The sequence below is a fragment of the Paraburkholderia saeva genome, from assembly GCF_907164555.1.
GTDB lineage: Bacteria > Pseudomonadota > Gammaproteobacteria > Burkholderiales > Burkholderiaceae > Paraburkholderia > Paraburkholderia saeva.
The window spans coordinates 226,266-282,468 of record NZ_CAJQZC010000002.1 but is presented as its reverse complement, the minus strand read 5'-3'; the positions used below and the strand labels follow the sequence as shown (position 1 = coordinate 282,468).

Here is a 56,203-nt window from a genome sequence, read left to right as displayed (position 1 = left end):
CGTGTGGCTCACCAGCCACTATGGCCCGCATTACGGCCTCGACGATCCCGCGATCGCGCTCGCCGCTATCGCCGTGTTTCTCGGCCACCTGTATCCGGTATTTTTCCGCTTCAAGGGCGGCAAAGGCGTGGCGACGGCGGCTGGCGTGCTGCTCGCGATTAACCCGGTGCTCGGCATCGCGACCGCGCTCACGTGGCTGATCATCGCGTTCTTCTTCCGCTATTCGTCGCTGGCGGCGCTCGTGGCGGCCGTGTTCGCGCCGCTCTTCGACGTGTTCCTGTTCGGCGCGAATATCATCGCGCTCGCCGTGCTGGCGATGAGCGCGCTCCTGATCTGGCGTCACCGCGCGAATATCACGAAGCTGCTCGCGGGCAAGGAAAGCCGCATCGGCGACGAGAAAAAGGGCAACGCGCCGCCTGCGGGTAAGGCGCATTGAGTTTGCGGCGGGCGGCTTCGCGTGAAGCCGCCGTAACGGCGTAGTGCCGTGACGCTGCGCGGCGGCTAGTCGCGGAAGTTGTTGAAATCGAGCGGCGTATCGGTGACGTCCTTGCGCAGCATCGCGATCGCAGTTTGCAGATCGTCGCGCTTGGTGCCCGTCACGCGCACCGCGTCGCCCTGAATGCTCGCCTGGACCTTGATCTTGCTGTCCTTCACGAGCTTGACGATCTTCTTGGCGAGGTCGCCCGAGACGCCTTTCTTCACGGTGATGACCTGTTTCACCTTGTCGCCGCCGATCTTCTCGATCTTGCCGTAGTCGAGAAAGCGCACGTCGACGTTGCGCTTCGCCATCTTCGAGACCAGTACGTCCTTGACCTGCGTGAGCTTGAAGTCGTCGTCGGCGTAGGCGGTGAGTTCGCGCTCCTTCTGCTCGACGCGGGCGTCCGAGCCCTTGAAGTCGAAGCGGGTGGAAATTTCCTTGTTGGACTGCTCGATCGCGTTCTTGACTTCGATCATGTTGGCTTCGCTGACAACGTCAAACGATGGCATTGCATTCTCCCAATAGTGCTGCGGGGCGGACGCGACCGGCAGGCCGCGCGTGACGCACTCGCTATAATCACGAACCGGTGTCATTTTACCGACGCCGCCCCCATTTGCCCAAGGCCGTTGCGCAATTGTGAGCGGCGCGGCTTCAGCGGTTTCTGCCTGACTGCCGCGCGTGTCGCAGGTCTGTGCGGCGCGCCGATGCTACACCCGTTCAATACGCACGATTAATCCGCTCACCCGCCATTCCGATGCCTCAAGCCGCCCCTGCCTCATTCGTCTCGCATTTTCCGCTCAAGGCGCACAACACGTTTGGCTTTGACGTGGCGGCGCGCTACGCATGCAGCATCGAGCACGAGACGCAACTGCTGGCAGCGGTGAACGATCCGCGCGCAGCGGGCTTGCCGCGCCTCGTGCTGGGCGGCGGCAGCAACGTCGTGCTGGCGGGCAATTTCGACGGTCTGGTGCTGCTTGTCGCGCTGCGCGGCCGGCGCGTAGTGCACGAGGACGACGACGCATGGTACGTCGAGGCGGCGGCGGGCGAGAACTGGCATGAATTCGTCGCGTGGACGCTTGAGCAGGGCCTGCCGGGGCTCGAAAACCTCGCGCTGATTCCGGGGACGGTCGGCGCGGCGCCGATCCAGAACATCGGCGCGTACGGCCTCGAAATGTGCGAGCGCTTCGCGTCGCTGCGCGCGGTGGAGCTGGCAAGCGGCGAAGCAGTCGAACTCGACGCGAACGCGTGTCGCTTCGGCTATCGCGACAGTTTCTTCAAGCGCGAAGGGCGGGACCGGTTCGTGATTACGTCGGTGACGTTCCGTGTGCCGAAAGCGTGGGCGCCACGCGCCGGCTATGCGGATATCGCGCGTGAACTGTCGGCACGCGGGCTGGGCGATGCCGAGCCGGATGCGCGGGCGATCTTCGATGCGGTGGTCGCCGTGCGGCGGGCCAAGCTGCCCGACCCGCTCGAACTCGGCAACGCGGGGAGCTTCTTCAAGAACCCGGTGATCGACGGCACGCAGTTCGATGCCTTAAAGCAGCGTGAGCCGGGTGTCGTGTCGTATCGTCAGCCGGATGGCCAGGTGAAGCTGGCGGCGGGCTGGCTGATCGACCAGTGCGGCTGGAAAGGGCGCGCGATCGGCGCGGCGGCCGTGCATGACCGCCAGGCGCTGGTGCTGGTGAATCGCGGCGGCGCGACGGGGGCTGACGTTCTCGCGCTTGCGCGGGCCATCCAGGCAGATGTACTCGCGCGGTTCGGCGTGGAACTGGAGCCGGAGCCAGTGTGTTTGTAGCGCGTGCTTTCGCTGGCGCAGAAAGACGGGCGTAAAAAAAGCACCGGAATCCATTCCCGGTGCTTTTTTTCGACGAAGCGCGATCAGCAGCGCATCGTTATTTCCTCGACGTGAACCTCACCGCCATGGCTTTGGTTCACGCCTGCGACAGGCACCCGGCTCGCGCCCGGTCGACCCGTCGAGGTGCGCTGCCTCAACCGCGCTTGCGGCGCGCGTTTTCGGCGATACGCATACGCAGCGCGTTCAGCTTGATGAAGCCGCCGGCGTCCGCCTGGTTGTAGGCGCCACCGTCGTCGTCGAACGTCGCGATGTTCTTGTCGAACAGCGTTTCCTTCGAATCACGCGCCACCACTGTCACGCTGCCCTTGTAGAGCTTCACGCGCGTCCAGCCGTTGACCTTTTCCTGCGTATGGTCGATCAGCACCTGGATTGCACGACGCTCCGGCGCCCACCAGTAGCCGTTGTAAATCAGCGAGGCGTAGCGCGCCATCAGGTCGTCCTTCAGATGCGCGACTTCGCGATCCAGCGTGATCGACTCGATACCGCGGTGCGCCTTCAGCATGATCGTGCCGCCCGGCGTTTCATAGCAGCCGCGCGACTTCATGCCGACGTAGCGGTTCTCGACCAGATCGAGGCGGCCAATGCCGTGCTTGCCGCCAAGGCGGTTCAATTCCGTCAGCATTTCGGCCGGCGAGAGGCGCTTGCCGTTGAGTGCGACCGGATCGCCGTGTTCGTATTCGATGTCGAGGTATTCGGCCTGGTCCGGTGCCTCTTCCGGCGAGACCGTCCAGCGCCACATATCCGGCTCGGCTTCGGCCTTCGGATCTTCGAGATGGCGGCCTTCGAACGAGATGTGCAGCAGGTTCGCGTCCATCGAGTACGGCGCGCCACCCTGCTTGTGCTTCATTTCGATCGGAATGCCGGCCTTTTCGGCGTACGCGAGCAGCTTTTCGCGCGACAGCAGATCCCATTCGCGCCACGGGGCGATGACCTTGATGCCCGGTTCGAGCGCGTAGTAACCGAGTTCGAAGCGGACCTGGTCGTTGCCCTTGCCGGTCGCACCGTGCGAAACGGCCTCTGCGCCGGTTGCGCGCGCGATCTCGATCTGGCGCTTCGCGATCAGCGGACGCGCGATCGACGTACCCAGCAGATACTCGCCTTCATAGATCGTGTTGGCGCGGAACATCGGGAACACGTAGTCGCGCACGAACTCTTCGCGCAGATCTTCGATGAAGATGTTGTCCTGCTTGATGCCGAGTTGCAGGGCTTTCTTGCGCGCCGGCTCCAGCTCTTCGCCCTGGCCGATGTCGGCCGTGAACGTGACGACTTCGGCGTCGTAGTTGTCCTGCAGCCATTTCAGGATGACGGAGGTGTCGAGGCCGCCCGAATAGGCGAGCACGACTTTCTTGATATCGCTCATGGTGAACTCTGGAAAAAAGCGGGAAAACGGGGCGCGCCGGCGGGTCCGGGCACATAAAAACGCTATTTTGACACTAAACCGCGGGCGCACCCGCGGTTTTGGGACGGCACGTTCAGTGGTTGAGCTTGCCGAGCAGCAGGAATTCCATCAGCGCCTTTTGCACATGCAGACGGTTTTCCGCTTCGTCCCACACGACGCTCTGCGGCCCGTCGATCACCTCGGCGCTCACTTCCTCGCCGCGGTGCGCCGGCAGGCAGTGCATGAAAAGCGCATCGGCATTCGCGCGCGCCATCATGTCGGCATCGACGCACCAGTCGGCGAAGGCCTGCTTGCGGGCTTCGTTTTCCGCTTCGAAGCCCATGCTGGTCCATACATCGGTAGTGACGAGATCGGCGCCCGCGCAGGCTTCGTTCGGATCGTCGAATTCCTGCCAGCTCGACGCGCTCTCCGCTGCGACGAGCGCGCGGTCGAGCTTGTACCCGGGTGGCGTGGAAATGCGCAGTTTGAAGCCGAGAATGTGTGCGGCTTCGATCCACGTGTAGAGCATGTTGTTCGCATCGCCAACCCACGCGACGGTCTTGCCGCGAATCGGCCCGCGATGCTCGAAGTACGTGAAGATATCTGCCAGCACCTGACACGGGTGAAACTCGTTCGTCAGGCCGTTGATGACCGGCACGCGGGAATTGTCGGCAAAGCGCTGGATGATGTCCTGGCCGAACGTGCGGATCATGATGATGTCGACCATGCGCGAGATGACCTGCGCCGCGTCTTCGATTGGCTCGCCGCGGCCGAGCTGCGTGTCGCGCGTGCTCATGAACACGGCGTGCCCACCGAGCTGGAAGATGCCCGCTTCGAACGACAGGCGCGTGCGTGTCGAGTTTTTCTCGAAGATCATCGCGAGCGTGCGGTCGTGCAGCGGATGGTAAGTCTCGTAGTTTTTGAACTTGCGCTTCAGAATGCGGGCACGCTCGAGCACGTACTCGTAGTCTTCCAGCGAGAAATCCTTGAACTGCAAATAATGACGAATTTTCTTGGCGGTCATGAAACAAATACGGCGGTCTCACCCGGCAGAATTGCCGGACGGCGCCGCCGTCGTTTGTGGTAACTCAATGCAGCATAAAGGATTTTGCCTGGTTTGACGAGTCGGCCGGCCGGCCAGGTGAGGGCGCGCGGGCTTGCGCAGCGCAATCCTTGCGCCTCGGTCAGGCGGCTTGTGTGCAGTGCGGAAAGGCACCCGCTGCGCTATAATCTCAGGGTTTTCCCATGCCCGGCAGGCGGGCGCCGAGCTTTCGGGTTACGGCTCGCGCACGTGGGGTCACGCAGTCCCCTCCAGCGTGGTGTGCTCTCCGTCTGGTGGCGTGTTTTCAGGGCGTCACGGCGCGATTTGCGCGCGTCGTCCCGGATCATCAGACAGCCTCAAGGGCCTGTACAGGCCGCGCTGCAAGGCACGCATTTCCCAGGGCAGTCATACAGGAATCCCTACATGGCCGAAGCACCTCCAACCGAGTATTTCATTCAGGGCATCACGTCGAAGGGAAGGAAGTTCCGTCCGAGCGACTGGTCGGAGCGGCTCGCCGGCGTCATGTCGTGTTTTGGTCCCGGCGCGAAAGGGCCAAACGCCCGCCTTCAGTACTCACTGTACGTACGTCCTACGCTGATTGGCGATCTCAAGGTTGTGATCCTCGATTCGCGCCTGCGCGACATCGAGCCGATGGCCTTTGATTTCGTCCTGAATTTCGCGAAAGACAATGATCTGGTCGTGACGGAGGCGTGCGAACTGCCGGCGCATCACGGCACGCAGCAGAAGACCGCAGAGAACGCGTAACAGCAGTGAGTAGCACTTCAGGCCTCGCTGGCGCGATAACGCGCGACAGCAGGCAAGGGCGCAAGGCCCGAGCGAACAAAAACCCGCCGAAGCGGGTTTTTTTACGTCAGTCACGCGCCGGATTGCGGCCGGGCAACGAGGTCCGCGCATTGGTTGGGCAGTAGACATTGTTCGCGCGCGAAAACAAAAAAGCCCGCCAGAGCGGGCTTTCATGACGCAGCGGAAACAGGAGGTAGCCCGCCGAAGCGAGCTGACCGGATTTACTGCGCTGCGGGCGCTTGCAGACCCTTGATGGCTGCAGCGAGGCGGCTCTTATGGCGAGCTGCCTTATTCTTGTGAACGATTTTCTTGTCGGCGATGATGTCGATGGTCTTCGACGATGCCTTGAAGAGTTCAGCGGCCTTGGCCTGGTCGCCGGCGTCGATCGCCTTGCGGACTGCCTTGATCGCGGTACGGAACTTCGAGCGCAGTGCCGAGTTGTGCGAGTTGGCCTTGGCGGCCTGGCGGGCGCGCTTGCGCGCTTGTGCGGTATTTGCCATGACGGTTCCTTATCCTGTTCCTGTTTCCAGTGCCAGCCTTCAAGTGGGTTGGCGCTGCTTTGATCCGAACCTCTGGAAGCGATTGCCCAGAGGCGCAAAAGAGTTCGACTGAGTCTGATCCGGTCCGACTTCAAGACCCGGACCCAGGACCGGCAGATACGCGAAAGTGACGAAAAGCGCACCTGCTTCGGTTCGGGCCTCGTTCACTCCGTTCGTATCATGCCGGGAAAGGCGCGATCCGACGGCCGAGCGAGCCTCGAAACCGGCGATTATAGCAACAAAATCAGGCATGTGGCAACGGAAACTGGCTATCGGCTCGCGTGCCGCGCCGGCGCTGGCCTGGCGGCGAAGGACATCCGCCACCTGCACACGGTTGCTGGCGCGTGTACGGCGAAAGCACTACCGCGTTCGGCCAGCCTGCGCGATGCCGGCGAAGCGCCAGCAATCCATCGACAACCCATCGGTGAACCGTCGCTCCACCGCGCCAGAACCACGCGAAAATCGCACATCAGGAGAATATTTCGCGAACGTCCCTCGCGGGAATCGGTCCGACTCGCGTTCCGGCTCGTCCTGTCGTCCGCTGATGTGAGCGACACCCGTATAATAAGCGCCCCATGAATCTATTCCGAGCCCTGTTGACGGTCAGCGGATTCACGCTGCTGTCGCGCGTGACCGGCCTGGCCCGCGAGACGTTGATCGCCCGAGCGTTCGGCGCCAGCCAGTTCACCGACGCGTTCTACGTCGCCTTCCGCATCCCTAACCTGCTGCGCCGTATTTCCGCCGAAGGCGCGTTTTCGCAGGCCTTCGTGCCGATCCTTGCCGAGTTCAAGAACCAGCAGGGCCACGACGCCACCAAGGCCCTCGTCGACGCGACATCGACCGTGCTCGCGTGGGCACTGGTCGTCCTGTCGGCGCTGGGGATCGCGGGCGCATCGTTCGTTGTGTACGTCGTTGCATCGGGACTCAGGGCCGACGGGCAGGCGTATCCGCTCGCCGTCGCGATGACGCGGATCATGTTCCCGTACATCATTTTCATTTCGCTGACGTCGCTGGCGTCGGCGGTGCTGAACACGTACAAGAACTTTTCCCTGCCCGCGTTTGCGCCAGTGCTGCTGAACGTCGCGTTCATCGTCGCGGCGGTGTTCGTCGCGCCGCACATGCAGACGCCGGTGTACGCGCTCGCGTGGGCCGTGATCGCAGGCGGCGTGCTGCAGTTTCTCGTGCAACTGCCTGGTCTGAAAAAGATCGACATGATGCCGCGCATCGGACTGAACCCGGTGCGTGCGCTCGCGCATCGCGGCGTGAAGCGCGTGCTCGCGAAAATGGTGCCGGCGATGTTCGCGGTGTCGGCGTCGCAGATCAGTCTCATCATCAACACGAACATCGCGTCGCATATCGGGCCGGGCGCTGTCTCGTGGATCAACTACGCCGACCGGCTGATGGAATTTCCGACGGCGCTGCTCGGCGTCGCGCTCGGCACGATCCTGTTGCCGAGTCTCTCGAAGGCGCACGTCGACGCCGACCCGCACGAATATTCGTCTCTGCTCGACTGGGGTCTGCGCGTCACGTTCCTGCTGGCCGCGCCAAGCGCCATCGCGCTCTTCTTCTTCGCCGAGCCGTTGACGGCCACGCTTTTCCACTATGGCAAGTTCGACGGCAATTCGGTCGTGATGGTGGGCCGCGCGCTGTCGGCGTATGGCGTGGGCCTCATCGGCCTGATTCTCATCAAGATTCTGGCGCCCGGTTTCTACGCGAAGCAGGACATCAAGACGCCGGTGAAAATCGCGGTGGGCGTGCTGATCGTCACGCAGTTGAGCAACTATGTGTTCGTGCCGATTTTCGCGCATGCGGGGCTCACGCTGAGCATCGGCCTCGGCTCGTGCGTGAACGCGACGCTGCTCTTCGTGATGCTGCGCCGCCGCGGCATATACATGCCGTCGAGCGGCTGGATGCGTTTCTTCGTGCAACTGCTCGGCGCGTGCCTCGTGATGGCGGGCGTCATGCACTGGTTCGCAATCAGTTTCGACTGGATCGGCATGCATGCCGAGCCGGTGCGCCGCATCGCGTTGCTGGGCGCGTGCCTCGTTCTGTTCGCCGCGCTATATTTCGGTATGCTCTGGCTGATGGGGTTCAAATACGCGTATTTCAGAAGGCGGGTGAAGTGATCACGACGACGCGGGTTCTCGACTATTTCAGCACGCTTGTAGCCGAAGACGACAGCCTGCCGCTCACTGAGGCGGCGCTGTCGCTGGCACAGGATGCTTACCCCGATCTCGATCTGACGGGCACGCTCGCCGAGATAGACGAACTGGTGCTGCGTCTGCGGCGCCGCATGCCGGAAGATGCCGATCTCAAGCAGAAAGTCGGCATCCTGAACCGGTTTTTCTTTCGCGAGCTGGGTTTCGCCAGCAATCTCAACGACTATTACGATCCCGACAACAGTCATCTGAACATGGTGCTGCGGCGTCGTCGCGGCATTCCGATTTCGCTCGCCGTGCTGTATCTGGAGATGGCGAGCCAGATCGGCGTGCCCGTGCGCGGCGTCTCGTTTCCTGGCCACTTCCTGCTGCGCGTGACGACGCCCGATGGTGACGTCATGCTCGATCCCACAACCGGGCATTCGCTGTCGGAATCGGAAATGGTCGAGATGCTGGAGCCGTATGTCGCGAAAGCCGGCGAATCGGTTGGCCGTGCGTTGCGTATGCTGCTGCAACCGGCCACGCGTCGCGAGATCATCGCGCGCATGCTGCGCAATCTGAAGAGCACGTACTTGCAGACCGAACGCTGGCAGCGGCTGCTCGCGGTGCAGCAGCGACTTGTGATCCTGCTGCCGGAAAGCATCGAGGAAGTGCGTGATCGCGGCTTCGCGTATGCGCGGCTCGATTACCTGCGCCCGGCGCTGGAAGATCTCGAACGCTATCTCGGCGATCGTCCGGATGCGGAAGACGCGACCGTCGTCGAATCGCAACTGCATGAGCTTCGCCAGCGCACACAACATAACGGTCACGACTGATAGAGCGGTTCGTGTTCTGCAACGACAGAAAAAACGCCTGCGATGAAAATCGCAGGCGTTTTTCTTTGCAGCGGACACGCGGCGTAAAACAGAACGCCGCGCGAGAACACTTACTTCGGTTGCATCCGGATCGCGCCGTCCAGCCGGATCACTTCGCCGTTGAGCATCGGGTTCTCGAGAATCTGCTTGACGAGCATCGCGTATTCCGCCGGTTTGCCGAGGCGAGGTGGGAACGGCACCATCGCGCCCAGCGCGTCCTGCACTTCCTGCGGCATGCCGAGTAGCATCGGCGTTTCGAAGATGCCCGGCGCAATCGTCATCACGCGGATCGCGTTGCGCGACAGGTCGCGCGCGATCGGCAGCGTCATGCCGACGACGCCGCTCTTCGAGGCCGCGTACGCTGCCTGACCGATCTGTCCGTCGAACGCGGCCACCGATGCCGTGTTGACGATGACACCGCGTTCGCCATTTGCGTTCGTCTCGTTCTTCGACATCGCCGCAGCCGCGAGGCGGATCATGTTGAACGTGCCGATCAGGTTGATCGAAATCGTCTTGACGAAGGAATCGAGTGGATGCGGGCCGTCCTTGCCGACCGTCTTGATGGCAGGCGCGACGCCCGCGCAGTTGATCAGGCCGCGCAGCGTGCCTGCCTGTGTGGCGGCAGCGACGGCCTGCGTGGCGTCGTCTTCCCGGCTCACGTCGCACTTCACGAACGTGCCGTTCAGTTCCTTCGCGAGCGCGTTGCCGGCGTCCACGTTCAGGTCGGCGAGTACCACCTTGCCGCCGTTTTCAACGATGAGGCGCGCCGTGGCCGCACCGAGACCCGATGCACCACCGGTGATGAGAAATACGTTGTCGCGAATGTCCATGACTGCTCCTGTTGTTCCGGCCGTCGACCGGTCGCATTGGTATGGGTTGACCGACGATTGTAGCCGCTGACAATTTTGTCGCAACCGTCCGGACGGGTGGTTGTCGGGTGGGACGTGTCCGTGGCGCAATAAAAAAACCCGCCATGAAGGCGGGTCTTGTTATGACGTGCGAACGCGCTTACTTCAGTGCGTCGAACACGCGTGCACGGATTTCGTCCACAGCGCCGAGGCCCGAGATGCGACGGTATGCCGGCGCCTTGAGACCGTTTTCGTCGCCGCGGCTTGCCCAGTCGTTGTAGTACTGGATCAGCGGCTTCGTCTGCGCGACATATACGTCGAGGCGCTTCTTGACCGTTTCTTCCTTGTCGTCGTCGCGCTGGATCAGCGGTTCGCCGGTGACGTCGTCGGTGTTCTCGACTTTCGGCGGATTGAACTTCACGTGATACGTGCGGCCCGACGCCGGATGCATGCGACGACCGCTCATGCGCACGATGATCTCGTCGAACGGAACGTCGATTTCCAGCACGTAGTCGATCGCGACGCCAGCCTGCTTCATGGCTTCAGCCTGCGGTAGCGTGCGCGGAAAACCGTCGAACAGATAGCCATTCGCGCAGTCCGGTTCGCGCAGACGTTCCTTCACGAGGTTGATGATGAGTTCATCGGTCACGAGTTCGCCTGCATCCATGAAGCGCTTCGCTTCAAGGCCGAGCGGCGTGCCAGCCTTGACGGCTGCGCGCAACATGTCACCCGTGGAAATCTGCGGGATGCCGAACTTTTCCTTGATGTAGTTTGCCTGGGTGCCTTTTCCCGCGCCGGGGGCGCCCAACAGGATCAAACGCATGCTGATATCTCCAGATCTATGTGAATTCTGTGGTGGCGCGACGCAGACGGAATGTCCGCAAAACTTCACTCAACGTGTTTCTGAAACCCGCGCGCAATGCGGCGGCACATCTCGCGCAGCGCGTCTCGAACGACGGCGCAGCAAGATTGCCAGCGGCACAAACGGGGGGAAACCCTGATGAAGTATGGCTCCGGGCGGCTCGCGCAACCGTCCGATTATGCCATGGGTTTTTACGCTCGCGACCCGAATAACGCCTGTACGCGAGCGAGATCGGCCGGTGTATCGACGCCGGGCAACGGCGCGTCCTGTGTGACGAGCACGGCAATGCGCTCGCCATGCCACATCGCGCGCAACTGTTCGAGCGCCTCGGCCTGCTCGATCGGCGAGAGCGTGAGCGTCGGATACGTGCGCAGGAATTTCGCGCGATACGCGTAGAGGCCGATGTGCCTGTAGACATGCGCGAGCGCAGGCGGCGCGGGCATCGTGGCGACATCGGGCCAGTGCGGCTGGTACGCGTCGCGCGCCCATGGAATCGGTGCACGCGAGAAGTAGAGCGCGACGCTTCGTGCGTCGAGCACAACCTTCACGACGTTCGGATTGAAGACTTCGGCCGGGTCGGTAATCGGGTGCGCCGCGGTGGCGATTGCGCAGCCGCGGCTCGCGGCCAGGTGCGACGCAACGCCGCGCACGAGCGCCGGGTCGATCAACGGCTCGTCGCCCTGCACGTTGACGACGATCGTCTCGTCGCTCCACGCAAAATGCGCGGCGACTTCTGCGAGCCGGTCCGTGCCCGACGGATGATCGGCACGCGTCAGGACCGCTTCGATTCCGTGTTCGCGCGCGACGTCGAGTACCGATTGCGCGTCCGATGCGATCAGCACCTGCTGCGCGCCCGATTCGAGCGCGCGTTCGGCCACGCGCACGACCATCGGCTTGCCGCCGATATCGGCGAGCGGCTTGTTCGGCAGACGCGTGGACGCGAGCCGCGCCGGCACAACGGCGATGAACGGCGGGGCAGCAGGACGGGCAGATTCAGTCATGGGACGGGCTTGACGGTTCGCGGGAGCCCGCTACGCATCCGGCGTTCATTGCTCGAAGCAGCAAACCGGAAGCGCGGGAAGACGGGCGGGATGAACAAGGCGGGAACAACGTTCGGATACGGACTGGCGGGAAGGGCGCCCGCAAGCGCCGCACTCCCAACGGCGCAGCTTACGCGTCCGATGCCGGACCGGCCGGGTCGACCAGCGTGCCTTCGACGGTTTGACGCGCTTCGTCGACGAGCATCACCGGAATGCCGTCGCGGATCGGGTAGGCCAGCTTGTCGGCGTTGCAGATCAGTTCCTGCGCGGCGCGATCGTAGCTGAGCGGGCCCTTGCAGATCGGGCAGACAAGAATTTCAAGCAGGCGAGCGTCCACGGACTTTCTCCACAACTAAAGCGATAAGGCGGTGATCCAGCGCGGCTTCAACCGGGACAACCCAGATCCGCGCATCATGCCAGGACCCCAATTTTACCGCATCCTTTTCCGTAATCAGGATGGCGTCGGCATCGACGTCGGCGAAAGGATTCGTGGTGTACGCGTAATGGTCGGGCAGTGCGCGCGTGGCGGGCGACAGACCGGCCGCGCGCAGCGTCGCGAAAAAGCGCTCCGGCGAGCCGATGCCGGCGGCGGCCAGCACGCGGTCGCCAGCGAACTGCGCGAGCGGACGGCGCAGCGCGGGACGCTCGAGATGCCATGCGTCGCCAGGTGTGAGCGCGAGCGCGAACGTTTCGGGCCACGCGGGCAACGTGCGGTCGTAGGGATTGTTGATGAGCGTTGCGTCGCGCTGGCGCGACAGCGGCTCGCGCAGCGGCCCGGCGGGAAGCAGGAAGCCGTTGCCGCCCAGCCGGTGATCGAAGACGACGAGTTCGAAGTTGCGTGCAAGCCGGTAATGCTGCAGGCCGTCGTCACTCACGATGATGTCGACGTCGGTGTGCGCCGAGCACAGCGCTTCGGCAGCGGCGACCCGATCGGGACAGACCCACACGGGCGCACCGGTGCGGCGCGCGATGAGGAGCGGCTCGTCGCCAGCGAGCTGCGCCGAAGAAGCCGGTGTGACCGGCGTGGGCCGCGTGATCTTCGCGCCGTAGCCCCGCGAGACGATGCCTGGCGTGAAGCCCGCGGAACGCAGGGCGTCGACGAGCGCGATCACCGTCGGCGTCTTGCCGGTTCCCCCGACGGTCACGTTGCCCACCACGATGACCGGTACCGCGATCCGCACGCTCCTGATCCAGCCGAGTGCGAACGCGGCGCGACGCGACGCGGCGATGGCGCCGAAGAGGCAGGCAAACGGCGTGAGCGCCCAGGCGAGCAGACCGCGACGCTGCCATTCCTGCGCGAGGCGCGCTTCGATCCGGGATTTCAGCCCGTTCATGGATGGATCGCCGCAACGGCGCGCATGACAGGCGAGGTATGCGAAAAGGACAAGGCTGGCAGCAACGCAGGTTCTCCGGGCGGTGAGTGAAACAGACAGCGGGCAGTCGATCGGGCCAGTACCACGCGGGGCGGCGAACTGGCGCAACCGGTAACAGCGAAAACAGCCCGGCGTTGGCCGGCGACAAGGCGCTTCGGGAAGCCGGCACTCTAGCGCGCGGGCGCCGTAAGCCGCAAGTCGGCTGGCGCAAAACGTGCCCACGAGCATCGTCAAAACGGGGGGGGCGGCGCCTGTGGATAACTTTGTGGAGAACCCGCCTTCCGCCGCCCGCAAAGGGCCGCCAGGCTCGCTGCCCTTCGGTACAGCTTACGCTTTGTGAGATATAAAACCCATAATAATCAAGGACATGATACGAACTCATGGGCTTCCTGGCGATGCTAACAAACCTCGGCGCACGATAGTTCGTCAATGTGGACACTTCCCACAATCTGCACGGTGCGCTGGACGCGAATGGCCAGTCGGTCTATCGTCTGTCCGGCCTGTCAAAACTCATTCCTCGCATGAATCCCGAAAGTCCTTTTGCGTCGTCGTCGCAGCCTGGCGGCGAGGTTGTCGTGCCGGTCTCCGCCCTGAACCGGGCGATCGGCACGATGCTCGAACGCTCGTTTCCGCTCGTCTGGGTGGCAGGCGAAGTCTCCAATTTCACGCGTGCCGCCAGCGGCCACTGGTACTTTTCGATCAAGGACGCGCAGGCGCAGATGCGCTGCGTGATGTTCCGCGGCCGCGCGCAGCACGCCGAATTCACGCCGCGCGAGGGCGACCGTATCGAAGTGCGCGCGCTGGTCACGATGTACGAGCCGCGTGGCGAACTGCAGCTGAACGTCGAAGCCGTGCGGCGCACGGGTCAGGGCCGTCTGTACGAAGCGTTCCTGAAGCTGAAGGCGCAACTCGAAGCAGAGGGCCTTTTCGCGCCCGAACGCAAGCGCGCACTGCCACCACATCCGCGCGCGATCGGCATTGTCACGTCATTGCAGGCCGCCGCGTTGCGCGATGTGCTGACGACGCTTCAGCGTCGCGCACCGCATATTCCGGTGATCGTCTACCCGGCGCCGGTGCAGGGCGCGGGCGTGAGCGCGAAGCTCGCGGCAATGGTCGAGACCGCGAACGCGCGGCGCGAAGTCGATGTGCTGATCGTGTGTCGCGGTGGCGGTTCGATCGAGGACCTGTGGGCGTTCAACGAAGAAGTGCTCGCGCGCGCGATCGCTGAAAGCGCGGTACCGGTGGTGAGTGGCGTCGGGCACGAAACCGACTTCACGATCGCCGATTTCGCCGCCGACGTGCGCGCGCCCACGCCGACGGGCGCGGCCGAACTCGTCAGCCCGCAGCGCGTGTTGCTGCTGCGCGATCTCGATCACCGGCACGCCACGCTCGCGCGGGGCTTCGGCCGCATGATGGAGCGCCGTGCGCAGCAACTCGACTGGCTCGCGCGCCGTCTCGTCTCGCCAGCCGAAAGGCTCGCGCGGCAACGCATGCACCTGCATCAGCTTTCCGTCAGGCTGGCTTCGGCGGGCGCGCGGCCGGTGCGTGACGCACGCGGACGCTTTTCCCTGCTACAGATGCGCTGGCAGCGCTGGCGCCCCGATCTCGTCTCGCATCATGCGAAGGTGGATGGGTTCGCGGAACGGCTGGAACGCGCGCGGCAACGTCTGCACGAGCGGCAGTCCGCCCGTGTCGCGACGCTCGGTGCGCGGCTCGAAGTGCTGAGCCCGCAGCGCACGCTCGAGCGTGGCTATGCCGCGTTGCTCGACGCGCAGAACGGTCGTGCGTTGCGCGCGCCCTCGGCGCTGAAGCCCGGCCGGCGGCTCACCGTGCATCTTGCCGAAGGCTCCGCCGATATCGCGCTTTCCGACGTGCAGCCGCGCCTTACTGAAGGCTTTTGATATCCGTACTTTTGACCTCGCACACGCGTTGCACGAGCATGTTTTACGCTGCATCTGCTGCGCGTTTGCGCGATTCCCGCCATAAAGACCGGCGGTTTGCACGGTTATTCCTGGTCGCCTACAATCGAGTGCTCTACAGCGTTATCCGCAGACTCCCCATAACACGATACAAGGAACGCAATCATGGAACATACGCTCCCGCCGCTGCCGTTCGCGAAGAACGCGCTCGCTCCGCACATGTCGGAAGAGACGCTTGAATTTCACTACGGCAAGCATCACCAGACCTATGTGACCAACCTGAACAAGCTGATTCCGGGCACCGAATTCGAGAACCTGCCGCTCGAAGAGATCGTCAAGAAGTCGTCGGGTGGCGTGTTCAACAACGCAGCGCAGATCTGGAATCACACGTTCTTCTGGAACAGCCTGTCGCCGCAAGGTGGTGGCGCGCCGACCGGCAAGCTCGCCGACGCGATCAACGCGAAGTGGGGTTCCTACGACAAGTTCAAGGAAGAGTTCACGAAGGTGGCAGTCGGCACGTTCGGCTCGGGCTGGGCATGGCTCGTGAAGAAAGCGGACGGTTCGCTCGATCTCGTGTCGACCAGCAACGCTGCAACCCCGCTCACGACGGACGCAAAGCCGCTGCTGACGATCGACGTGTGGGAACACGCGTACTACATCGACTATCGCAACGCACGTCCGAAGTTTGTCGAAGCGTACTGGAACATCGTGAACTGGGAATTCGCTTCGAAGAATTTCGCGTAAGCGGTTGGTGTTTCGACGCGATGAAGTCTGGCTACGGCAACAAGGTGTGGAGAGCGGGCAGCGTGCCCGGCCATCGACGCCTGAAGCCGTAGCCGACATGAAAAGCCCTCCGTGCGAGGGCTTTTTTGCGTCGATTGCGTGGTCCGATTCGCACGCGGCCGGGGCCGCTTTCAAGAATCGTCAAAAGTATCGACGTGGTTTAATGTGGCGATTGATCCTTCGAAGGGAATGTCATGCGAAGCGTCGCCATTCTTCTTCTTGTTCTGCTCACAGGTTGCGGAGCAACCGTCCATCCCACGCGAACGGCCAGCGGACGCGAAGGCGCCGCCATCTCGTGCGACGGCCTGCTGTCCACCTGGAAGCGATGTGAAAATGCTGCGGCGAAAACCTGTCCCCACGGATTTGACGTCATCGACCGTCAGGAAAAGAGAATTTACGTGGACACAGGCAGCTTCAAGGGCAGGAGCCTTGTGGTGAGCTGCAAGCCGTGACGATTTTCCCGATGGCGGCGCAGTGAGCCGGTATCAACCGGCGAGGAACGCGCTGTAGCGCTCCATATCGACATTCCCGCCACTCACGATCACACCGACCCGCTTACCCTTTAAGTGTGCCTTCATTTCGCGTGCCGCGGCAAAGCTGAGGCAACCGGTGGGCTCGACGACCATTTTCATACGCTCTGCGAAGAACCGCATGCACGCGATCAGTTGATCGTCCGTGGCCGTCAGGATGTCGGTGACGTCGCGCTTGATGATCGGGAACGTGTATTGGCCGAGATGCTGGGTCTGGGCGCCGTCCGCGATTGTCTTCGGTGTCTCGATGTGAACAATCGAACCGGAGCGGAACGATTGCTGTCCGTCATTGCCGGCTTCAGGTTCCACGCCGTAGATCTTGCAGTCCGGCGCAAGTTCGCGCGTCGCGAGCGCCGATCCAGCCAGCAATCCGCCGCCTCCAAGACAGACGAACAACGCATCGAGTGGCCCGACTTCTTCGATCAGTTCCCTGGCGGCTGTGCCCTGGCCTGCGATGACGTCCGGATGGTCGTAGGGCGGAATCAGCGTCATGCCCTGTTTGTCGGCAAGGTTGCGGCCGATCGCTTCGCGATCTTCCGTATAACGGTCGTAGGTCACGACGTTTCCGCCATAGCCTTTGGTCGCTGCGACTTTTGCGGCGGGCGCATCCAGCGGCATGATGATGGTCGCGGGAATGCCGAGCAGTTTCGCCGACAGCGCGATCGCCTGGGCGTGATTGCCGGACGAGAACGCCACAACGCCGGCGGCACGCTGCCGCTCGTCGAACTTCGACAATGCGTTCATCGCACCGCGGAACTTGAATGCGCCCATACGCTGGTAGTTTTCGCACTTGAAGAAAACTTCCGCGCCGATTTCATCGTTGGCAGTGCGCGAGGTCAGGACTGGTGTCCGGTTCGCCGTGCCTTCGATTCGCTTTGCCGCTGCGGCGACGTCCATGTAAGTCGGAAGAGTCAGCACGATGTGTCCATCCATGTTTCGGTGCGTCAGACGACGCGATTGTCGAGGCCCGTTACCACGGCCATGCGATTGCGGTGCCGGCACCTGACTGGCTGGCGCGATCAAAAAGCACGCGGGCAACGGTGAGATCCTGAAGGGCGATGCCCGTCATGTCGAAAATGGTGATGTCGTGGCGCTCGCGCTTGAACGCGGCACTCCCTGTCAGCAGATCGCCGAGTTCAATGCCCGGTGTGTCGGGTGCCCACTGCGTCTCGCCGATCTGGATCGCCTGCGTACGATCGTCGAAGAACAGGCGAGCGCGTTGCAGAAGGCCTTCAGGAAGCTCACGCTTTCCTGTGGTATCGGCGCCCACGCAGTTCAGATGGGTTCCGGGTTGCACCGCGTCCAGATCGAATAACGCGCCGCGGCCTGGCGTGGTGGTGATCACCACGTCGCTTTCCGCGACCGAAGCATTGCGATCAGACGAAAGCGCGATGTCGCAATGAGCGGAAAAGTGCGCCTCGAAAGCCGGATCGCGCTGACCCGCCGAGGTCACATAGCGGACTGCCTTCAGCGTCGGCATCAAACGGAGAGCGTAGGACAGCTGTGCCCGGGCTTGCACGCCAGTTCCAAACACGCAGGCGGTCGAACTGTCGGGACGGGCAAGTTGCAGCAGTCCCAAGCCACCGGCAGCGCCGGTGCGCAGGGTCGTGACCGCGTTGCCGTCGAGGATGCAGGTGGGACGCCCGGTAGCGGGGTCGATCAGCATGATGGTGGCCTGGTGAGTGTCGCCACCGAGTTGCCGGTTGCCAGGCCAGAGCCCTGCTGCCTTGAAGCCAAGCAGGTTTTGACTCGATACGTCGCCCGCCTTGATCCCGAATACGCCGCCCGTCGCAAGCGCCTGCCGGACGACCGGGAAAATGCGTCCTTCGCGTCTGCTGTGCAGCACGAATGCTTCGCGTACCGCTTCGAGCACATCGTCAGGAGAAGAGAGGGACTCGACGACGTCCCTGTCGAGCAATAGCAGTTGAGCGTTATCTGGCATCGTTGTACACCGTAGCGCGTGATACCCCTAGATGGAGCGCGACGATTTCCATCGCGCGGCGCACTTCCATGCTGCCCGACTCACGAAGTTCGCTCATGAGTGCGCGCCGCTCGGACGCTTTCAATGCGCGCGGCGTGGTTGCGAGCCGCGCGGCGAACTGGTCGATCCGCTGCCTGATTCCGTCGGCTCCCGGCGGGTCGAGCGACTCTTTCATGCCGCTGGTGTCACCGGTACTGACGAACTGACCGAGCATGTTCTGCAACGTGCCAAAGAGCGTGAGATCGACGTTGAGGCACAGCGCCGCCACGTAACGACCGCCAGAATCCTTGATGCCGATTGACGTGCTTTTTACCTGTCGTCCGTCAGCGAACTGGTTTGCGTAGTTCGCGATGACCTGCGGACAGGTTTTGTCCGCAATGCGCGCGAGACCCAGCTCGGTGGTGGGATCGCCTTCTTCCCGGCCAGACAGGTTGTTGTGGATCGCGACGATCGAATGGTCGGCATGCAGCAGATCGTGAACAACGACCTCGCAGAAGGGCGCAAAGGTCTCCGCCAACCCCTGCGCGACCTGCTTCAGTTGTTCAACGAGGACCTGCTGTTCCCGGGATGGCTTTGGCATATGGACAGAATATCTATTATTATAATTTATGTCAATTTCGGGGCCTGGAGGGCGCAGGTCCGATTGCGACGGAAAGCGTTCAGCGCTATCGTTCGCGACGAAACGCGTGCCCGAAACGTCCATCCGTACCGGGAGCCAGATCGACATGGACCATCAAGACGACGACCTCAAGCATTTCGAAGCGCATGGCGCCGCGCCGCTGCCCGTCACACGCGACGAGGGCTATGTAGACAACGACGGCGCCCGCATCTGGCATGCGGCCTGGGGTGCCGGCCCACCGGTGATCCTGCTGCACGGCGGCCTGGGTCACAGCGGCAACTGGGGTTATCAGGTGCCCGCGCTGGTCGGCGCCGGTCATCGCGTCGTGGTGATCGACAGCCGCGGCCACGGACGCAGCACGCGCGACACGAAGCCGTACATGTACGAGCGGATGGCGACAGACGTGCTCGCCGTGATGGACGCACTGCGGCTCGAAAAAGCGGCCGTGGTGGGATGGAGCGACGGCGCGTGCACTGCGTTGATCCTCGGCATGCAGGCGCCCGAACGGGTGGCGGGTGCATTTTTCTTCGGCTGCAACATGGACCCCAGCGGGACGAAGGAATTCGTGCCCACGCCAGTCATCGACCGCTGCTTCGGACGACATCGAAGAGACTATGAAAACCTCTCGCCGACGCCCGATGCGTTCGACGACTTTGTCGGCGCGGTGAGCGAAATGATGCGCACGCAGCCGAACTATGCCGCGAACGATCTCGCGAAAATCCGCGTTCCTGTAGCGATCGTGCAAAGCGAGCACGATGAATTCATCAAGCCGGAACACGCGGACTATCTCGCGCGCAGCATCCCCGGCGCGGCGCTTTTGAAGCTGCCGGGCGTGAGCCATTTCGCGCCGCTGCAAAGACCGGCGGTGTTCAATGACGCAATACTGAAGTTCGTCGACAAGGTGCTTCCATAAAAAAACGGGCGACACGTTCGTGCCGCCCGCGTGAAGCCTTCCCGCAATACCGCATCCGTTACCGGACTTTTCCTGCCTTCCACGCTGCGAGCCGCTCCAGAAAGCTTGGGATGCGCGTTTGCCGATGGGGGCGGGCCGTTGGCGCGATGGGGAGGTCGGGAGAGCGACGGAGGGAGCGTGGTGAGCACGGCGCGGGCGGCGCACGAAAGGCATCAACGAAAACGCCCTCGTTGCGAGGGCGCTTGCGTTGCATTGGGAGCGTTGACGTCTCCGATGCCTGAAAACGTGTCTCAGTCTTATACAGCCCGACCCAGCGCTTCGACATATTCCTGCGTGGAGCGCACATGGCCCATGAGGCGGAACACACCGTTGACACAGTTCTGATGCGCCTCGGCGCTCATGGTCGACATCGCATCTTCGATGAAAACGAGGTCATAGCCCTGATCAAACGCGGCGCGCGCGGTCGATTCCACGCCGATGTGTGTCGCGATGCCAGCCATGACGATCGTGCGAATGCCGCGGCGGCGCAGTTGCTGTTCGAGATCGGTGCCGTAGAACGCGCCCCACTGACGCTTCGTGACCACCAGATCGCCCGCTTGCACCCCCGCCTCGGGCACGAGTTCCGACGCGATCGCCGGAGGTGGCGGCGCGTTCGAAGCCTGCGGCGCGGCGTCCGTGATGCGCTGGAGCAACTCGGTGAGCAGCACGCGGACAAACACGACCGTGCCGCCTGCTGCGCGCGTTGCTTCTGCCAGACGCACGGCGTTCTCGACGACCTGACTGCCTGAATACGGCGCCAGTTCGCGCCCGACGATGCCGTGCTGCAGGTCGATCAGCACCAGTGCGGTGGTTTTCGGATCAAGTGAAAGTGCTTGCGTCATATGTCGCCTTTATGTGAGGATGGCCTCATATAATCATACGCTTCAAATGTGAGAATGTCCTCAACTCTGTCCGGATCGGCGCGCCGTGTGCCACAGCAGGAGCGCGCCGCGCGGCGCGTCGACGCGCTGCTCGAAGCGGCGGGCGCCGCCATCGCGGAGCGTGGTTTCGAAGCTGTCACGATGACGGAAATCGCGGAGCGCGCGGGCGCTTCGATCGGTGCGCTATACCAGTACTTTCCGAACAAGGACGCGCTCGTTTTCGCGCTGCGCACGCGCTATGCCGGGGAAATGGAAGCGCGCTGGACGGCGCTCAGCGTCGCGGCCGAAGAATGGACCGTGCCTGAACTCGTCGACGGCCTCTTCGACATGATGACGTCGTTCATGACGACGCATCCCGCGTATTTTCCGCTGCTGTCGGTGTCGCTGAATTTCCGGCGCGATGCGGCGGCACGCGACCGGCTGCGCCGCAGCTTTGCCGAGCTGTTCCAGCGCTATCAGCCGGCGCTTTCTGACGACGAGGCGTTTCGTATCGCCGAAGTCACGCTGCAGGTGGTGAAAAGCATGAATCCGCTGTATGCCGTTGCGAAGGCAAAAGAGCGCAAGCGGCTGCTCGTCGAATACCGGGCGGTCGTTGCGTCGTATCTGGGCGCGCGGCTCGCTCCGGCTTTTGCCGCCGCTCAGCCAGCCGCGCGTCGCTGATCGATTACATGTCGTTGCGCGCCGGCGCGACGGGCAGCGCTGTTCGCGTCGTCAGTACGTCGTCGATCAGGCCGTAGTGCTTCGCGCCTTCGGCGGACATGAAATTGTCGCGGTCGGTGTCCTTTTCGATCTGACCGACGCTCTGGCCGGTGCGCTCCGCCAGCACCGCGTTGAGACGCTCGCGCAGATACAGCACTTCCCTCGCCTGAATCTCGACGTCGGCCGCGGTGCCCTGGCTGCCGCCCGACGGCTGGTGAATCATGATGCGCGCGTTCGGCAGCGCGTAGCGCTTGCCGCGTTCACCGGCGGCGAGCAGGAACGTCCCCATGCTTGCCGCGAAGCCGGTACACAACGTCGAGACGTCCGGTTTGATGAACTGCATCGTGTCGTAGATCGCGAGACCGTCGTACACCGAGCCGCCCGGCGAGTTGATGTAAAACGAAATATCCTTGTCAGGGTTCTCGGATTCGAGAAACAGCAACTGCGCGACGATCAGGCTTGCGGACTGTTCGTTCACCGGCCCGACGAGAAACACGATCCGCTCGCGCAGAAGGCGGGAATAGATGTCGTAGGCGCGCTCTCCACGGCCGGACTGTTCAATGACGGTCGGCACAAGGCCAAGACCGGAAAACGATGGGGCAGGCGGATATGACATGCATTCCTCTCGCGATGGTGGACAGAAACGGCGCAGAACACGCGATGCGCCGAAGGCTGTCGGGATGACGCAGGAGCCGCACGGCGCGTGACAGAATTTATTTTTGCGAGGCGCTGTCACACCTTTGCCCGCTGGTTCGTCCACGAAGAACGGGGGCGCATTGCAGGCGCCGAGGTGTTTTCTCCATGTTGACGGAGCATCACGCATGACGAAAGACGAAATGGACAAGGTCGCGACGTTCGCGGCATCCCGTGGAAAACTGATCTCACTCGCGTACCGGATGCTCGGCAGTCGCGCCGAAGCCGAGGATGTCGTGCAGGACGCGTGGCTCAGGTGGCATCTCGCCGACGCCAGCACTGTTCGCACGCCCGCAGCGTGGCTCACGACGATCACCGTGCGTCTTGCGATCGATCGTCTGCGGCATCTGCGCATGGAGCGCCAGTCGCGCGCGGCTGGCTGGCTGCCGGAGCCGTGGCTCGACGGCATCGCGCCATCGGCGGAAGACGAGGCGTTGCGCGCGTCGGCGATGTCATATGGGCTGTTGTTGCTGCTCGAACGGCTGACGCCCGACGAGCGCGCGGCCTTCGTGCTGCACGAAGCGTTCGATTGCGGCTATGCCGACATCGCACAGATGATCGGCAAGTCGGTGGCGAACTGCCGGCAGATCGTCCATCGCGCGAAAACGCGGCTGCGGCGCGAAGGCGACGGGCATCGTACAGGCGACAGGTCGAAGCCAGCCGTCGATCCGTCCGCACATGCGCAGGTGGTCGAGCGGCTGCGCGCGGCGATCGAGGCGCAGGATCGTGCACAGTTGTTGCGTCTCTTCACGGAAGACGCGGTCGTTTTGAGCGATGCGGAAGAAGTCGGGACGGGCGCGGCGATTGCATCGGCGCGTTGGGTGGATCCGGTGTCGTCGTCCGTACATGCGGCCGAGGCAGTGACGATCAACGGCGCGGCAAGCGTCGCGCTGCTCTCGGCGGATGGCGCGATTGCCGGGCTTGTGGACGTCGTGTGCGCGCACGACGGACGCATTGCGCGCCTCCACGTCGTGACGTCGGTGGGGCACCTTCGTGCGGTGAACGACGCGTGGGGTGCGCGCGCGGTGGCGTGTCTGTTGAAGCGCATCGCCCGCACTGAGCCGGTGACGTGCTGAATGACTCGACTCGCCTGCGGGCGGTTGCATCGTCCAGCGGCGTTGGCTCGCTTAATTCCGGTGCGCGGCGACTTCCCAGTTGATGTCGACGCACAGCACCTGCAACCCGCGCGCCGTTTCCGCGGCGATCGAAGCCGTGACGCACAGGTGCGCCTCGTTGATCGACAGGTACGGTGGCGTCAGTTGCACCTGGCCCGGCTCGCGGACGGCCGCGATGAAATAGGGCCGGCGTTCCCAGCTCGCGCCTTCTGAATGCAGCAGCGGACGGAAGCGCTTCGCACGCTGCGAGGCACGTCCCGGCGGCAGGACGTTGTCGCCGATCTGGCGACCCGACGCATCCAGCAGGAAGCAACGCGCAGTCTCGCCGAGCGCGAGCAGCGGCGTCGTCGCGTGCGTGACGGTTTCGCCGGCGGAAAGCTGGGCGCTCGCCGCCTCCAGCGCCTTGACGTACGGCGCAAGGCGCGCAACCTGCGCATGCTCGCGCGCCGCGACACGTTCGCGAAGTGCGGCCGAAAGCGCGTCCATCAGGCCGGCCGCGGCTTGCGGTTTCACCGGATCGACGCTCGGGCCCGCGAAATAGGCGCCCTGCACGAAGTCGACGTTGCATTCGAGCGCGATCAGCGCGTCACGTTCGGTGGAAAGGCCGCCCATCAGCACCAGCTGCCCGGATTCGTGCAGCATCGAAACGAGGCCCGGCAGCACGCGTTCGATATGCGAATGCTCGCTCGCCTGCGCAAGAATGCAGCGGTCGAGCGTGACGATGTCGGGGCGCAGCTGCCACACGCGGTCGATGTTCGAATGCTTCGCGCCGAAGCCATCCAGCGCGATCAGGAAGCCTGACTTGCGCAGCGCGTCGATGATTTCGGAGAAGCGCGTGGTCTCGCCACCGGCCTGTTCCGACACTTCGAGCACCACGCGCTGCGGCGGCAGGCCAAGCGCCTTCAGGCCGGCGAGCAGGGCGTCGCCGTAGCTCGTGTCCATCAGCGCTGCAGGATGCAGGCTCAGGAAAAGCCACTCGTCGTGGCTGTCGAACGCGTTGAAATTGCCGAGATGCAGCGATTCCGCGAGCCGGCCCAGCTCCAGCAGGTCGCCGCGCCGCGCCGCCTGCGTGAAGACCTCGTGCGAGGGGACATGGCGCGCCTGTTCGTCGCGTGCGCGCAGCGACGCGTGATAGCCGATCGCGCGGCGGTGCGACACCGAAAACACCGGCTGGAACACGCTGAAGACGGTATAGCCACCGTACAGGACGGTCCGACGCGCGCCTTCGTCGCCCGCCATCGGACGCGGCGGCTGGAAGCCGGGGGGATCGAGGTCGATCATGCTCATCATATCGGTCGTGTAGTGATCAGCCGCTGGGTAGAGCCCACCGAAAATGCAAGTTTACAGGATAGGCCAGCAAGAAGCATGCGCATGGCGAAATCGTCGCCAGCGGCGGTGCTATTCGTCAGGCTACGGCACGTCCCGCACTTCGGGGCCGCCTCGCGCACAGCGATGGTGCGCCGGACGCCCTCCGTCGGGTAACGGCGCGCGAAAAAGCAGAATCTTCGTACGCGGGTTCCAGCATTGCACATCGGCGTGAAAACGCGGCGTCAGGTGCGTTCCGACGGATCGGTTTTCTTCGCCGACGCGCGGATTTCCGGCGAGAGCTGCGCGAAGATCCACGCGGACCCCGCCGTGATGATGCCGACGCACAGGAACGTCGCGTGAAACGCCGGTAGCGAACTGGCTTCGGTTACCTTTGGCAGCAGGCCCGTGAAGGTCGCGAGCAATGCGCCGGCGACGGTGACGCCAAGACTCATCGACAGCATCTGCACGAGCGAAAACAGACTGTTGCCGCTGCTCGCGCCGCCGGTGCCGAGATCTTTCAGCGTCAGCGTGTTCATCGCGGTGAACTGCATCGAGTTCACGCCGCCGAAGAACGCCAGCTGGACAAGCCGCAACCACAGCGGCTGGTTGACGCCCGTCAGTGAGAAGCTCGCCATCGCGAGACCGACGAGCACGGTGTTCGTCACCAGCACGCGGCGGTAACCGTATTTCGTGATGAGCCGCGTCGCGAGCTGCTTCGACGACATGCCTGCCGCCGCGACAGGCAGCATCATCAGGCCAGCCTGGAACGCGCTGTAGCCGAGGCTCACCTGCAACAGCAGCGGAATCAGATACGGCATCGCGCCGCTGCCGATCCGCGCGAACAGATTGCCGAGCAGGCCGACGCTGAACGTGTGGATCCTGAACAGTTCCAGCGAGAAGATCGGCTGCGGCTCGCGCACCGCGTGCAACCCATACGCGACAAAACACGCGAGGCTCAGGATCAGCAGCACGAGCACGGTGGCGTGCTGGATACCGAATTCGGTGCGCCCGTCGAGCGCGAACGAGATCGCGACCATGCCGACGATCAGCAGCAGGTAGCCTTTCAGGTCGAACTTCGCGGTGTCCGGGTTGCGGCTGTCCGGCATGAAGAAGGCCGTCGCGATGCAGCCCGCAACGCCCACCGGCACGTTGATCAGAAAGATCCAGTGCCACGACGCGATCTTCACGAGCCAGCCGCCAAGCGTCGGGCCGATCAGCGGCCCGATCAGCCCCGGAATCGCGACGAACGAAAGCGCCGGCAAATAGCGTTCGGCCGGAAACGTGCGCAACACGGCGAGCCGCCCGACCGGCAGCAGCATCGCGCCGCCGACGCCCTGCATGATGCGGAACACCACCAGCTGGTTCAACGTATGCGCGTTTGCGCAGAGCAGCGAGCCGACCGTGAACACGAAGATCGCGCTCATGAACACGCGGCGCGTGCCGAGCCTGTCCGCGAGCCAGCCCGACACGGGGATCATGACCGCCATCGTCAGCGAATACGCGATCACGACGGACTGCATGCGCAACGGCAGTTCGCCGAGGCTCGTCGCCATCGCGGGGAGCGCGGTGTTGACGATCGTCGCGTCGAGCGTCTGCATGAAAAACCCGACGGCGACCAGCCACAGCATGACGGTGAGGGTCTTCTGCGAAGGGGCGGACGCGGTCTGGGCGATGGGCATGAGGGCAGGCAGGCACGCGTGCGCGTGCGAATGGGCTGGGCGAAGAGCGGTCATTCTACCGGCAGGCGGCCTGATGCTGCCGGGAGTCGCGCAGGGCGCTGGCAATCCCGGCAGACGGACGTTATACCGTCGCGCGGCCCTGCGCGGCCGCCGCACGCCCGGTTCGGCGGTTGTCGCGCGTCAGCCCGGCAGCGCGGCGGCGGCGTCGAAAAACGCGCGGGCGCGCGGGTCGTGCGTGAATGCGGCGTTCACGCGTATCCACGGGCTCGGCTCCGCGTTCGGGCGGAAGTAGCTCCCCGGCGCGACCGTCACGCCAAGCGGTGCGCCACATTCGACGAGGCGCGTTGCATCGTCGACGTGCGGCACCCGCGCCCATACGAATTTGCCGCCGAGCGGCTTGTCGAACAGCGCCCAGCCGCTGTCTTCGAGCGTCTGGACGGTGAGTCCGAGCGCGTCGCGCATCCGGCGGCGCAGGCGTTCGAGATACTTGCGGTACATGCCGCGCTCCAGCAGGGCCACGGCGACCGCTTCGGCGAAACGCGAGCCGCCGATGCTCGTCAGCATCTTCACGTCGGCGAGATCCTTGACGATCGCCGGGCTCGCGACGAGATAGCCGATGCGCAGCGACGACGACAGTGTCTTCGACAGCCCGCCCACGTACACCACGTGTTCCAGCTGGTCGAGCGTGGCGAGGCGGTCGGTCGGCTCGCTCTGGAAATCGGCGTAGATATCGTCTTCGACGATCGTGAACTGGTGCTCGCGCGCGAGTTGCAGCAGGCGAAACGCGACGGGTGGCGAAATGGTCGTGCCGGTCGGGTTGTGGAACACCGTGTTGACGAAGAAGAGGCGCGGACGGTGCTCCTTGAGCATCGTCTGCATCACGTCGAGGTCGGGGCCGTTGCGCGTGCGCGGAATGCCGACGAGCCGCACGCCGTGCAGTTTCAACAGTCCGTTCAGGTTGTAGTAACCCGGGTCTTCGACGAATACCGTGTCGCCGGCCTTCAGCATGTAGCGCATCAGCATGTCGAGCGCCTGGCTCGCGCCATTCGTGATGAGTACCTGCGACGCGTCGGCTGCTATGCCGAGCTGCGCGATGCGCCCCTGCAGATGGTCGCGCAGTGTCGCGTTGCCAAGCGGCGTGGCGTAATCGATGAGGCTCGAACTGTCGACGCGCGACACGTGACGGATCGCCTGGCCGATGCTTTCCATATCGCGCCACGCTTCAGGGATGAAGCCGCTGCCGAGCTTCAGCGATTCGCCTGGATGGTTGAACTGCTGCAGGATGTGGTCCGATTCTTCCCCGGCGCGACGCGGGTCGGACATGCCGTGGCCCGCCAGCATCGCACGCGAGCGCTCGGCGACGTAGAAGCCCGAACCGTGCCGCGAATCGATGAAACCCAGCGACACCAGCCGGTCGTACGCCTCGATCACGGGGAAGCGGCTGATCTGGTAATCGGCGGCGAACTGGCGGATCGACGGCAGTTTCGCGCCCGGATGCGCGACGCGGGAGCGGATCCATGTCTGTACGCCATTGACGATCTGCTCGGTGAGCGGCACGCCGTTGTCGCGGTCAAGTTCGAGTTTCATACCACCTCACTTTCCGGTGCACCGTTCGGATTGCCGGCTACTGTCTGGTTTTTCGACTGTACAGTTTCGATGAAACTGTCCGGAAGTGTGCATGGGTTTCCGGTCGTCGCGCCGCAATAATGACTCATCCACCAAGCCGTTTCAAGGAGCTCTGCAATGCGCGAAATCCGTACTTTCGAACTGGAACATGACGAGCCGGCGGCCGCATGGCGCGTCGCCGAACCGCTCATCCTGAAGGTGATGGCCGGGCAGGTCTGGCTGACGATCGACGGCGACCCGGAAGATTACTGGCTCGCCGCAGGCGACACCTTCGAACTGCCGCGCGGCGCCCGCGCGTGGGTCAGCGCCGGGCCGGACAATGCCCGCGTTGCGCTGACGTTTGCCGGCTGCACGTTGCGTGAGCGGACGTTTCCGGCGCACGCATCGCTGCTCTTCCGGCTCTCGGGGCGCTCGCTGCGGAGCTGGATGCCGCGCTGGTTCGTTGCGGCCTGAATGGCGTTTCGTCGTCAATGGCCACGGACGCGCGCCGGACACAGGCGCGCGACCCGTGCACACCTACTTGCGGAGTTCCGCGACGAAGTCGTAGTAATCGTTGCGGCAGTAAGTGTCGGTGAGTTCGATCGCGCGCTGGTCGGCGGTGTAGCCGACGCGTGTGATCAGCAACAGCGCCTCGTTCGGCGCGATGCTCATCTGCTTCGCGATTTCTTCGCTGGCGTTGACTGCGCGGAAATGCTGCAACGCGCGCACGATCGAAAGCCCGCGTTGTTCGAGGTAGCTGTAAAGCGAATCCCCAATCGCCTGCGGATCGGGAATGATCGACGAAGGAAACGTCGAATTTTCGACTGCCATCACGATGCCATCCGCGAGGCGCAGACGTCGCAGACGCGTCACCGCCGCAGCCGGCGACAAGCCCAGCTGGATCACTTCGTCGCGATTGGCGGGCTGGATTTCGCGCGAAAGCCATTGCGAACTCGGCGTGAAGCCGCGACGGCGCAACATCTCGCTGAAGCTCGACAGACGCGACAGCGGATCTTCATAGCGCGGCGTGATGAAACTGCCTGCGCCCTGCGTGCGCCGGATCAATCCCTGTTCCACCAGCAACGCGATTGCCTTGCGTGCCGTGATGCGCGAAACGCCGAGCGCATCCGACAAGACGCGTTCGGACGGTAATGCTTCGCCGGCGTTCCAGCGATTCTCGTGGATCGCGTGACCGAGTTTGCGGGCGAGTTGCAGGTAGAGCGGTGTGTCGTTTTCCGGGTCCGGGCGCAGGTCGCGCCAGCGGTCTTCCGAGGCAGAGTTCATGTGACGGACGCAAGAAGGGCAAGCGGCAATTCTATGTCATTGGCGCGTTCGCGTTATAGCGGGCTTTTGCGAGTCCATCTGTTCGCGGTTTCGTGAGCGGATACACTCGTTCGAATGGTGGTCGTCGCGCGTGGCTGTTCGCCTCTTCACTGGCGGGCCTGCAGGCAGATCTGGCATCGCGCGGCGTACGTCGAAGCAACCCGCACACAAGGAGCAAGCATGTCGAATGAGATCGCAAGCGTAAGCCTGCCCGATGGCGAGCGCATTCCGAAGCTGGGGCAGGGCACGTGGGAGATGGGCGAACAGCCGTCGCGACGCGCAGCGGAAATCGCCGCGTTGCGCGAAGGCATCGATCTCGGCATGACGCTCATCGATACCGCCGAAATGTACGGCGAGGGCGCGACCGAATCGCTGCTGGGCGAAGCGTTGAGCGGCGTGCGCGACGACGTGTTTCTCGTCAGCAAGGTGTATCCGCACAACGCAAGCCGTCGTGGCGTGCAGGCAGCGTGCGAGCAGAGCCTGAAGCGTTTGAAGACCGATCGCGTCGATCTGTATCTGCTGCACTGGCGTGGATCGGTGCCGCTCGCGGAGACCGTCGAAGGTTTCGAGGCCCTGCGCCGCGCGGGCAAGATTCGCCACTGGGGCGTCAGCAATTTCGATACCGACGATATGGAAGAACTCTTCTCCGTGCCCGGCGGCGAAGCATGCGCGACGAACCAGGTGCTCTACAACGTCGCGCGGCGCGGGCCCGAGTTCGACCTGCTGCCGTGGCTCGCGGAACGTTCGATGCCCACCATGTCGTACAGTCCGGTCGATCACGCGCGCTTGCCGAAGCGCTCACCGCTCGACGATATTGCCAGCGTGCGGGGTGTGTCGGTGTTTCAGGTGGCGCTTGCGTGGGTGCTGCGCCGGCCCGAAGTGTTCGCGATTCCGAAGTCTGGCCGTATCGAACATGTACGCGACAACCGGCGTGCCATGGATCTGCAGCTCACCGCCGATGAACATGCAGCCATCGATGCGTATTTCCGGCCGCCGCGCAGCAAGCGACCGCTCGAAATGCTGTGATACGCACGCGCGCACGTTCGGCGCGGCCGGGTTCAGATGTGGACACCGGCTACGCGCATATTGGGCGCACGCGTCGTATCAACTGCACGCGTGATGTGAATGAACGGAGCCGAGTACGGCGACTTCGGCGGGCGTGCGCTTGAGGGCGTCGTCGCTGACCTGCGCGGCATCGTGCAGGAAATCGTCGACGATCGTCGAGACCGGCGTGTTGCGCAGACACAGCGAGACGCGTTGTGTTTCATTCGCGGGCAGCGAGGTACGCTGGGCGAGGAACAGCACGCCGTACTGATAGCCGTGGATGATGCCGCGAACCGCGCCGACGCATTGACCCTGGGCGACATTGTCCGACCTGTTCCTGCAGAGCTGCGCGAGCGAAGACGCCGAGAACGTTGGATCGACCGCCGGCGCGACGGCCGTAGCTGGAGTGACCGGTTGAGCGGGCGTCTGCGCATTCGCCAGCGAGGCTGTGCCGAGCGTGGTAATCATCAGTAGAGCTGAAGCCGCGCGTGCCGCGAATACGGGAACGTGTCTTTGCATCGTGCTGTCCTCATGCTGATTGTTGAATCCAGTATGAGGCGCGCCTGGCCGATTGGTTCCTGCGTACATGCACTGCGTGAACGTTGGAATCGAGACCTTCCGTGCAATCTGCCCGGATGCGAAACGATTGAACATATCAGGGAAAGGTGTCCGGCAAGGGCGGTGACGTCCGACCGGGGGATCGGAGCGTCACCGCCTGCACGGATCGACAGGGAACTGATTCGCTTCGGGTATGAGGAACGGCGCGGGGGCGCCGTTCCGTAGCATCGGATCTAGCGTCCGTTGCCACCGCCTCTACCGCTGCCACCGGAGCTGCCGCCATAGCCTCCGCCGGAGCCGCTTCCTCTGCCGAAACCACCGCCAAACCCACCGCCGGGACCGCCAGCACCGAAACCACCGCCAGGACCACCCGCGCCGAAGCCGCCACCTGGACCACCGGCACCGAAGCCGCCGCCCTGACCACCGCTGCTGGCACCACCGCTGGAACTACCACCGCCACAACCACAGCCACCACCACCGCCACCACCGCCGCCACCACCGCCGCCACCGCCACCGCCACCGCCACCGCCACCGCCACCGCCACCGCCACCACCACCACCACCACCGCCACCGCCACCGCCACCGCCACCACCACCACCACCACCACCACCACCACCACCACCGCCACCGCCACCGCCACCACCACCGCCGCCACCACCACCACCACCACCACCACCGCCACCTCGGCCGCTGGCACCACCGGCGCTGCCGCTAGATGAGTTTCCGCTCGCGCCACCGGCCGCCGCGCCGGCGCTGCTACCGCCACTACCGCTATTCGAGCCGCTCGAAGCCGCGCCGCTGCTTCCGCCGCGTCCGCCGTTCGCCACTTTCTGATCGCAGTCGCCGACTGCATTCCCGCGGCATTCCCGCGAAGTCTGGAACACGGCTGCAGCGTCGTCGGCTGCCGTGATAACTGCGTCGGAAGATTCGCCTGTCGGCGATGAGCCCTGCTGCGCGAGTACAGCTACCTCCGATGTCGATATGCCCGGCGCGCCTGCGCGACTGCCGCTGGCCGGCAGCGGCGCATCAGCCATGAGGCTTCCGCCCGCGAGCGAGGTGTGTGTCGCGACGCTATTCGTCGCGCCCCGGGCGGATGCCGGCGTTGCCGCGGATGTCGCCTGGGTTGTTGCGGCCTGTCCGCCGCTGGCCGGCAACGGCGCATCGGCGACGAGAATCCATTGCGGGATCACCTCGTTCGTCGATGCGGCGTGGGCGAAATTCCCCGCCATAAAAGTCCCCGCGCCAGCGACAACTGCTGCCGCACCCCGTAACCAGTAGTAGTACTTATCTAAAATATTATTCATCACTTATCTCCCGGCGAGAGGGCGACGCCTCGTCTGTCGCCGTCTCTTATTGGCCACCTCGCGTGCGGAGGGCTCGTCATCGCGCGAGCCTCGTCGCTCCCTCTTGCTGGTCCGCACGCTGCGCGTTTCGCAGACTGCCGGCGAAACACGAAGCTGTTATTTGAATCGGTCACCCGTACCGGAGAGCTCAACCCCGTTGTCGCTGATCGCGTACCGGTTGTCCGCACCTTACATAGCGACAACCATGCCACGGCCCGCAAACCCGCGTCGGGCCTTGCTCGCGCAGACAGAATCGCACGCAGACGCTCAATAACGCTGCGAAAACGTTTCGGCTGTGAAACGCGAGGTGTATTTCTCCGCGTGTGACGTGTCATCGATGAATCGCCGGCATTCAGCAGACGAACCCGTGCGGCCCCTCACGGGTGCAGCCTCGCCGCCGGCCGGGCGCGCGCACCGCGTGGCGCGCGTGATCACACGCTACGTCGTGCTGTGCGCGGTGCCGCGCTGAAGCAGACGCAGTTCGTCGACGGGGATGTGGCAGCGAATCCGGTGAGCGTCACCGGCATCGTGCATCGGCGGATCCTGCTGTTCGCAGATCGCGCCGAGCTTGCGTGGGCAACGCGTATGAAAAACGCAGCCGGAAGGCGGCGCGGAGGCCGACGGCAGTTCGCCGGAAAGACGGACGCGTTGCGCGTCGCCGTCTGAATCGAGCGTCGGAATCGACGAGACCAACGCCTCGGTGTACGGATGATGCGGCCCGTCGAACACCGCGGAGGCCGGTCCGATTTCCATCAGGCGGCCGAGATAGAGCACCGCGATCCGGTCGGACAGATAGCGCACGACGTTGAGGTCGTGCGAGATGAACACATAGCTCACGCCATGTTCGCGTTGCAGATCGGCAAGCAGGTTGAGAATCGCAGCCTGCACGGAGACGTCGAGCGCGGAAGTGGGTTCGTCGCAGACGACCACCCGCGGATCGCCCGCGAACGCGCGCGCGATCGCGACGCGCTGCTTGAGGCCGCCCGACAGCTGGCGTGTGCGGACGCCCAGATAGCGGTCGGGCAGGCGCACGGCGGCGGCGAGCGCGGCAAGCCGCGCGTCGTGTGCCGGCCCGCGCAGCGCACCCAGTCGCGACAGCGCACGGCCGATCAGCCGCCTCACCGAATGCGAGCGGTTAAGCGCCGAATCTGGATTCTGGAACACGATCTGCAACGACTTCACCTGTTCGTCGTTGCGACGTGTCACGCGTGCCGGCAACTGCGCGCCGTCGAGTTCGATGACACTGCCCGCATCGGGTGAAACGAGACCGAGCAGCAGACGCGCGAGCGTTGTCTTCCCGCTGCCCGATTCGCCGACGAGGCCAAGCGTCTCGCCTTTCATCAGTTCGAGCGAGACGTCGTCGACTGCGCGTAACGTGCCGCCCGGTATGTGGAACGTCTTCGATACGTGTTCGGCGCGCAGCACGAGTACGGGCTTTTCGGCGCCGCTCCGCGCGGACCGACCGGCGTCCGGCTGCTCGCCGGTATTGCGCGGCAGGTCGATGGCGCGCTCGTGATAGTGGCAACGCGACATCTGGTCGCCGTGCTTCGCGCTCACGCGATACGGCGGCGGTGCCTCGCGCCGGCAGCGGTCGTCGGCGAGGCGGCAACGCGCGGCGTAAATGCAGCCTTGCGTCACCGAGCCGGCGAGCGGCAACTGGCCGGCGATCGTATCGAGCCGGTCCGTGTCCTTGCTGCGACCCGTGACCGGCAGGCAGCGCAACAGGCCGACCGTATACGGATGGCGCGGCCGCGCGAACACATCGCGCGTCGTGCCTTCTTCGACGAGCTTGCCCGCATACAGCACCCCGACGCGCTCGCACATCCGCCCGATCACCGCAAGGTTGTGGCTGATGAAGAGGACCGCCGTGCCGAACTCCGCGCGCAGCTGCGCGACGAGATCGAGCACTTCGGCTTCGACGGTGGCGTCGAGACCGGTTGTCGGTTCATCGAGAATCAGCAGCGCGGGGTTCGACGCGAGCGCCATCGCGATCACGACGCGCTGCTGCATGCCGCCGGAGAGCTGATGCGGGTAGCTGTCCATCACGCGCGCGGGCGACGCGATCTGTACGCGACGCAACATCTCGACTGTACGCTCCAGCGCTTCGCGAGGCGTCGCGCCGGCGGCCTCGAATGCCTCCGATACCTGACGCGCGACAGTGAGCGACGGGTTGAGCGCGCGCGCCGGGTCCTGATACACCATCGAGATCGACTTCGCGCGCATCGTGCGCAGCGCGTCGGCATCGAGCGCATTGGGGTCCTGGCCGGCGATCAGGATGCGCCCGGCTTTCACCTTGCCGTTACGCGGCAGATAGCGCAGCGCGGCCATCGCGACCGTCGACTTGCCGCATCCGGATTCGCCGACGAGACCATACGCCTCGCCGCGCTTCACGCGAAACGACACGTCCTGCAGCACCTCGCGATCGCGTCCGCGCGAACGGTAGCTGACGGTGAGGCCGACGATCGTCAGCGCATCGGTCCGCTCGCTCTTCGATACGTCGAAGGCGGGGAAGGCGGAGGGCGGCGGCGCGTTCATCGGTCGAGTACACCTTCCACGCTATCCGCGATCAGATTGACGCCGACGACGAGCGATGCAATTGCCGCCGCATCGAACACCACCGTCCACCATGCGCCGCCCGCCATCAGCGTGTACGACTCCGACAGCGCGAGCCCCCAGTCGGCCGAAGGGGGCTGGATGCCGAAGCCGAGAAACGACAGTGTCGCGACCGCGAAGATGGCGTAACCGAGCCGCACGTTTGCTTCGACGACGATCGGCGGCAGCACGTTCGGCAGGATCTCCGCGAACATGATGTAGAGCGCGTTCTCGCCGCGCAGCTGGGCCGCGGCGACGTAATCGAGGTGGCGCTCGGCCAGCACGGCGGCCCGCACGGTGCGCGCGGTAATCGGCGTGAACGTGATGCCGATCACGAGGATCACCGTGAAGTTCGACGTGCCGACCGCGGCAAGCGCGAGCAGCGCGACGATCACGAGCGGCAGCGCGAGCACGGCGTCGATGGCGCGGCTGATCACGTTGTCGATCCAGCCGTCGAAATAACCAACGACGAGACCGAGCGCCGTGCCGGCGAGCGTGCCGAGCAGCGTCGCGAGCGGCGCGATCGTGAGGATGTCGCGCGCGCCCGTGATCACGCGCGAAAACACATCGCGGCCGAGCTGGTCGGTGCCGAACCAGTGCGTGTGATCGGGCGGCGTGAGCGAATTGAGCGGATCGGACGCATACGGATCGAGCGGTGCGATCCAGTGCCCCGCAATCGCGCACACCACCCAGCCGAGCACGATCAGCGCACCGGCGACGAACGTCGGCGAAAGCAGCAGCGCGCGCAGGCGGTCGTAGCGGGGCGCTTCGTTGCGCGCGGATTCCGGCGGGACGACGGCGCTCATTCAGCCCCTCCGACACGCAGACGCGGATTGAGCAGCACATAGAGCGCATCGGCGGCGAGATTCGCCACCGTATAGACAACGCCGACCGTCAGCACACCCGCTTCGAGCATCGGGAAGTCCTTCGCCTTGGCGGCGTTGTAGATCAGCGAGCCGATGCCCTGATAGTGAAAGAGCGTCTCGACCACAACGAGGCCGCCGATCATGTAGCCAAGCTGCGTGGCGGCGACGGTGATCGTCGGCAGCAGGGCATTGCGCAGTACGTGCCGCCAGATCACGACGTGCTGCGGCAATCCTTTGAGGATCGCAGTACGCGTGTAGTCGGCGTCGAGCGCCTCGACCGTGCCCGCGCGTGCCATCCGCGCGATGTAGCCGAAGAACACAAAGACAAGCGGCAGCACCGGCAGGACCAGATGTCTCAGTTGTTCGAACACGCTGGCGTCGGGTGGGTATGACGCTTCGATCGGCAACCATTGCAGCCAGATGCCGAAAATCAGGATCAGCACGATCGATGACACGAACTCAGGCACGACCGTCGCCGAGAGACCTGTGATGCTGATCGTGCGATCGATCCAGCGTCCCGCGTGCATGGCCGCCCACACGCCGCCCGCGATGCCGAGCGGCACCACCACCACGAACGCAAGCAGGCCGAGCTTCGCGGAAAGGGCGAGCGCGGTGACGACGAACGGCGCGACCGGCGTGCGGAACACATACGACATGCCCATGTCGCCGCGCACGAAGTGCGTGATCCAGCCGACGTACTGCGTGAGCAAAGGCCGGTCCGCGCCGAGCTGATGATTGAGTGCGGCGACTGCGCGCGCATCGGCAAGCGGCCCGAGCACCGCGCGGCCGATATCGCCCGGCAGCAACTGGCCGCCCGCGAAGACGAGCACGGAAAGGAGCCACAGCGTCACCAGCGAGAGCGCGACGCGCGTCGCCACGAAGCGCACGACGCGGCCTGCGTTGCCGCTTCTGGCGGCCGAGGTGGGAGGAGTAGCCGTTGTCGACATCGAATGCTCGCTTGGGGCTTGATGGAACGGGCGACGGACGCGATGTAGGGATGGACTGGCGGCGTAACCGGTGGGCCGCTCAGGCGGTCAGCACCGAGCGGTCGAAATACAGTTGCGCGATTGCGGTGAAACGCACGCCGGAGAGTGTGCTGCGTGTCGCGATCAACTGGTCGTAGAAGTACGGGATGATGACCGGCGTTTCGTCGAGTAGCAGGGTTTCGATCTGTCCGGCGATTTTCTTTTGCGATGCGACGTCGAGTGCGCCGACAAAATCGGCAACGAGTTTGTCGTACTGCGGATTCTTGAAGTGCGCCGCGTTCCAGGTGCCGCCGCTTGTGAGCGGCGCGTTGAGGAACACGTTCGGTACGCCGCGATGGCCATAATCGGTGATGCCGAGCGGCGAGTCGAGCCAGTCCGATTTACCGGGCGTGCCCGCGCCGTAATAGAGCGACTGGCTTTCCACCTTCAGGTTGATCCGCACGCCGATCGCCTTCGCCGCGTTCTGTATGACGACGGCGAGATCGGGAATCTCCATGTATTTCTCGGTCGTGAGCGTGACGTCGAAACCGTTGGGAACGCCGGCCTGCGCAAGCAGCTGCTTCGCCTTCGCGACGTCGAGCCTGCGTTGCGGCACGCTCATGTCCGACGAAGGAAAGACGGACGCAAACGGATTGTCGTTCGCGACCATCGCGCGGCCCTTGAAGAGCCCGCGCACCATCACGTCGCGATCGAGCGACAGCGCGAGCGCCTGGCGCACGCGCTTGTCCCTGAAAAGCGGATTGTCGTTGCGCATGTGCATCTGACGATGCGCGCTCGAACGCACGCCAATCACCTTGAACTCGGGATTGTTGAGAATGCCGGAGCCGCCCTGCACGGTGAACGTGCCCATCACATCGGCCTGACGACCCTGCAGCGCGAGAATCTGCGCCTGTTCGTCGGCGTAGAACGCGAACTGCACGCGTTGCGGCAGCGCCTTTTCGCCCCAGTAGTCGGGATTGCGCACGAACGAAGCGCTCAGCTTCGGCTGATACGACTCGAGCTTGAACGCGCCCGTGCCGATGAACGTTTTCTCGTAGTTGCCGGCATAGTTCGCGGGCAGCATCACAGCGTTGTAATTGTCCGACGAGACGTAATACGGGAAGTTGCCGTTCGGCGCGTCGAGATGGAACGCGACGGTATGTTCGTCGACGAGCTTTGCGCCGCCTTTCGACAGCACGCCCTTCAGCACCGAAAGCGCCGCCGATCCGGTTGCCGGATCGGCAAGGCGGTCGAACGTGGCGACGACGTCCTTTGCGCCGAACGTCTGGCCGTCGTGGAATTTCACGTTTTGACGGAGCTTGAACGTCCACACGTCGCCCTTTGCGTTTGGCTCCCACGAAAGCGCCAGCGCAGGTTGCAACTGCGAATGCTCGTCGTCGTTGATGAGGAATTCGCCGGTCTGGTTCAGGAGCGCGAGGCCGCCGGCATCCGTCACGGTCAGCGGATCCACGGCGCCGCCCGGCATCAGGTGCGCGACGCGGATCGTCGCGTTCGCACCTTTTGGCGTGCCCTGCGCCTGCGCACGCGGCGATGTGAAGAGGCCGCCGCCCGCCAGCGAGAGACCGATCACGCCTGCGTAGCGCAGCAGTTCGCGACGCGTGAGGCGACCGGCCACGAACTCGTCGATGGCGTGCTGGCCAGGTTCACTGGCGGCACGTCGCGCGGCTTCGAGGTCGAGAGGGGCTGAAAGGCGATCCGCGGAATTCTTCATCGAATGGTGTTCCGTTGGGTTCTATCGGGCAACGCGTGCCATCAGGTCTTCGGTGCGGTCCAGCGCAACCTGGCGCAATGGCGAGCGACGTGACGGGAGGTCCAGTGTAAGCGATTGCCCGCGGAACCGGAACGCCGCGCGGCGCGCAAATTCCGTCCGGCGCGGACAAAACGGGCACAACGATTGCTGCCGTGTACTATGGGTGCGGCTAGCGGGCAATCGCGGCAGGACGACGCCAGCGGTGAAACAGCACGGAGCCGATCCAGCACGCCATGAACATCGCGACGATCCCGTAGCCGAGCATGCCGAAGCGATCGTTGAGCGCCGCCACCGCGTCCCACACGCCGCCCGTGAAGCCGAGTTTGTCCGACAGCAGGCCCAGCGCCTCGACGCCGCCGATCACAATCGCAACGACCGCCGACACAAACGTGATGCTCGCGTTGTAGTAGAGCTTGCGGCGCGGGTCGTCCATCGCCCAGCCGTATGCATGAACCATCAGCACGTTGTCGGTGGAGTCGACGAGCGTCATGCCGGCCGTGAACAGCGCGGGAAACACGAGGATCGAGTACATCGGCAGACCTTTGCCCGCTTCGGCCGCGGCGATGGCGAGCAGGCCGATTTCGGTGGCCGTGTCGAAGCCGAGTCCGAACAGCACGCCGACCGGGTACATGTGCCAGCTCTTCGACACCAGCCTGAAAAGCGGCCGCAGCGCGCGCGACAGCAGGCCGGCAGGCGCTGGCGTCGCGGCATCGGCGGGCAGTTCGCCGCCGCGCTGCACGTGCCGGTAGCGGCGCCACACGTCGCGCAGGATCACGAGATTCACCATGGCGAGCACGAGCAGAAACGCCGCTGAAACGGCAGTGCCGATCGTGCCGCCGACGGTCCTGAACCGCTCGAACTGCTGGTGCATCGAAAGCGCCGTCATCGCGATGCCGACCGTCGCTGCAATCACGATCGTGGAATGTCCGAGTGAGAACGACAGGCCGACCGTCAGCGGCCGTTTGCCTTCCTGCATCAGCTTGCGCGTGACGGCGTCGATGGCGGCGATGTGGTCGGCATCGACCGCATGGCGCAGACCGAAGCCATACGCGAGCAGCGCCGTGCCGAGCAGCAGCGGATAGTGGCGAAACGCGATCAGCGCCCAGGCCCACGCCCCCAGATTGGCGGCGATCAGCACGGCGTAGAGCGTGAAGAGGCGAGGGCGTAGCGCGGTAGAGGTCGGCGTCATGAAGGGCGCGTGCTGTCGGGTCGGGTGGCCAGTGGCCGGCTCAATGATCGTGTGGATGCTTGTGGATCGGATCGACCCAGTACACCGTTTCGGGCGCTTCGACCGCGTCGATGTTCAGGTTCACGACGACGGCCTCGTTATCGCTGCGCACGAGCACGCATTCGAGCGGATCGTCGGTGCTCGCGTTGATCTCCTGATGCGGCACATAAGGCGGCACGAAGATGAAGTCGCCCGGACCGGCTTCGGCGGTGAACTCGAGGTGCTCGCCCCATCGCATCCGCGCCTGGCCGCGCACCACGTAGATGACGCTTTCGAGGGCGCCGTGATGATGGGCGCCCGTCTTCGCGTTCGGGTGAATCGTGACCGTGCCCGCCCAGATTTTCTGGGCACCGACGCGCGCCGCGTTGATCGCGGCAGCGCGGTTCATGCCGGGCGTCTGCGCCGTGTTGCTGTCCAGCTGGTCGCCCCGGATGACCTTCACCCCGTGCTCGCGCCAGTCTACCGGTGTCGACGGCGGGGCGTCGTGGTTATGCGGATGCTCGTGATCGTGGCTCATGGCGTGTCTCCTCACTGGCGTGGCTGACGCTGCGATCCGGCATTTTTGCACGTTCAAAAACGTGTGTGTGGCTTGACGGTGTGCGCGGGTGCCGCGGATGTAAAAAAGCCCGTCCTGCAAGGACGGGCTTCGAGGACCTTCTTCAATCGCAGCACAAAACGCGCTGCAACGGACGGCTTACTTCTGCTTCGCGTTGATCACGGCTTCGGCGACGTTGTTCGGCGTCTCGGCGTAGTGCTTGAACTCCATCGTGTACGTCGCACGGCCCTGGGTCGCCGAACGCAGCGAGGTGGAGTAACCGAACATCTCCGCGAGCGGCACTTCGGCGCGCACCAGCTTGCCGCCGCCGCCGGCGATGTCTTCCATGCCCTGCACCATCCCGCGACGGCTCGACAGGTCGCCCATCACGTTGCCCATGAAGTCTTCCGGCGTTTCCACCTCGACGGCCATCATCGGTTCGAGCAGGACCGGCTTCGCCTTGCGCATCGCTTCCTTGAACGCCATCGAACCGGCCATGCGGAACGCGTTTTCGTTCGAGTCGACGTCGTGGTACGAACCGAAAGTCAGCGTGACCTTCACGTCGACTACCGGGTAGCCCGCCAGCACGCCGGCCTTCAGCGTTTCGATGATGCCCTTGTCGACGGCCGGAATGAATTCGCGCGGAATCACGCCGCCCTTGATCGCATCGACGAATTCGTAGCCCTTGCCCTGCGGCGCCGGCTCAAGCGTGATGACCGCGTGGCCATACTGGCCGCGCCCGCCCGACTGCTTGACGAACTTGCCTTCGACATCCTCGACCTTGATACGCACCGTTTCGCGATACGCGACCTGCGGCTTGCCGACGGTCGCTTCCACGCCGAACTCGCGCTTCATCCGGTCGACGAGAATTTCCAGGTGCAGCTCGCCCATGCCGGAGATGATCGTCTGGCCGGATTCTTCATCTGTCTGCACGCGGAATGAAGGATCTTCCTGCGCGAGACGGTTGAGTGCGATGCCCATCTTTTCCTGGTCGACCTTGGTCTTCGGCTCGACGGCCTGCGAGATCACCGGTTCCGGGAAGATCATCCGTTCGAGAATGATCACGTTGTTCGGATCGCACAGCGTGTCGCCGGTGGTCGCTTCCTTCAGGCCGACTGCCGCGGCGATGTCGCCCGCGTAGACCTCCTTGATTTCCTTGCGCTCGTTCGCATGCATCTGCAGGATCCGGCCAAGGCGCTCTTTCTTCTCCTTGACCGCGTTGTAGACGGTGTCGCCCGAATTCACCACGCCCGAATAGACGCGGAAGAAAATCAGCTGGCCGACGAACGGGTCGGTCATGATCTTGAACGCGAGCGCCGAGAACGGATCGGTGTCAGTCGGATGACGCTCGATTTCCTTGTCGTATTCGTCGTGGCCGGTGATGGCGGGCACGTCGACCGGCGAGGGCAGGTAGTCGATCACCGCGTCGAGCATGGCCTGCACGCCCTTGTTCTTGAACGCGCTGCCGCACAGCATCGGCACGATCTCGTTGGCAATGCAGCGCACGCGGATGCCGTGCTTGATTTCCTCTTCGGTCAGCGTGCCGCCGTGCAGGTACTTGTCGAGCAGTTCCTCGTTCGCTTCGGCCGCGGCTTCGACCATCTTGTCGTGCCATTCCTTCGCGGTATCCGCGAGTTCAGGCGGGATATCGCGGTACTCGAACTTGATGCCCTGGTTTTCTTCGTCCCAGAAGATCGCTTTCATCTTGACGAGGTCGACGACGCCCTGGAAATGATCTTCCGCGCCAACCGGAATCTGGATCGGCACCGCGACGCCTTTCAGGCGATCGCCGATCTGCCGCTGGACGCGGAAGAAATCGGCGCCGACGCGGTCCATCTTGTTGACGAACGCAATGCGCGGCACCTTGTACTTGTTCGCCTGACGCCACACGGTTTCGGACTGCGGCTGAACACCGCCGACGGAGTCGTACACCATGCACGCGCCGTCGAGGACGCGCATCGAGCGCTCGACTTCGATCGTGAAGTCGACGTGCCCCGGGGTGTCGATGATGTTGATCCGGTGCTCCGGATAGTTGCCGGCCATGCCTTTCCAGAACGCCGTCGTCGCGGCCGACGTGATCGTGATGCCGCGCTCCTGCTCCTGTTCCATCCAGTCCATTGTCGCCGCACCGTCGTGAACCTCGCCAATCTTGTGGGTCACGCCGGTGTAGAACAGGATGCGTTCCGTGGTGGTGGTCTTGCCGGCATCGATGTGAGCGCTGATACCAATGTTCCGGTAGCGTTCAATGGGAGTCTTTCTGGGCACGTGAATCTCCTTGGAAAGGCGCGCCGGTGGAAGGCGTCGGGCTTCGGCTTGCGCCCGCCGGACGACCGCGGTGCTGCGGTGATAAGACCATAAGCATAGCGCTACCGTCAGGCTTTTGCAGGAATCTTGGCGGACGGGGCGGCCCGGCCCGTCGGCGGTGCTTCCGCGCCCGGTCGCGCCGGGCGCGGCCGGCACGTTCGCGTTGCATCCGCCGGTTTTGGGCGGCAGACGCGGCGCGAAAAACGGCAAGGCCGGCGACCCCACGGGGTGTCGCCGGCCTTGCGGAAGTATGGTGTGCCGCCGGTCGTAGACCGCGGCGTTTATTGCGGTGCGGGCAGACCCTGAATCTTCATACCCGGCTTGATGCCTTTTTCCGTGAACCAGCCCTTGCTCATTTCGAGCACATACACGCCGTTGTTCTTCGGGCAGTGATTGTTCGTGGTTTCGGCCTGCATTTCATCGATGTCGGTGATCGTGCCGTCGGCGCGGATGAACGCAACCGAAAGCGGAATCAACGTGTTCTTCATCCAGAAGCAGTGAACGGCGTTTTCGTTGAAGACGAAGATCATGCCTTCGTTCGGCGCGAGCTTCGTGCGATACATGAGGCCCTGTTCGCGGTCTGCGTCGTTCGCGGCAACGGCAGCGTCGATCACGAACATGCCGGCGGTGAGCTTCACGCGCGGAAAATCACCGGGTTGCTTCGCGCCTGGCGGCATCTGCTGCGCGTACGCGTCATTTGAACCGGTGGCGGCGAACGAAAGAGCCGCGACGGGCAGGGCAATGGCGAACGCGAAACGCGCGACAAGTGAACGCAAGGTGATTCGCACGGCGGGACTCCTGGCAGGAAATTAACCCGCGCATGTTACGCGAGCGCGTCAAAAAAGAAAAAGGCAGAGTGCCTTGCGGCCATCTGCCTTTCAACGCCGTAAGAACGGCAATACTGCGGGTTCTTGACTGCGTTTTTACAACAAACTTATTCCGAAGCGGCCGAAGCTGCTGCTGCCGGAGCTGCCTTTTTGTGCGACGACTTCTTGTGCGTCGACGACTTGTGCGTCGACTTCTTTGCCGTCGAAGCAGCTGCCGGAGCTGCTGCTTCCGGTGCCGAAGCTTGTGCGAATGCTGCCGTTGCGAAGAGGCCAGCGACCAGAGCGGCGATCAGTTTGTTCATTTTGTAAATCCTCAGCATGAGTTGCAGTTAATTAACCAATGACCCGGTTCTTGAGTCAGATCGGTAAACGTGCCATCCACCTTTCGGTTGACAGCCGTATCGAACAAATTTTCGATGACGCCGGTCACATCCGGGCCTCACGTGTTCACCGCAAGAATGGCTTGCACAAAGGCCTTCAAGGCTGAATGCCGATAGCTTCCGGACGGCATCTGCGTCGAATAACGCGTGAGGTTACGAGGCGGTTGACGCGAATTTTCGCGAAAGTTTTTGCGTGACTGTGAACGCGTGAACAACGGGCGTTGTTGCGCCTCGCGTAGAGAAGAAAAATGACTGACAGTACAACGGCTTACGTCAGAAATACGCTAGACGTGTGCGCGCTTCGAACGTGTCGCGACTCACGCGATGCCATTCCATGGCGCCTGTACTGACACATCGATATGCTCGCCAGGCGCGAGTCCCAGCGCAAAAATATCGAGTGCGCCGACACCGACACGCACAAGCCGCAGCGTAGGAAAACCGACCGCTGCCGTCATGCGTCGAACCTGGCGGTTCTTGCCTTCCGTAATCGAAAGTTGGATCCACGTAGTGGGAATTGCGGCACGAAAGCGGATCGGCGGTGTGCGCTGCCAGACCGATTCAGACGGCTCGACAAACTCCGCACGACACGGCCGCGTCACGTAATCGCCAAGATCGACACCCCGTGCGAGCTTCTTCAGGTCGTCCGCTGAAGGCGCACCTTCCACCTGCGCCCAGTAGCGTTTGACGAGCTTGTGGCGGGGCTCCGCGATGCGTGCCTGCAGTGCGCCGTCGTCGGTGAGGAGCAACAGGCCTTCGCTGTCCGAGTCGAGCCGGCCAGCGGGATAAACGCCGGGCGTCTTGACCCAGTCCGCGAGTGACGCGCGCGTTTCGTGCGGCGAGAACTGGCAGATTGTGCCGAACGGCTTGTTGAGCGCGATGAGACGCATGCAATAAATTCCGGTGGACGAGCCGCGCTGATCGATGATGCACGCACGCGTCGTGCTGTCCGGCGCGATCGGCGCGATCGGCGCGCGCGGTTTTTGCGCGGGTTGGCAGATGGTGGGATATTAATGCATAATCCGGAACGGTACGTCTTATGTCTTATATAAGACATAAGAGAATGGGCGCTGCTCCTTTCTGTTCGCTTTGCCCCGGTTTAGCGGTGTTGTTCCTGCCCGGCGGGCGCGCCCGTGCCTGTGCGAAAGCGTGGGCTAGAATAGCGGCCTGACCGCTTCGCGGGCGTCCGGCAATGCGCATATCGAGGAGCGCCCGGTTCCACAGTCCCCCATCAGCTTCCCTATCGCTGCTTCTACCAGCACAGCTATCACGGAGTCCGATCATGCCGTATCAGCACATCAAGGTTCCGACGGGCGGTGACAAGATCACCGTCAATGCGGATTACTCACTCAACGTGTCCGACCAGCCGATCATTCCTTATATCGAAGGCGATGGTACGGGTCTCGACATCACGCCGGTGATGCTCAAGGTCGTCGACGCAGCGCTCGAGAAAGCGTATGCGGGCAAGAAGAAAATCCACTGGATGGAAATCTACGCGGGCGAAAAGGCGACCAAAGTCTACGGTCCGGACGTGTGGCTGCCGGAAGAAACGCTCGAAGTGCTGAAAGAGTATGTGGTGTCGATCAAGGGACCGCTGACAACGCCGGTCGGCGGCGGCATCCGTTCGCTGAACGTCGCACTGCGTCAGGAACTCGACCTGTATGTGTGCCTGCGTCCGGTGCAGTACTTCAAGGGCGTGCCATCGCCCGTGCGCGAGCCGGAGAAGACCAACATGGTGATCTTCCGCGAGAACTCGGAGGACATCTACGCCGGCATTGAATGGGCGGCCGAATCGGCGGAAGCGAAGAAGGTCATCAAGTTCCTGCGCGACGAAATGGGCGTGAAGAAGATCCGCTTCCCGGACAGTTCGGGTATCGGCGTGAAGCCGGTGTCGCGCGAAGGCACGGAGCGTCTGGTGCGCAAGGCGATCCAGTATGCGATCGACAACGATCGCCGTTCGGTCACGCTGGTTCACAAGGGCAACATCATGAAGTTCACGGAAGGCGCTTTCCGTGACTACGGTTACGCGCTCGCGCAGAAGGAATTCGCCGCGGAACTGATCGATGGCGGCCCGTGGATGAAAGTGAAGAACACGAAGACGGGTGGCGACATCGTTGTGAAGGACGTCATCGCCGATGCGTTCCTGCAGCAGATCCTGTTGCGCCCCGCCGAGTACGACGTGATCGCCACGCTGAACCTGAACGGCGACTACATTTCGGACGCGCTCGCCGCGCAGGTTGGCGGCATCGGTATCGCGCCGGGCGCGAACATGTCGGATTCGGTCGCGATGTTCGAAGCGACGCACGGCACGGCGCCGAAGTACGCCGGCAAGGACTACGTGAATCCGGGTTCGGAAATCCTGTCGGCTGAAATGATGCTGCGTCACCTCGGCTGGACCGAAGCTGCGGACGTCATCATTTCGGCGATGGAGAAGTCGATTCTGCAAAAGCGCGTCACGTATGACTTCGCGCGTCTGATGGAAGGCGCGACGCAGGTGTCGTGTTCGGGTTTTGGGCAGGTGTTGATCGAGAATATGTAAGGGCGTTGTCGCTTCGTTTCTGCCTGCGTGAAGAAGCCCCGGCCGACATAAATTGTGTCGCCGGGGTTTTTTCTGACAGGGCTTCGCGGCGTGTGTCCGGAAACTCAGACTCCATGTCTCGCGCAGCAAGCGAATGTATCGAAGCCTGCGATATCATCCTTGCGCGCGTACTCCGACCTCAAGTCTGCCTAACCTCCAATGTCGTTGATGTGGCGAATGCTTGTCGTGTTTTCGATCGCACTGCTCTTCGGGCAGGGCGCGTTCGCGCATGAGCACGCCGCGCATCCTGCAAGCGTTGATTCGACGGCGCGTGCGCAGCATAGGGTCGGTATGGAGCACGTATCGGGCGAACGCGTTCGGCCCGCGACGGGATGCGGGGGAGCGCCTGCGACAGGCGCGCCGTGTCGACATGACCATTCGGGCTGCTGCACGAACGCGTGTGGTCTTCATTGCTGCGTCTTCCTGAGCGCGGCGCATTTCGAACCGCGCGCACCCGATGTGTCGATCGGGCTGCCAGTCTCCGAACCCTCCCACGACAGCGTGACGCATGTGCCGCTGCTGCGTCCGCCCATCGCGTGACGACATCACGGCGCGCACGCCGTGCAGACATCGATCGAAGACGAGCCCGGCAAGCGCCTTGCCCGGCCATCACACGACTCATCCGCGAACGCGCGGCGCGTTGCGCCCGTTCGCCGCAACAAGGAACCCAACATGATTCGCAGGCAATTTCTCGCCCGCTCGCTCAGCGTCGCCGTCGCGTCGCTGTTTGCGCGTGGCGCTTTCGCGCAGCACACAGGCCATTCGATGCAGGGCATGGAGGGCATGGGCGACATGCCGGACATGGCCGGTATGTCGCACGCAAAACCTTCGGCAGAGAAGCCGACGCAGGTCCCGCTTGCCGCTCACGACGCGCTACCCGCGGGCGCACCGCTCGCAGAACTGCGCCGGCTCACGAACGAAAGCAGCGAACCACGTCTTTTTCGCGCGACCCTGATCGCGCGGCCCGCAAAGCGCACGCTGCTCTCCGGCAAACCGACGACGTTCTGGCAATACAATCCGCCAGCGGCCACGGCGGAGCAGGGCCCGGTTATCGGCCCGCTCATCGATGTCCGCGAAGGCGACACCGTCGAGATCCGCTTCGTGAACCGCTTGCCGCAGCCGTCGACGATTCACTGGCACGGTCTGCCGGTCCCGCCGGATCAGGACGGCAATCCGTCGTCGATGGTCGCGCCGGGCGCCACGCATGTGTACCGCTTCACATTGCCGGCCGGAAGTGCCGGCACATACTGGTATCACCCGCATCCGCACATGATGTCGGCGGAACAGGTCTTTCGCGGGCTGGCCGGACCGATCATCGTCCGTGCCGCCGACGATCCGCTGGCCGCCTTTCCCGAGCGCCATCTGTTCTTCTCCGACCTGAAACTCGCCACCGACGGCACGATTCCGGCCAACGACATGATGGACTGGATGAACGGTCGCGAAGGGCAGTTCGTGCTGGTGAACGGCGCGCGCCGTCCGCGCATCACCGTCAAGGAAGACGAGCGCTGGCGCCTGTGGAATGCGTGCAGTGCCCGCTATCTGAGATTTTCGCCCGGCGACGGTCAGCGCTTCGTTCAGGTTGGCTCTGACGGCGGTCTGCTCGAAAAACCGCGCGACGGCCTGCCCGAACTGCTGCTCGCGCCCGGCGAACGCGCCGAAGTGATCGTGCGTGCCGGCAGCACGCCCTCACAGGCAGCGCTGACCGCCGATATCTACGACCGTCGCAAGATGGCGATGTCGGAGGGCAGCCTGCCACCCGAACCGGCGCGCGTACTCGCCGATGTCGCGTTTGAACCGCTGCCGGCCGGTGAGGCTGGCGCTGGAACGCGTGCAATACCCGAAACGTTGCGGAGCATCGTGACGTTTCCTGCACCAGTCGCGCGGAAGTCAGTTGTTTTTTCAGAGGCGATGGATATGGCCGCGATGCATCGTCCTGGTGCGTCGGCCCACGGCATGCCGGCGGGAATGCGCTTCATGATCAACGGCGCTTCGTTCGATCCAGAACGCATCACCCTGACGAGCCGGCGCGACGAAGTCGAGGCGTGGACCATCGAGAATCGCACCGACATGGATCATCCGTTCCATCTGCACGGCACGCAGTTCCAGGTGACAGGACGGGAGCGGGGCGGCGCCGTGACGCCCGAGCCGTATCGCGCGTGGCGCGACACGGTGAACGTCGAGCCCGGGGAGACCGTGCACATCGCGACGGTCCAGAAGATGGCGGGCGACCGGATGTTCCACTGCCACATCCTCGAACACGAGGACCTCGGCATGATGGGCACGCTCAGGGTAATCTGAGCGCCACCTCACGATTTCGACCGCTGAACAGAAATACAAAATGAAAAAACCCGGCACGAAGCCGGGTTTTCAGGGTTCGGGTATCGAACGGAATCAGGCGGCAGCCTGGATGTTCGATGCCTGTTTGCCTTTGGGGCCTTGCACGACCTCGAAGCTTACTTTCTGGCCTTCCTTGAGCGTTTTGAAACCGTTCATCTGGATAGCCGAAAAGTGTGCAAACAGATCCTCACCGCCTTCGTCGGGCGTAATGAATCCGAAACCTTTCGCGTCATTGAACCATTTGACCGTACCAGTTGCCATACCAACTTCCCCTGTAACTCATGTCCCTACCACGAGCCCCTCGAAAAGCTTAACGACCGCAGTTGCTGTCGCTCCTCGTTACAAGCTCACCACGGCATTTTTCCGTTATTCCGACTGGGTGGAAAAAAGTGCCAGCTTGATTGTTGAGGCTCTTAATTCGACTGTCAAGAAAATTTTGAGACGGCCGTAGACACGTTGTAAAGACCCAATTTCCAGGGTTTTTCCTTCTTTTCTTATGTGCGGTGGCGCAAGCGGCGCATCTTGAAAAGACGCATAATCGACTCACATGAGGTTCAGACCAGACGAGCATCGCGGTCGTCTCCAGCCTGATCTGGCGGGTTGTGCGATACTCGTTTCGACTGCAGTTTTTCGGGATGGGTTTCAGGTCAGTCCCGTGAGCCGGATCCGCAATCGGCTCGATGCAGAACTCACGCGTGACAAGGCTGTACGGTCAGGCGGTGGCGAACCGATCGCCGACCAGCCGGTCGGGTTTTGGCAGGATTGCGGGCCTGCCCGGGTTGTTTAGAATTGGATGTATGGCGATTATCCCGGACAAGCAGGACGGCACCGTACTGGAGCGGCAGGAACAGAAGCTGAAACCGCCGGCCATGTACAAGGTGGTGCTGCTGAATGACGACTTCACGCCGATGGAATTCGTCGTGATGGTCGTGCAGGAGTATTTCAATAAAGATCGTGAGACCGCAACGCAGGTGATGTTGAAGGTGCATCGCGAAGGTCGGGGGGTTTGTGGGGTCTACACGCGGGACATCGCGTCGACCAAAGTCGAGCAAGTCGTTACCCACGCACGGCAGGCCGGGCATCCGCTGCAGTGTGTGATGGAGGAAGCATGATTGCCCAGGAACTGGAAGTCAGCCTGCACATGGCGTTCATGGAAGCACGCCAGGCGCGGCACGAGTTCATAACGGTCGAACATCTTTTACTGGCCCTGTTGGACAATCCGACGGCAGCAGAAGTGTTGCGCGCATGCGCGGCCAATATCGAAGACCTGCGTCAGAACCTGCGCAACTTCATTCACGACAACACGCCGACCGTGCCAGGCACGGACGACGTCGATACGCAGCCGACACTCGGCTTCCAGCGCGTGATCCAGCGCGCAATCATGCATGTTCAGTCGACATCGAACGGCAAGAAGGAAGTCACCGGCGCGAACGTTCTCGTCGCGATTTTCGGCGAGAAGGATTCGCACGCGGTCTACTACCTGCAGCAGCAGGGCGTGACGCGTCTGGACGTGGTGAACTTCATCTCGCACGGCATCGCGAAGACGAACAGCACCGACGCCGCGAAAGCGAGCGACGCCAGCGCCGAGTCCGACGAAGCCGCTGCGCAGAAGGAAACCCCGCTTGCACAGTTCACGCAGAACCTGAACCAGATGGCGAAAGACGGCCGCATCGATCCGCTGATCGGACGCGAGTCGGAAGTCGAGCGCGTGGTGCAGGTGCTGTGCCGTCGGCGCAAGAACAATCCGCTGCTGGTCGGTGAGGCCGGCGTCGGCAAGACGGCGATCGCCGAAGGTCTCGCCTGGCGCATCACGCGCGGCGAAGTGCCGGACATTCTTGCGGATGCGCAGGTGTATTCGCTCGACATGGGCGCGCTGCTCGCGGGCACCAAGTATCGCGGCGATTTCGAGCAACGCCTGAAGACGGTTCTCAAGGAACTGAAGGAACGTCCGCACGCGATTCTCTTCATCGACGAAATCCATACGCTGATCGGCGCAGGCGCTGCGTCGGGCGGCACGCTGGACGCGTCGAACCTGCTGAAGCCGGCGCTCTCGTCGGGCACGCTGAAGTGCATCGGCGCGACGACGTTCACGGAATATCGTGGCATCTTCGAAAAGGACGCGGCACTGTCGCGTCGTTTCCAGAAGGTCGACGTGACCGAGCCGACCGTCGAGCAGACCGTGGCGATCCTGCGCGGCCTCAAGTCGCGTTTCGAAGAGCACCACGGCGTGAAGTATTCGTCGGGCGCGCTGAACGCGGCGGCTGAACTGTCGGCGCGCTTCATCACGGATCGTCATCTGCCGGACAAGGCGATCGACGTAATCGACGAAGCGGGCGCGGCACAACGCATCCTGCCGAAGTCGAAGCAGAAAAAGACGATCGGCAAGGGCGAGATCGAGGAAATCATCTCGAAGATCGCGCGTGTGCCGGCGCAAAGCGTGTCGCAGGACGATCGCAGCAAGCTGCAGACGCTCGATCGCGATCTGAAGAGCGTCGTGTTCGGGCAAGACCCGGCGATCGATGCGCTGTCGGCCGCGATCAAGATGGCGCGTGCCGGTCTCGGCAAGCTGGACAAACCGATTGGTGCGTTCCTGTTCTCCGGCCCGACGGGCGTCGGCAAGACCGAAGTGGCGCGGCAACTCGCGTTCACGCTCGGCATCGAGCTGATCCGCTTCGACATGTCGGAATACATGGAACGTCACGCGGTGAGCCGCCTGATCGGGGCGCCGCCGGGATACGTAGGTTTCGACCAGGGTGGTCTCTTGACCGAAGCTGTCACGAAGAAGCCGCATTGCGTGTTGCTGCTCGACGAAATCGAGAAGGCGCATCCGGACATCTACAACGTGCTGCTGCAGGTGATGGACCACGGCACGCTGACGGACAACAACGGCCGCAAGGCAGACTTCCGCAACGTCATCATCATCATGACGACGAATGCGGGCGCTGAGTCGATGAACAAGTCGACGATCGGCTTCACGACGCGCCGCGAAACCGGCGACGAAATGGTCGATATCAAGCGCATGTTCACGCCGGAGTTCCGTAACCGTCTGGACGCGACAATCAGCTTCCGCTCGCTCGATGAAGAAATCATCATGCGCGTGGTCGACAAGTTCCTGATGCAGCTCGAAGACCAGTTGCACGAGAAGAAGGTCGACGCGCTCTTCACCGACGCGCTGCGCGCGCATCTCGCGAAGCACGGTTTCGATCCGCTGATGGGCGCACGTCCGATGCAGCGTCTGATCCAGGACACGATCCGTCGTGCGCTGGCTGATGAACTGCTGTTCGGCAAGCTGATGAGCGGTGGTCGCGTGACGGTCGACGTCGATGCTGAAGACAAGGTGCAGTTGACCTTCGACGAAACACCGGCGCCGCGCAATCCGAATCCGGAAGCGATCGAAGTCGAGTAACGCTTGGGCTTAAGGTGTAGTTCAAAAGCAGAACGGCGCGGGTTAAACCCCGCGCCGTTCTGCTTTTTGCATTTGCGTGCGAAAAGCGAACGCGTTCAGTGCTTGCCCGTGCTGCCGAAACCGCCGGCACCGCGCGTGCTTTCTTCGAAGTCGTCCACGATGTTGAATTCGGCCTGCACGACCGGCACGATCACGAGTTGCGCGAGGCGCTCCATCGGGTTCAGCGTGAACTCGGTCTGGCCACGGTTCCACGTCGAAATCATCAGTTGCCCCTGGTAATCCGAATCGATCAGGCCGACCAGGTTGCCGAGCACGATGCCGTGCTTGTGACCGAGACCCGAGCGCGGCAGGATAAGCGCTGCATAACCCGGATCGCCGACGTGAATCGCGAGGCCTGTCGGCACCAGGGCAGTTTCGCCGGGCTTCAGCGTCAACGGTTCATCGATACAGGCGCGCAGGTCGAGGCCCGCACTGCCGGTGGTCGCGTAGGCGGGCAACTGCTCGCGCATGCGCGCGTCGAGAATCTTCAGGTCGAGTTTCATGCAGGTTCGTGTTGAATTAAAAAAACCTCAGCGCGCCAGCTGGAACGCTTCGGCAAGAAGTTCATAAGAGCGAAGACGTGCGCGATAGCTGCCGGCGACGGTCAGGACGATCAGCTCATCGGCCTGGAACTGTTCCTGGATGGCGAGCATTCGCGCCGTGACGCTTTCCGGCGTGCCAATGATGCTTCGCGGCTTTTCTCGCGAGATCACGAGCTGTTCGCGCTCGCCGTATTCCTGCGCGACGCCCTGTTCGATCGACGGAATCGGCGCGTTCAAACCGTATGCCATCTGCACGCGCCGCAGGTCGACAGCTTTTTCGAGGTCGGCGGCTTCCTGCTCGGTATCCGCGCAGATCACGAAGACGGCGGCGGCAAGATAGGGCTTCGCTTCGTTGCCGGCCGTGAAGCGCTCGCGATATACCTGCGCGACCTGGTGGCCGAAGTGCGCGTTGATGAAATGCGCAAACGAAAAACGCAGACCCAGCTGCGCAGCCAGCATGCCGCCGAAGTCGCTGGAGCCGAGTACCCACAACTGCGGACGGGTTTCGACGGCCGGCTGCAGCAGCACGCCGTACGCGACGTGTTCCGGCGGCAGCGTGCCGTTCATCAGCCCGACGAGATCGGCAACCTGCTGCGGGAAAATATCGCCGCGGTTATACGTGCCGGCGGCCACCGCCTGCGCGGTACGCATGTCGCCGCCCGGCGCGCGTCCCACGCCCAGATCGATCCGGCTCGGAAAGAGCGCCTCCAGCATCAGGAACTGTTCGGCGAGCTTGAACGGACTGTAGTACGGCAGCATGACGCCACCCGAACCGAGCCGGATGCGTTTCGTCACGCTGCCGAGCCGCGCGAGCATGACTTCCGGGCATGGGTTCGACACGCCGCGCAGGCCGTGATGTTCGGCACACCAGTAGCGCGTGTAGCCGAGGTCGTCGGCGAGTTGTGCGAGTTCGACGGTAGCGGCCACGGCGTCCGCGACCGAATGCCCGTCGATGACCGGGGTTTGATCGAGCACGGAAAGTAGCGTCATGGTTCCGCTCCGGTTCAGGATGAATACAACGCGCGCCGCGTCACGTCAGTTACGAGATGAGGCGCGTATCCGGCAGGCGCTTCGCGATTTCGGCGATCAGCGCGCGCGCGAGCGTCTGCTTGTCCGCGCGCGGCAGTTTCGTCGCGCCTTTGGCTTCGAAGAGAACGACTTCGTTGTCGTCGAGGCCGAAGGTCTGCGGGCCGAGATTGCCGATCAGCAACGGCACGTTCTTGCGCACGCGCTTTTCTTCACCGTGTACGTCGAGATTTCCGCTCTCGGCCGCAAAGCCGATGCAAAAGGGCGGATGCGGCAGCTTCGCCACCGAGGCCAGAATGTCCGGATTCTCGACGAACGTGAACACAGGCAAAGACTTGTCCGCATTCTTCTTGATCTTGTGTTCGGCGACGTGATCGATGCGCCAGTCGGCTACCGCAGCGACGCCGATGAAGATGTCGTAACCGGACACGGCGCGCATGACCGCGTCATGCATCTGCTGCGCGGTCTGCACGTCCTCGCGATACACGCCCCATGGCGTCTCCAGCGCAACCGGACCGGCGACGAGATGGACTTCCGCGCCCGCCTGCTGCGCGGCGCGTGCAAGCGCGAAGCCCATCTTGCCGCTCGAACGGTTCGTGATGCCGCGCACCGGATCGAGCGGTTCGAACGTCGGACCCGCGGTCAGCAGCACGCGGCGGCCGGCGAGGATCTTTGGCGTGAAAAACGATGCGATCGCTTCGTAGGTGGCTTCGGGTTCGAGCATGCGCCCGTCGCCGGTTTCGCCGCACGCCTGCGCGCCCGAGTCCGGGCCGAGCACTTCGATGCCGTCGGCGCGCAACTGGGCAACGTTGCGTTGCGTCGCCGGATTCATCCACATCTGGCGGTTCATCGCCGGCACGACGAGGAGCGGACAGTCGCGCGCCACGCACAGCGTGGACAGCAGATCGTCGGCCATGCCGTGGGCGAGCTTCGCGAGGAAATCCGTCGATGCCGGCGCGATCACGATCGCGTCAGCTTCGCGCGACAGATCGATGTGCGGCATGTTGTTGTCGATGCGCGTGTCCCACTGGCTCGTGTAGACAGGCCGGCCGGAGAGCGCCTGCATCGTGACCGGCGTGATGAACTGCGTGGCCGCTTCGGTCATCGCGACCTGCACGGTGGCGCCTGCCTTCGTCAGGAGGCGCGTGAGTTCAGCGATCTTGTAACAGGCGATGCCGCCCGTCATGCCGAGGACGAGATGTTTTCCAGCGAGTTCTGCGGTTGCCAACGCGAGCCTCCGACAAAGCATGACGGCCGGCGCGCCTTTGGGTGCAGGTCGCGCCGGCCTGGATACCGATGATCAGCGCGCGCCGCGCACGCGCCGCAGTTCATCGAACACGAGCAAGGCGGCGCCAATCGTGATCGCGCTGTCGGCGATATTGAACGCCGGCCAGTGCCATGCGCGCACGTGAAAATCGAGAAAGTCGATCACGTGGCCGTAGACCAGCCGGTCGATCACGTTACCGAGCGCGCCGCCCAGAATGAGTGCCAGCGCCGTGCAGAACATCTTCTGGTTGCCGTGGCGCTTCAGCAGATAGCAGATTACCAGCGCCGCGATCACGCCGAGCGCCGTGAACACCCAGCGCTGCCAGCCGCCGGCCGCCGCGAGAAAGCTGAACGCCGCGCCGCGGTTGTACACGAGCACGAGATTGAAGAACGGCGCCAGCGGGACCGACTGGCCGTACGCAAGCACCTTCGCAATTGCGATCTTCGACAGCTGGTCGAACAGGATGACGATCAGCGCGACGCCCAGCCACGGCGCCAGCGACGACCCGCCGGCGGGTTTCGACATCGTTCTGGCCATTATGCCGCGCTCCTTTCTTCGCCGCTGCCGAAGAGGTTGCTGAAGCACCGGCCACAGAGCGTCGGGTGATCGGCATGCGCGCCGACGTCCGCGCGATAGTGCCAGCAGCGTTCGCACTTCAGATACTTCGAGGCGATGACTTCGACGCCTTCTTCCTCGACGGTCTCGACCTTCACGACGGTCGCAGCCGACGTGATCAGCACGAACTTGAGGTCGTCGCCGAGACTCGTCAGTGCGTCGTAACGCGCGCCGCTCGCGCGGATTTCGACTTCCGCCTGCAGCGACGAGCCGATCAGGTTCGCGACGCGCGCTTCTTCCAGCGCCTTCGTCACGCTGCCGCGCACTTCGCGCAGCAGCGTCCACTTGTCGACGAGCGCCGCCGATTGCGGCACTTCCGGCCACGTGTGATACGTCTCCGTGAAGATCGTTTCGTTCGACGGCTGGAAGATCTTCCAGGCTTCTTCGGCGGTGAACGACAGGAACGGCGCCATCAGACGCAGCAGACCGTGCGCGATGTGATACAGCGCCGTCTGTGCCGAACGGCGTGCGACGGAGTCGGTGGCCGTGGTGTAGAGGCGATCCTTCAGCACGTCGAGATAGAAACCGCCGAGATCTTCGGAGCAGAACGTCTGCAGCTTCGCGACGACCGGGTGGAACTCGTACTTCTCGTAGTGCGCGAGCACGTCGGCCTGCAGGCCGGCCGCCATCGCAACCGCGTAACGGTCGATTTCGAGCCAGTCTT

At 63.5% G+C, this 56,203-nt stretch carries 53 protein-coding genes (2 of these 53 only partly in view); 17 read left to right on the top strand and 36 right to left on the bottom strand.

The annotated features are described in order from the left end of the window. A protein-coding gene (plsY, locus tag LPA36_RS05470) for a glycerol-3-phosphate 1-O-acyltransferase PlsY (RefSeq protein ID WP_228875122.1) crosses the window boundary here: on the top strand, positions 1–436 show its 3' portion. It extends 200 nt beyond the left edge of the window; only the last 436 of its 636 coding nucleotides appear in the window; the start codon falls outside the window, past its left edge; the stop codon is at positions 434–436. A 65-nt stretch (positions 437–501) separates the two neighbouring features. Here the strand turns inward: plsY and LPA36_RS05465 are convergent, their stop codons facing one another. After that, positions 502–987, bottom strand: a complete 486-nt coding sequence (locus tag LPA36_RS05465; protein ID WP_228875121.1) for a YajQ family cyclic di-GMP-binding protein — start codon at positions 985–987, stop codon at positions 502–504. A 245-nt stretch (positions 988–1,232) separates the two neighbouring features. Here LPA36_RS05465 and murB point away from each other — a divergent pair, with 245 nt between their 5' ends. After that, positions 1,233–2,273, top strand: a complete 1,041-nt coding sequence (gene murB / locus LPA36_RS05460; RefSeq protein WP_228875120.1) for a UDP-N-acetylmuramate dehydrogenase — start codon at positions 1,233–1,235, stop codon at positions 2,271–2,273. Positions 2,274–2,466: 193 nt separating this feature from the next. On the opposite strand, the gene LPA36_RS05455 is transcribed toward murB, so the two are convergent. Continuing rightward, positions 2,467–3,693 (bottom strand): argininosuccinate synthase, encoded by a 1,227-nt coding sequence (locus tag LPA36_RS05455; protein WP_228875119.1) that lies wholly within the window; start codon positions 3,691–3,693, stop codon positions 2,467–2,469. 112 nt (positions 3,694–3,805) lie between these two features. Then, positions 3,806–4,735: an ornithine carbamoyltransferase gene (gene argF, locus LPA36_RS05450; RefSeq protein WP_228875118.1), complete on the bottom strand. Its 930-nt coding sequence runs from the start codon at positions 4,733–4,735 to the stop codon at positions 3,806–3,808. 441 nt (positions 4,736–5,176) lie between these two features. Here argF and LPA36_RS05445 point away from each other — a divergent pair, with 441 nt between their 5' ends. Then, positions 5,177–5,518 (top strand): DUF3579 domain-containing protein, encoded by a 342-nt coding sequence (locus tag LPA36_RS05445; RefSeq protein WP_228875117.1) that lies wholly within the window; start codon positions 5,177–5,179, stop codon positions 5,516–5,518. A gap of 260 nt (positions 5,519–5,778) precedes the next feature. Here LPA36_RS05445 and rpsT read toward each other — a convergent pair whose 3' ends face one another. Then, positions 5,779–6,057, bottom strand: a complete 279-nt coding sequence (rpsT, locus tag LPA36_RS05440; RefSeq protein ID WP_090528310.1) for a 30S ribosomal protein S20 — start codon at positions 6,055–6,057, stop codon at positions 5,779–5,781. Between the two features lie 614 nt (positions 6,058–6,671). Here rpsT and murJ point away from each other — a divergent pair. Together murJ and LPA36_RS05430 are read left to right on the top strand one after the other, a co-directional pair. Next, positions 6,672–8,222, top strand: a complete 1,551-nt coding sequence (murJ, locus tag LPA36_RS05435; protein WP_228875116.1) for a murein biosynthesis integral membrane protein MurJ — start codon at positions 6,672–6,674, stop codon at positions 8,220–8,222. Then, positions 8,219–9,070 (top strand): SirB1 family protein, encoded by an 852-nt coding sequence (locus LPA36_RS05430; RefSeq protein WP_228875115.1) that lies wholly within the window; start codon positions 8,219–8,221, stop codon positions 9,068–9,070. The genes murJ and LPA36_RS05430 overlap by 4 nt, the downstream gene beginning before the upstream one ends. A gap of 110 nt (positions 9,071–9,180) precedes the next feature. Here LPA36_RS05430 and LPA36_RS05425 read toward each other — a convergent pair whose 3' ends face one another. The 5 genes from LPA36_RS05425 to lpxK form a co-directional block, all read right to left on the bottom strand. Continuing rightward, positions 9,181–9,939, bottom strand: a complete 759-nt coding sequence (locus LPA36_RS05425) for a 3-hydroxyacyl-CoA dehydrogenase (RefSeq protein ID WP_228875114.1) — start codon at positions 9,937–9,939, stop codon at positions 9,181–9,183. A 178-nt stretch (positions 9,940–10,117) separates the two neighbouring features. Next, positions 10,118–10,780 (bottom strand): adenylate kinase, encoded by a 663-nt coding sequence (gene adk, locus LPA36_RS05420; protein WP_228875113.1) that lies wholly within the window; start codon positions 10,778–10,780, stop codon positions 10,118–10,120. 230 nt (positions 10,781–11,010) lie between these two features. Beyond that, positions 11,011–11,820, bottom strand: a complete 810-nt coding sequence (gene kdsB / locus LPA36_RS05415; RefSeq protein WP_228875112.1) for a 3-deoxy-manno-octulosonate cytidylyltransferase — start codon at positions 11,818–11,820, stop codon at positions 11,011–11,013. A 169-nt stretch (positions 11,821–11,989) separates the two neighbouring features. Beyond that, entirely contained in the window at positions 11,990–12,196 is a 207-nt protein-coding gene (locus LPA36_RS05410; RefSeq protein ID WP_228875111.1) for a Trm112 family protein, read from the bottom strand. Continuing rightward, on the bottom strand, positions 12,177–13,193 hold the full coding sequence (gene lpxK, locus LPA36_RS05405; protein WP_228875110.1) for a tetraacyldisaccharide 4'-kinase: 1,017 nt from the start codon (positions 13,191–13,193) through the stop codon (positions 12,177–12,179). Before lpxK ends, LPA36_RS05410 begins: the two co-directional genes overlap by 20 nt. Before the next feature lie 560 nt (positions 13,194–13,753). Here lpxK and xseA point away from each other — a divergent pair. The 3 genes from xseA (at position 13,754) to LPA36_RS05390 (ending at position 16,386) form a co-directional block, all read left to right on the top strand. Then, positions 13,754–15,133, top strand: a complete 1,380-nt coding sequence (xseA, locus tag LPA36_RS05400; RefSeq protein ID WP_228875623.1) for an exodeoxyribonuclease VII large subunit — start codon at positions 13,754–13,756, stop codon at positions 15,131–15,133. Between the two features lie 183 nt (positions 15,134–15,316). Continuing rightward, the gene (gene sodB / locus LPA36_RS05395) at positions 15,317–15,895 is read left to right on the top strand and encodes a superoxide dismutase (protein ID WP_228875109.1); all 579 of its coding nucleotides are present in this window, start codon (positions 15,317–15,319) and stop codon (positions 15,893–15,895) included. Between the two features lie 233 nt (positions 15,896–16,128). Next, positions 16,129–16,386, top strand: coding sequence for a hypothetical protein (locus tag LPA36_RS05390; RefSeq protein WP_228875108.1), 258 nt, complete (start codon positions 16,129–16,131; stop codon positions 16,384–16,386). Positions 16,387–16,419: 33 nt separating this feature from the next. On the opposite strand, the gene LPA36_RS05385 is transcribed toward LPA36_RS05390, so the two are convergent. The 3 genes from LPA36_RS05385 to LPA36_RS05375 are packed head-to-tail and all read right to left on the bottom strand — an operon-like array spanning position 16,420 to position 19,025. After that, complete coding sequence (locus tag LPA36_RS05385; RefSeq protein ID WP_407674215.1) at positions 16,420–17,397, bottom strand: threo-3-hydroxy-L-aspartate ammonia-lyase; 978 nt, start codon at positions 17,395–17,397, stop codon at positions 16,420–16,422. A gap of 37 nt (positions 17,398–17,434) precedes the next feature. Beyond that, entirely contained in the window at positions 17,435–18,406 is a 972-nt protein-coding gene (locus tag LPA36_RS05380) for an ornithine cyclodeaminase family protein (protein ID WP_228875107.1), read from the bottom strand. Continuing rightward, entirely contained in the window at positions 18,396–19,025 is a 630-nt protein-coding gene (locus LPA36_RS05375; protein WP_228875621.1) for a helix-turn-helix transcriptional regulator, read from the bottom strand. Before LPA36_RS05375 ends, LPA36_RS05380 begins: the two co-directional genes overlap by 11 nt. A 145-nt stretch (positions 19,026–19,170) precedes the next feature. Between LPA36_RS05375 and LPA36_RS05370 the strand changes: the two genes are divergently transcribed. Then, positions 19,171–19,977, top strand: a complete 807-nt coding sequence (locus LPA36_RS05370; RefSeq protein WP_228875106.1) for an alpha/beta fold hydrolase — start codon at positions 19,171–19,173, stop codon at positions 19,975–19,977. Positions 19,978–20,273: 296 nt separating this feature from the next. On the opposite strand, the gene LPA36_RS05365 is transcribed toward LPA36_RS05370, so the two are convergent. Next, complete coding sequence (locus LPA36_RS05365; RefSeq protein ID WP_228875105.1) at positions 20,274–20,858, bottom strand: isochorismatase family protein; 585 nt, start codon at positions 20,856–20,858, stop codon at positions 20,274–20,276. Positions 20,859–20,912: 54 nt separating this feature from the next. On the opposite strand from LPA36_RS05365, the gene LPA36_RS05360 reads away from it, so the two are divergent. Then, entirely contained in the window at positions 20,913–21,557 is a 645-nt protein-coding gene (locus LPA36_RS05360) for a TetR/AcrR family transcriptional regulator (protein ID WP_228875104.1), read from the top strand. 4 nt (positions 21,558–21,561) lie between these two features. Here the strand turns inward: LPA36_RS05360 and clpP are convergent, their stop codons facing one another. Beyond that, positions 21,562–22,212, bottom strand: coding sequence for an ATP-dependent Clp endopeptidase proteolytic subunit ClpP (gene clpP, locus LPA36_RS05355; RefSeq protein ID WP_228875103.1), 651 nt, complete (start codon positions 22,210–22,212; stop codon positions 21,562–21,564). Between the two features lie 205 nt (positions 22,213–22,417). Between clpP and LPA36_RS05350 the strand changes: the two genes are divergently transcribed. After that, positions 22,418–23,365, top strand: coding sequence for a sigma-70 family RNA polymerase sigma factor (locus tag LPA36_RS05350; RefSeq protein ID WP_228875102.1), 948 nt, complete (start codon positions 22,418–22,420; stop codon positions 23,363–23,365). A gap of 51 nt (positions 23,366–23,416) precedes the next feature. Here LPA36_RS05350 and LPA36_RS05345 read toward each other — a convergent pair whose 3' ends face one another. The 3 genes from LPA36_RS05345 to LPA36_RS05335 form a co-directional block, all read right to left on the bottom strand. Beyond that, complete coding sequence (locus LPA36_RS05345) at positions 23,417–24,691, bottom strand: EAL domain-containing protein (RefSeq protein ID WP_228875620.1); 1,275 nt, start codon at positions 24,689–24,691, stop codon at positions 23,417–23,419. A gap of 263 nt (positions 24,692–24,954) precedes the next feature. Continuing rightward, on the bottom strand, positions 24,955–26,391 hold the full coding sequence (gene mdtD / locus LPA36_RS05340) for a multidrug transporter subunit MdtD (protein ID WP_228875101.1): 1,437 nt from the start codon (positions 26,389–26,391) through the stop codon (positions 24,955–24,957). A 180-nt stretch (positions 26,392–26,571) separates the two neighbouring features. Beyond that, entirely contained in the window at positions 26,572–27,978 is a 1,407-nt protein-coding gene (locus tag LPA36_RS05335) for an aminotransferase-like domain-containing protein (protein ID WP_228875100.1), read from the bottom strand. 156 nt (positions 27,979–28,134) lie between these two features. Here LPA36_RS05335 and LPA36_RS05330 point away from each other — a divergent pair, with 156 nt between their 5' ends. Beyond that, a complete protein-coding gene (locus LPA36_RS05330) occupies positions 28,135–28,470 on the top strand; it encodes a DUF2917 domain-containing protein (protein ID WP_228875099.1) in 336 nt (111 codons plus the stop codon). Positions 28,471–28,533: 63 nt separating this feature from the next. Here LPA36_RS05330 and LPA36_RS05325 read toward each other — a convergent pair whose 3' ends face one another. Further along, entirely contained in the window at positions 28,534–29,280 is a 747-nt protein-coding gene (locus tag LPA36_RS05325) for a GntR family transcriptional regulator (RefSeq protein ID WP_228875098.1), read from the bottom strand. A 219-nt stretch (positions 29,281–29,499) separates the two neighbouring features. Here LPA36_RS05325 and LPA36_RS05320 point away from each other — a divergent pair, with 219 nt between their 5' ends. Next, positions 29,500–30,345 (top strand): aldo/keto reductase, encoded by an 846-nt coding sequence (locus tag LPA36_RS05320; RefSeq protein ID WP_228875097.1) that lies wholly within the window; start codon positions 29,500–29,502, stop codon positions 30,343–30,345. Between the two features lie 78 nt (positions 30,346–30,423). On the opposite strand, the gene LPA36_RS05315 is transcribed toward LPA36_RS05320, so the two are convergent. The 12 genes from LPA36_RS05315 to LPA36_RS05260 all read right to left on the bottom strand — a co-directional run bounded on the left by LPA36_RS05315 (position 30,424) and on the right by LPA36_RS05260 (position 44,619). After that, positions 30,424–30,882, bottom strand: a complete 459-nt coding sequence (locus LPA36_RS05315; protein WP_228875096.1) for a hypothetical protein — start codon at positions 30,880–30,882, stop codon at positions 30,424–30,426. A 136-nt stretch (positions 30,883–31,018) separates the two neighbouring features. Then, complete coding sequence (locus tag LPA36_RS05310) at positions 31,019–31,618, bottom strand: hypothetical protein (RefSeq protein ID WP_228875095.1); 600 nt, start codon at positions 31,616–31,618, stop codon at positions 31,019–31,021. 1,084 nt (positions 31,619–32,702) lie between these two features. After that, the gene (locus LPA36_RS05305) at positions 32,703–34,799 is read right to left on the bottom strand and encodes an ABC transporter ATP-binding protein (RefSeq protein ID WP_228875094.1); all 2,097 of its coding nucleotides are present in this window, start codon (positions 34,797–34,799) and stop codon (positions 32,703–32,705) included. Next, positions 34,796–35,662, bottom strand: a complete 867-nt coding sequence (locus tag LPA36_RS05300) for an ABC transporter permease (RefSeq protein ID WP_228875093.1) — start codon at positions 35,660–35,662, stop codon at positions 34,796–34,798. Before LPA36_RS05300 ends, LPA36_RS05305 begins: the two co-directional genes overlap by 4 nt. Further along, positions 35,659–36,669 (bottom strand): ABC transporter permease, encoded by a 1,011-nt coding sequence (locus LPA36_RS05295; RefSeq protein WP_228875092.1) that lies wholly within the window; start codon positions 36,667–36,669, stop codon positions 35,659–35,661. Before LPA36_RS05295 ends, LPA36_RS05300 begins: the two co-directional genes overlap by 4 nt. A gap of 79 nt (positions 36,670–36,748) precedes the next feature. Continuing rightward, complete coding sequence (locus LPA36_RS05290) at positions 36,749–38,419, bottom strand: ABC transporter substrate-binding protein (protein ID WP_228875091.1); 1,671 nt, start codon at positions 38,417–38,419, stop codon at positions 36,749–36,751. Positions 38,420–38,627: 208 nt separating this feature from the next. Next, complete coding sequence (locus LPA36_RS05285; RefSeq protein ID WP_228875090.1) at positions 38,628–39,647, bottom strand: HoxN/HupN/NixA family nickel/cobalt transporter; 1,020 nt, start codon at positions 39,645–39,647, stop codon at positions 38,628–38,630. Positions 39,648–39,687: 40 nt separating this feature from the next. After that, on the bottom strand, positions 39,688–40,203 hold the full coding sequence (locus LPA36_RS05280) for a cupin domain-containing protein (RefSeq protein ID WP_228875089.1): 516 nt from the start codon (positions 40,201–40,203) through the stop codon (positions 39,688–39,690). A 177-nt stretch (positions 40,204–40,380) separates the two neighbouring features. Further along, positions 40,381–42,486, bottom strand: a complete 2,106-nt coding sequence (gene fusA, locus LPA36_RS05275) for an elongation factor G (RefSeq protein ID WP_228875088.1) — start codon at positions 42,484–42,486, stop codon at positions 40,381–40,383. 320 nt (positions 42,487–42,806) lie between these two features. Next, positions 42,807–43,313 (bottom strand): DUF192 domain-containing protein, encoded by a 507-nt coding sequence (locus LPA36_RS05270; protein ID WP_228875087.1) that lies wholly within the window; start codon positions 43,311–43,313, stop codon positions 42,807–42,809. 146 nt (positions 43,314–43,459) lie between these two features. Beyond that, on the bottom strand, positions 43,460–43,654 hold the full coding sequence (locus LPA36_RS05265; protein WP_228875086.1) for a hypothetical protein: 195 nt from the start codon (positions 43,652–43,654) through the stop codon (positions 43,460–43,462). A gap of 395 nt (positions 43,655–44,049) precedes the next feature. Further along, positions 44,050–44,619 (bottom strand): pseudouridine synthase, encoded by a 570-nt coding sequence (locus LPA36_RS05260; RefSeq protein ID WP_228875085.1) that lies wholly within the window; start codon positions 44,617–44,619, stop codon positions 44,050–44,052. A gap of 392 nt (positions 44,620–45,011) precedes the next feature. On the opposite strand from LPA36_RS05260, the gene icd reads away from it, so the two are divergent. Beyond that, a complete protein-coding gene (gene icd / locus LPA36_RS05255) occupies positions 45,012–46,268 on the top strand; it encodes an NADP-dependent isocitrate dehydrogenase (RefSeq protein ID WP_228875084.1) in 1,257 nt (418 codons plus the stop codon). Between the two features lie 711 nt (positions 46,269–46,979). Continuing rightward, entirely contained in the window at positions 46,980–48,605 is a 1,626-nt protein-coding gene (locus tag LPA36_RS05250; protein WP_228875619.1) for a multicopper oxidase family protein, read from the top strand. 93 nt (positions 48,606–48,698) lie between these two features. Here the strand turns inward: LPA36_RS05250 and cspD are convergent, their stop codons facing one another. Beyond that, on the bottom strand, positions 48,699–48,905 hold the full coding sequence (gene cspD, locus LPA36_RS05245; RefSeq protein WP_017776809.1) for a cold shock domain-containing protein CspD: 207 nt from the start codon (positions 48,903–48,905) through the stop codon (positions 48,699–48,701). A gap of 536 nt (positions 48,906–49,441) precedes the next feature. Between cspD and clpS the strand changes: the two genes are divergently transcribed. After that, on the top strand, positions 49,442–49,756 hold the full coding sequence (clpS, locus tag LPA36_RS05240; protein WP_228875618.1) for an ATP-dependent Clp protease adapter ClpS: 315 nt from the start codon (positions 49,442–49,444) through the stop codon (positions 49,754–49,756). After that, positions 49,753–52,050: an ATP-dependent Clp protease ATP-binding subunit ClpA gene (clpA, locus tag LPA36_RS05235; protein ID WP_228875083.1), complete on the top strand. Its 2,298-nt coding sequence runs from the start codon at positions 49,753–49,755 to the stop codon at positions 52,048–52,050. Before clpS ends, clpA begins: the two co-directional genes overlap by 4 nt. Positions 52,051–52,145: 95 nt before the next feature. On the opposite strand, the gene dut is transcribed toward clpA, so the two are convergent. The 5 genes from dut to ileS all read right to left on the bottom strand — a co-directional run. Then, positions 52,146–52,592, bottom strand: a complete 447-nt coding sequence (dut, locus tag LPA36_RS05230; RefSeq protein ID WP_228875082.1) for a dUTP diphosphatase — start codon at positions 52,590–52,592, stop codon at positions 52,146–52,148. Between the two features lie 27 nt (positions 52,593–52,619). Beyond that, a complete protein-coding gene (locus tag LPA36_RS05225; RefSeq protein ID WP_228875081.1) occupies positions 52,620–53,621 on the bottom strand; it encodes an LLM class flavin-dependent oxidoreductase in 1,002 nt (333 codons plus the stop codon). A 49-nt stretch (positions 53,622–53,670) separates the two neighbouring features. Further along, positions 53,671–54,885 carry a bifunctional phosphopantothenoylcysteine decarboxylase/phosphopantothenate--cysteine ligase CoaBC gene (gene coaBC, locus LPA36_RS05220; RefSeq protein WP_228875080.1) on the bottom strand — a complete coding sequence of 405 codons (1,215 nt, stop codon included), beginning with the start codon at positions 54,883–54,885 and terminating at the stop codon, positions 53,671–53,673. A 72-nt stretch (positions 54,886–54,957) separates the two neighbouring features. Further along, positions 54,958–55,461, bottom strand: coding sequence for a signal peptidase II (lspA, locus tag LPA36_RS05215; protein ID WP_228875079.1), 504 nt, complete (start codon positions 55,459–55,461; stop codon positions 54,958–54,960). After that, on the bottom strand, positions 55,461–56,203 hold the 3' portion of the coding sequence (gene ileS, locus LPA36_RS05210; protein WP_228875078.1) for an isoleucine--tRNA ligase. Its footprint extends 2,095 nt past the window's final position; 743 of the gene's 2,838 nt are visible here — the last part of the coding sequence; the start codon falls outside the window, past its right edge; its stop codon occupies positions 55,461–55,463. The genes lspA and ileS overlap by 1 nt, the downstream gene beginning before the upstream one ends.

Excerpts from the sequence above, each read along its gene's own strand:
- LPA36_RS05285 (WP_228875090.1), bottom strand. The coding sequence starts at position 39,647 with ATGACGCCGACCTCTACCGCGCTACGCCCTCGCCTCTTCACGCTCTAC.
- sodB (WP_228875109.1), top strand. The coding sequence starts at position 15,317 with ATGGAACATACGCTCCCGCCGCTGCCGTTCGCGAAGAACGCGCTCGCT.
- LPA36_RS05295 (WP_228875092.1), bottom strand. The coding sequence starts at position 36,669 with ATGTCGACAACGGCTACTCCTCCCACCTCGGCCGCCAGAAGCGGCAAC.
- LPA36_RS05370 (WP_228875106.1), top strand. The coding sequence starts at position 19,171 with ATGGACCATCAAGACGACGACCTCAAGCATTTCGAAGCGCATGGCGCC.
- LPA36_RS05280 (WP_228875089.1), bottom strand. The coding sequence starts at position 40,203 with ATGAGCCACGATCACGAGCATCCGCATAACCACGACGCCCCGCCGTCG.
- clpA (WP_228875083.1), top strand. The coding sequence starts at position 49,753 with ATGATTGCCCAGGAACTGGAAGTCAGCCTGCACATGGCGTTCATGGAA.
- LPA36_RS05380 (WP_228875107.1), bottom strand. The coding sequence starts at position 18,406 with ATGCCAGATAACGCTCAACTGCTATTGCTCGACAGGGACGTCGTCGAG.
- LPA36_RS05305 (WP_228875094.1), bottom strand. The coding sequence starts at position 34,799 with ATGAACGCGCCGCCGCCCTCCGCCTTCCCCGCCTTCGACGTATCGAAG.
- rpsT (WP_090528310.1), bottom strand. The coding sequence starts at position 6,057 with ATGGCAAATACCGCACAAGCGCGCAAGCGCGCCCGCCAGGCCGCCAAG.
- LPA36_RS05345 (WP_228875620.1), bottom strand. The coding sequence starts at position 24,691 with ATGAGCATGATCGACCTCGATCCCCCCGGCTTCCAGCCGCCGCGTCCG.
- mdtD (WP_228875101.1), bottom strand. The coding sequence starts at position 26,391 with ATGCCCATCGCCCAGACCGCGTCCGCCCCTTCGCAGAAGACCCTCACC.
- LPA36_RS05360 (WP_228875104.1), top strand. The coding sequence starts at position 20,913 with ATGTCCTCAACTCTGTCCGGATCGGCGCGCCGTGTGCCACAGCAGGAG.
- LPA36_RS05375 (WP_228875621.1), bottom strand. The coding sequence starts at position 19,025 with ATGCCAAAGCCATCCCGGGAACAGCAGGTCCTCGTTGAACAACTGAAG.
- adk (WP_228875113.1), bottom strand. The coding sequence starts at position 10,780 with ATGCGTTTGATCCTGTTGGGCGCCCCCGGCGCGGGAAAAGGCACCCAG.
- kdsB (WP_228875112.1), bottom strand. The coding sequence starts at position 11,820 with ATGACTGAATCTGCCCGTCCTGCTGCCCCGCCGTTCATCGCCGTTGTG.
- clpP (WP_228875103.1), bottom strand. The coding sequence starts at position 22,212 with ATGTCATATCCGCCTGCCCCATCGTTTTCCGGTCTTGGCCTTGTGCCG.
- LPA36_RS05250 (WP_228875619.1), top strand. The coding sequence starts at position 46,980 with ATGATTCGCAGGCAATTTCTCGCCCGCTCGCTCAGCGTCGCCGTCGCG.
- LPA36_RS05425 (WP_228875114.1), bottom strand. The coding sequence starts at position 9,939 with ATGGACATTCGCGACAACGTATTTCTCATCACCGGTGGTGCATCGGGT.
- LPA36_RS05290 (WP_228875091.1), bottom strand. The coding sequence starts at position 38,419 with ATGAAGAATTCCGCGGATCGCCTTTCAGCCCCTCTCGACCTCGAAGCC.
- LPA36_RS05445 (WP_228875117.1), top strand. The coding sequence starts at position 5,177 with ATGGCCGAAGCACCTCCAACCGAGTATTTCATTCAGGGCATCACGTCG.
- dut (WP_228875082.1), bottom strand. The coding sequence starts at position 52,592 with ATGAAACTCGACCTGAAGATTCTCGACGCGCGCATGCGCGAGCAGTTG.
- murJ (WP_228875116.1), top strand. The coding sequence starts at position 6,672 with ATGAATCTATTCCGAGCCCTGTTGACGGTCAGCGGATTCACGCTGCTG.
- lpxK (WP_228875110.1), bottom strand. The coding sequence starts at position 13,193 with ATGAACGGGCTGAAATCCCGGATCGAAGCGCGCCTCGCGCAGGAATGG.
- LPA36_RS05300 (WP_228875093.1), bottom strand. The coding sequence starts at position 35,662 with ATGAGCGCCGTCGTCCCGCCGGAATCCGCGCGCAACGAAGCGCCCCGC.
- xseA (WP_228875623.1), top strand. The coding sequence starts at position 13,754 with ATGAATCCCGAAAGTCCTTTTGCGTCGTCGTCGCAGCCTGGCGGCGAG.
- LPA36_RS05325 (WP_228875098.1), bottom strand. The coding sequence starts at position 29,280 with ATGAACTCTGCCTCGGAAGACCGCTGGCGCGACCTGCGCCCGGACCCG.
- murB (WP_228875120.1), top strand. The coding sequence starts at position 1,233 with ATGCCTCAAGCCGCCCCTGCCTCATTCGTCTCGCATTTTCCGCTCAAG.
- LPA36_RS05350 (WP_228875102.1), top strand. The coding sequence starts at position 22,418 with ATGACGAAAGACGAAATGGACAAGGTCGCGACGTTCGCGGCATCCCGT.
- LPA36_RS05390 (WP_228875108.1), top strand. The coding sequence starts at position 16,129 with ATGCGAAGCGTCGCCATTCTTCTTCTTGTTCTGCTCACAGGTTGCGGA.
- LPA36_RS05320 (WP_228875097.1), top strand. The coding sequence starts at position 29,500 with ATGTCGAATGAGATCGCAAGCGTAAGCCTGCCCGATGGCGAGCGCATT.
- LPA36_RS05365 (WP_228875105.1), bottom strand. The coding sequence starts at position 20,858 with ATGACGCAAGCACTTTCACTTGATCCGAAAACCACCGCACTGGTGCTG.
- icd (WP_228875084.1), top strand. The coding sequence starts at position 45,012 with ATGCCGTATCAGCACATCAAGGTTCCGACGGGCGGTGACAAGATCACC.
- LPA36_RS05315 (WP_228875096.1), bottom strand. The coding sequence starts at position 30,882 with ATGCAAAGACACGTTCCCGTATTCGCGGCACGCGCGGCTTCAGCTCTA.
- LPA36_RS05465 (WP_228875121.1), bottom strand. The coding sequence starts at position 987 with ATGCCATCGTTTGACGTTGTCAGCGAAGCCAACATGATCGAAGTCAAG.
- lspA (WP_228875079.1), bottom strand. The coding sequence starts at position 55,461 with ATGGCCAGAACGATGTCGAAACCCGCCGGCGGGTCGTCGCTGGCGCCG.
- cspD (WP_017776809.1), bottom strand. The coding sequence starts at position 48,905 with ATGGCAACTGGTACGGTCAAATGGTTCAATGACGCGAAAGGTTTCGGA.
- LPA36_RS05455 (WP_228875119.1), bottom strand. The coding sequence starts at position 3,693 with ATGAGCGATATCAAGAAAGTCGTGCTCGCCTATTCGGGCGGCCTCGAC.
- clpS (WP_228875618.1), top strand. The coding sequence starts at position 49,442 with ATGGCGATTATCCCGGACAAGCAGGACGGCACCGTACTGGAGCGGCAG.
- LPA36_RS05265 (WP_228875086.1), bottom strand. The coding sequence starts at position 43,654 with ATGAACAAACTGATCGCCGCTCTGGTCGCTGGCCTCTTCGCAACGGCA.
- LPA36_RS05385 (WP_407674215.1), bottom strand. The coding sequence starts at position 17,397 with ATGGATGGACACATCGTGCTGACTCTTCCGACTTACATGGACGTCGCC.
- LPA36_RS05260 (WP_228875085.1), bottom strand. The coding sequence starts at position 44,619 with ATGCGTCTCATCGCGCTCAACAAGCCGTTCGGCACAATCTGCCAGTTC.
- LPA36_RS05330 (WP_228875099.1), top strand. The coding sequence starts at position 28,135 with ATGCGCGAAATCCGTACTTTCGAACTGGAACATGACGAGCCGGCGGCC.
- LPA36_RS05225 (WP_228875081.1), bottom strand. The coding sequence starts at position 53,621 with ATGACGCTACTTTCCGTGCTCGATCAAACCCCGGTCATCGACGGGCAT.
- LPA36_RS05335 (WP_228875100.1), bottom strand. The coding sequence starts at position 27,978 with ATGAAACTCGAACTTGACCGCGACAACGGCGTGCCGCTCACCGAGCAG.
- argF (WP_228875118.1), bottom strand. The coding sequence starts at position 4,735 with ATGACCGCCAAGAAAATTCGTCATTATTTGCAGTTCAAGGATTTCTCG.